Genomic DNA, 46,329 nt, shown 5'->3' on the forward strand with positions numbered 1-46,329 from the left:
ACAGCTGACGCCCGGCTGGCTGGCCTGCTCAACCGCACCGCGCTTGAACTCGGTGCTGAACTTCCTTCGCTTCGACATGAACACTCCTCATGGCCTTGATCGGCCTTCTCGTAAGTGTCCGTGAAAACGGGGGTGAACCCCGGCTGTCTGAGCCGGTGCAGAGTCCGAAGTTCAGTGTTCCCTTGCCTAGATCGCTAAGTACACCCGGGCCGATGGAGTTATGGCTGCCATGGTGTCCTGCCTTGACGAAGTTGAAGGGCTTTGTGCTGCTGCGCCTAATGAGTTCGGCCCTGATTGCAGCAACTTCTTCCTTGATTGCTTCGCCAGGCACATCTGGGCGCTCCAACTGGGAGTCGCCCATGAACAAGAATGAATGATCGCCGTCATCGAAGGCGATGACTGAGCTCTGCATATTCACAACAGGACCGAAAAGTCCGTCGGGTTGGAGATTCTCTCTCCAAGCGTCCATCATCTTCTGGTAGAGCCATTGTGGCTTGGTGCCGTCCGCCAGGACAGCATCGGCTTCAGCCAGGAAATCACGGCCGGCGGCCTCAAGGAAATGGGCGCACGCGGCCATGCCAGCCGAGCTGGGCCCGATAACGCTCATGCCGATGTCGCTGAAAGCGGCTTCAAGTGCGTCAAGATTGTCCTCGCCGTGAAGCACGACGCGAATTCCGTCACCGCGCAGCTTCTCGATCATCCCCCGATAACGGCGCTGCAGGCTGCTGGCATCGACTAGCGCCTCCTCAAAGGTCGCGCTGTCTACATACTGACAGTACTCCTCTCGCAGGATCGCGTATACGTGTGATCCCTCTGGACTGATGTGGGAATCGGCAGGCTCTATGTCGGGCCAAGCAAGGTCCGGCGAAGTGAGTAACGCCCAATCAGCCTTGAGTGATTGCTCTACCAGCTCGGGAAGACACCCGATGTGGTCAGCGTGCGTATGCGAAACCACCAGCAAATCTAAGTGTATTTCGCCATCAGGAACCAACCCCATGATCTCTCTGATCTGGTCAGGGATCGACTTGTGCGAGATGGAGCCGCGGATGTCCGCTCGATGTCCGCCATCAATAAGAATCCATCTGTCACCGATCTCACACAGGATGCAGTCGCCATACTGCGACCTACCGACATCCAGTAGGTGGACTTGTGAGCGTGCCATTCAATTGATCTCCCTTCCTGGGCGGCGTTACGGCGATCGACCTGTACGCCGTGCGCGTGTGCGGCCAGCAACCCGAAGATCAGACAGCTGGACTGATCGGCTCACCAAATCCTGACGAAGATCATCAAAGACGCGTGCCTCGCCCTTGATATCCTCGATGGTCAGAATCGCCGCGAACTGGATGCCGTACTCTGGTGTTTCACCTGCGGCGCGTTCCAGTGATTCGATCTGCAGTCGCCACTCAGAGGATTCTCCGACGCCGGAGGGGCTATCGAATTCGTAGACCTTGACCGGCCCCCACTTCATCTGATGTCGCCGCTGGACGGACTCAAACGCCTTGCCGTTCTGGCCCCTGAGAGCGTCAGGCAGTGCGATGGTGAACTTTCCGCCTTTGGTCTTGCCGTTGAGGTCAAGCTGGTTAAGGTGGGCATCGAGCTGAGTGCGTGCAAACTCCTCTCCGTCACGGCCATCGACCGCCGGCCGGGAGACAAGCGTCAGGCGACCACGACCGCGACACTTTCCTTGTTTCACAAGCGACTTAGGCCATGCGAATTTGAATTCCATGCGCTGGCCTTTGAGGATGGATGTCTCAAAGATCAGCGTAATGCTTGAGTCCTTTCCGGTGATGGAGGGCTCAGCCGCGAGTGGAACGCCAAATCCAATGAGGTCCTTGGCCTGATCTGAGAGTGGCGACTTCGAGTACAGGTCTGGAATCTTAGAGTGATGAATTACCAGGCCAATCATCAACTCCCGAGAGATGGTGCCCTCAATCAACTGACAGTATCGCGCCATAGTCTTGGCAACCAGTGGTGCGGCAAAGCTGGTGCCGCTAACATCCTTGAGGCTACCGCCCTCTGCAACAGACTGCAGGCCGCTAGGAGACCCAGAGCATCCTCCGAAATGGGCCAAGTCAGGCTTGAGGCCGCCAAACCGGGATGGCCCACGGCGGGAGTACGATGCTAGTGCTGCCGGCACTTTGCCAAACACCCGTGGCGGATTGATGGCCGAGACGGATATGTTGGCCAAGGAATCGGCCGGAGCGCGGATCGCTTCATCAATTGTCAGGCGCTGAGCCAGAATGCTGAGCGCTCTGACACTGTCAGCGGGCCACTCAGCACGACCGCCGCCGGCAGGAAGATTGCCCGCAGAGATGATGAATACCACATCGTGCTTCCACGCAATGCGATCCAGCCATTCCGTCTCGTAGCAGTAGTCGGACTCGGTGCTTGAGGGAACAGAGAGATTCAAGCTGAAGTTGAACACGCGCGCATTGTGTGCCTTCTTCGCAGCCATGACTGCGCCTTCCACCTTTCGGAAGAAGGTTGCGCTGTTCTCGTAGTACACGCTGAACTTGCCCCCTTGTTCGCGGGGGATGAGGCCGATGTCGACGATTGAGCAGCCATCCGGCTCGGGACACACATCTGTCCCGTTGAGCTGCTGGCCCATCACCAACAGGCCTGCAATCTCAGTGCCATGTCGACGATCAATGTCGGACGGCACCAAGAAGGGATCACCTGGCTCGACCCAGCTGTTCAGGCTGGCGCAGACGCCACCGTCGATGACTCCGACTACGGGATAACTGACGCCAGGAGTGGGCGTAGGGATCGCAGTCTGGACGGGCGATGGAGGCGGCAATGGTGGGCTCCCGGCCCCGATGCTATTGGTGATGCGTGCTGGCACATGAATCGAGCGGACAATCGGGCAGTGAGATAGCAGGTTAATAACCTTAGGAAGAGCCTCGATCCAGTTTTCAACCGATACACGGCTTGACCTCTTGCCCCACTTCACAAGCAGGACATCTTGCTGGAACGGGTTGCCGCGTCGATCTGAATCGAGCTCGGTAGTGCAACCCAGGGCCTGCAGCTCGCCTTGGAGGTGCTCCAACTCTGTGTGCTGGAGATGGTCGCCCTCTCGGCCTTGGAAGCGGAACAGCCGCACGACCAAGCTCAAGGGGGTTCCGTCGCCACGGAACCAGCGAGACATTTCTTTCAGCGGGAGCGAAAGCCGTCGCTCTGAATCCCAGAGCACAACGTTCTCAACAACGCCGACATCGCAGCGTAGCTGGCTCGGGTTGGGAACTTCGATTGTGCGATTCGTCTTTCGGTCGAGTGTTTGCTTCATTGGCACAGTGTCATCAGCTTCGCCGATGCGTGATGCCAGTGAGCGCAGGGTTGTGGGTGTGACTTGAATCAGTACCTCTGCCTGTCTGGCTGTACCCATAGAGGGGAGCTGGCCAGGATCAAAAAGCTGTTTTGGCCTGTTGCTCTTGGCTAGAGCAACGGGCTTCAGTTCGACAGCAGCGACTGCAATTGAAGAACGCTCAAAGGCGCCCTTAGAGGCGGCCAAGCTTCGCACCTGGCGAACGAGGCGATCTCTGTGTTCCTGGAAGTCATCGTCCTTACCCGCAAAGATGTCCTTCTTGGACCCTCCCGCGGGCTTTCTGAATTCCTTTACATAACTACCCGCGTCCAAAACTACCTGTACTGGCGCAGCCATTTCCTTCCCCCTGTTCCGTCAGCCGTCCAACCACCTCTTCATGGTGCTTCGGGACTTGCCGAAGATCACAGAGAGGGACTGTATGTCTCCATCCGCATCAGGGGCTGCAACCAGTGCTCTGGCCGCCTGAGCGTCCGTCATGGACAAAATCCGCTTCTGTTCCATGCCGATTCGGTCATTGTGCATATCGGCAGCGATTCTGCAAAGTTCAACTAAGGTCAAATGTTCGGCAATGACAACCTTTAGTCGTTTGTACGAATCGACGAAAGACTGAATGTCTGCTCCGGACATATCGGCAGTTACCCACGCCAAAAAGCGTTCTTCTGGGGCAGGCAGATCGAAGGGGGGCAGGTAACGCTTCAGGATCGCAGTTCGACCTTCCAGAGACGGTTTAGGCATCCGGATCTGGATCTGGAACCTGCGCCATACCGCCGGATCGAGGAGTTGTTCATGGTTGGTGATGCCAATGGTCACGCCGATCTCCCGCCTCAGATCGAGCCGCTGGAGAATAGTATTGACTACGCGTTTGATTTCACCCATTTCATGTGGATCATCGCGCAGCTTGGCAACGGCATCGAACTCGTCAAGGAGAAGAACGCACTGGTAGCGTTCTGCAAAATCAAAGAGATTGCCGATGTTGCGAGAGGTAGTTCCTAGGAACGAGGAGATCATCCCATCGAGTCGGGCAAGCACGACGGGCATTCCCAGTTGCTGTGCAATCCACAGTGCCAGATGGGTCTTGCCCGTGCCGGGCTCCCCGTAAATCAGCGCACTTCGAGTCGGCGAAACACCCACCTCCAACAGGGCGTCGGACAACTGCCATTCTTTTACAAAGTTATCCGCTAGAAGCTGAAGCTCTTTGGTAAGCACCGGCCCAGAGGTGGGTAGGTCCTCTGGCCATATGATGTCTGCCAAGGGCGCGGAGGTTTCCTTGTCCAGCGGAGGTCTTACTGCCTTTCCGAGGATTTCGCCCTGGAGATTAGCGCGGGAGCGGACCAAGCGGCGCGGACTGAACGAGACGCCTTTTGCAGCATGGTCAAAGAGCTTCTGCAGATCGCCCGCCTTGTCTGTCTCGCCGGCTTGCGTGAAGAAGTCGAGGAGGCGGCGGACCTGGTGCTTCGGTATCTCTTCCCCTGTCTGGACGGCAGCTCGGCAGACATCTAGCACGTGCTCAAATTGTTCATCAAGGACGCGTTTATTGTTCTTCGCGGCCATAGTCCTTCCTCCATCAATTGGGCGATTTTGATCTATTTGTGGTTGATTTGCCACAGTTGATGATCGTAAATGATCGATCTCTGGTCGAAAGTTGGATGTTCGCGGTCGAATCTGGGTTGCCGCTATGATCGCCCGCTTCCGTTTCACTGGATGAGATCGCGCCCAGCCATCGTTCCTTTTTTCTAAAAATCCATAAAAAACAGATAGATGCGATCCTGGGGCGACTGCGATGGGGCGAGGTCCGAGGGAGAGGACGTCACGCCCAGCGTCGGTGCCGGTCCTTGGCGTCAGATGTCGTCGGCCACTTCTAATGGCCCTGGGGCGGGTGGGAGCTCGACCGTTGAGCGTTAGCCGGGCGAGTCAGCGGTCGGCACGTAAGGCGGCACACCGATATGTGGACCTTGGCGCTGGAGCGCCAGAAGCCGTCAAGCATCTCGGATGCTGGCTCTGAGGGCTTCTTGGGAGTAAGCCGGTGCGCCGCCTGTGTCTGCCTCGAGTCGCAGGTGGTCATACGACTCAAGGCGGAGACCGGACCCTGCAATACTCTCGGTCCAGTGATATGGCAGAAGAAACGTGAAGGTAACTGCGTACTTAAACGCAAGCGTATGCTCAAACGTAGCAACTCGCGCTAACCACGGAGATGAGCGTTGACAGAGACTGGCGGGCCAACTACACAGGCGGGTATTCGCTACCAAGATCGGGTCGCCGCTCTTTACTTGGGCCGGATGCTGGATCCGCGAAAGCGTCCCAGCCGGGATAGACCGGTGGAGGTGTGCGTAGAGACCACCGAGGCGGTAGATGACCTTTTCGTTCGCTTTGACGACGGCTCGCGGAACTTCTTCCAGATCAAGCTAGCCCTGCAACAACGCGGTGAGGCTTGGGAAGCGCTGTGGCGAGCGCTACATCGGCAATTGATTACGGCTCTGCTCCAGGATGACCGGCTTGCGATCGTCATAGGTGATCCTTCGGCCCTCGCATCCCAATTGAGGGAAATCGTTGCACGGACCGATGGCGCTACCCCAGAGCAATGGCTTAAGCGATTGACCGCACGACAGCGATCTATCGCGTCGTCTATAGCTCGAGTGCTTTCCTCACCTATGGCCGAGGTCTATCGACTGTTCAGTTTCCTAGACGTGTATGTGTGGCCTGCGGTGGAGCTTGAACGAGACTACGCGCCCCTATGGATGCCACCTGGGAGTGTGTCAGCTGCGCAATTGCTGGATGTGCTCGCAGGCATGGCTTGGGCTGGCGCGGAGACGCGTCATCGATTCGACGGTGCATCACTACGCGATCGGCTGCGGATTGAGTGGGGAGTTTCCATTTCGGACACGCCCACGTGGGGGCTGGCGCGATATCGCGCTGCGATGGCGGCACTGGCTGCTATCGAAGTGCCTGGAACGGACTTTCGTCAGGGTTCTATGCCGGAGTTTCTGTGGCCGCGCTGCCAAAGGTACGACCGTGATCGGCAGCCGGACTTTGATGATGATCTGCCTGGTTGGCGCGAGCTGAGTGCAAGTGAGGAATTTGACCTGAGAGACTTCCCAAGTGCGGGCTTTTCCGCTGCCGTGCTTGTGGCCGGGCCGGGCTATGGAAAGTCGACAGTGGTCAACGCGATCGCCCGCAAGTCTGCGCTGACAGGCCTAGTCCCCGCGGTGATCTCGGTGACAAAACTATCCGATGTAGACTGTTCTATTGGTGAGTTCCTTGAGCGGGTAATCAACCCTGCGTTCGATGTTCAGATCGACTGGAGAGCGGCAGCGGCCACCGGTGCGCTGGTGCTACTGGTCGATGGCTTGGACGAGATATCTAGTGACAGACGCGCCGTGGTTCTAGAGCGTTTCAAGATCTACCGTGCCGCACACCCGAGCGTGCAATGGCTTATGACTGTACGTGATGCCGGGGCGTTGGCACCACCAGAAGGTGCATTAATGCTGGAGCTTGCGCCGCTGCGTGACGTGGACGTTCAGTCTTATGTGGACTTCTACAGGCCGGGAGAGCCCGGGCTAGGCGCTGCTCTCTTGGCACGCATTGCTGCTCGACCTGATTTGGCGCAGTTGGCGAGGATTCCGATCTTCTTGTCGCTCATGCTCGTCTTGCGACTAGAAGGTGTCGACCTTCGGCGAAGTGAGTTGCTAGAGACATATATAGAGACACTATTTCGTCCCGCTGTCTTCAAGAGCGTTGAGCGAGAATCGATCGACGTCCCTACGCTTAGGCGCGTCGCGGAGATGGCCGCGTTTGAAGCTCTGGAGGGCGATGCTATCGGAGTTGCGAATTCGGTGTTCGAGCGGAGCGTGATTAGGGTCGCTCCATCTACGTCCATTGACGAGGTGCGTGAAGCACTCATTCGTCGCGGCGTACTGAGGAGGACAGGCATGGTGCGGCTGTCATTTCCGTTTCCAATCGTGCAGGAGTACCTAGCCTCGGCCGAGCTGCTCAAGCAATCTGCTAGTGGGATCGTCCAGCGATTGGTACTGATCTGCAAGCGCCCTTGGGCACAAGCTATCCAATTCGTGCTCGAGCGGCATCCGAACGCCGAACCGCTTGTCGCTCAGCTGCTAACCGCTGCCGATGATGCGTTTCACACCAGCCTACGCCTCCTCGGTCGGTGCCTGGCAAATGGCATGCGCGTTCCCCAGTTCCAACGTGAGGAGATTGGAAATCGGTTGTCAGCTATCTGGGGCACAGCGTCTTGGCGTTCCAATAGGCTGATCAACAGCATCATCATTGATGCCTTTTCCAAGCCGTTGCATGCGGCGGTCCGAGCCAGACTGGGCGAGCGCCAGTTGATCCATGACGGGGCCGGCACAATTGTTGCCTTGAATCGCGACACAGACCTGACACTGTCGGTGCTACGGGAACTGCTCGCGGGCGATCTGGACCATTTCTTCAGCACAGCCGATATGCAAGGCGAGATCGATCGTTTGGGAACTCAAGCTTTTGAGCTGTATTTAGCTCGATGCAGGAGGGACGGTCTGGGTAAGCACGACGCGGACGCGATCAGCTGCCTGATCGGACACATGAATGGCGATTGCATAGATAGCGAGGTGGCGCATACTGCGGCGAATGACGCGGAATTGCCCACTCAAGTCAGGCTTGTGGCCTGGAGCAAGTCCAAGCGAAAGCTGAGCGCAGCGATGGAGCATTTGATCATCGATGCTGCACGGGCGGACGATTATTGCCTCAATTCAGCCGCTGCTCATGCGTTGTCATCGCCGGCTGTGGCTGCTTCGGACGTTGTCCGCCTGCTCGTGCCCGGGGTCATCGGTGCATCCAAGATCGCGACAATCCTCAGTTATGTCATTGGCAATTGGCGCAAAGATCACCGTCTGGAGCGAACCCTAGAGCTCCTCGGAGAGCCCGAGTTGCGCGGTCTTCCGCGCGATGTCGCGTTGCTTTACTCAATAGAGGGGGGAGAGCCAGCTATCTTCGATGATCTCATTAGCCGGATGGGAGAGCTGAGCGCGGAACTGGTGGGGGCAGCAGTAATGCAGCTTGGCCACAGGCCAGAGAGGACGGTTGTAGAACGTGTTCTCGCTGCTATCTCGGCACGTACCTGGTCAGCGACTGAGCGCGTAGCCTTGGCCGGTGCGTTCGCGACTGGACTTAATTATCGTATGAAGATGATTGGCTTGCGCTCCGGAAGTCTAGAGCCCATTCCCTTCCATCCGGGCCGTAACGCTCCTCATAGACTGCTGAGGACATGGCTGGAGCTTAACGATTACGGCGCCGTGGATCGCCTGTGCATGATTCTTGACGGAGTGCGTCTCGGGATGACCGGCGTGCACTCTGAACTTCGTTCCGCATTGGAGGCCGCACTGGCCGTTGGTATTGGTGACAACCTCAATGGCTCGTCCATCGCAGGTCAGGCGATCAGAATCCTCCGCGCGCATGGAGATGGGTTTGGGGGCGATGAACTGGAGCAACTGGCGAAGAAGAGCGCGTACAACCTGGCAATCGCCGCTGTGGCATTGATCGCCGAGCGTGGCACCCATGAGGACGCGAATAGGCTAGCCAGGATGCACTCGGAGGTTGATGCGGACCTGCAATTGGAGATCCTAAGCCATCTAGAGCCACTGGCCAGCCGACTGGCCCTTCGTATCACGAGAAAGGGAAGCCATCTCTTGGTTGAACTAGCGTGAAGGCGGATGAAATATCGCTTCCGGTCGAAAGCGGATCTGATCCGTTGCAGCTTCGGAGTCTGTTCGCCGCGACGCATGGGGCAGTCCGACGATATGCACGCGGAGCACTTATCAACTAAGTCTGGGCAAGCCCCCTTAGCAGGAGGCCGCCCTTGACTGAACCTGTTAGGTCTGACTGCGGCGCATTTCGATATCCGCGAATAGCTGAGCGGCCTCCTCTTCGGCGCGCCTTCTGTCCTCAGCTGCAAGTGGGATCAATTCGATTCCGTTGTCGCCTCCAACAAACGCAGGCCCACCGATATCGTCGTCGTACGGTGCACCATTCTCACAGATCGCTTCATATCGATGCTGGCTTAGGTCTCGACCCAGCAGGCGCGAGAGATACATCCAGACCCAAGCACGGGACAGCGGCTCGCTGCGGTCTTCGATAAGCGTACGCATGGCAAGCATATCTCCCTCGCGCGCCAGCACCGCTAGCCATTGATTGCCCAGCTCGGATCGACCATTCGCATCGGCCAAGTTGGCCATGTGGTACGGGTCCACTTCATTCGACGGGTCAAGCTCGAGCGCCCCGGGATCTCCGTAGCGCTCGGCCGTGAGCAGCAGCGCACGTCTATCTTTGCCCCGTGCCGCCTCAAGGAGGTGGTACCGATGTTTAGCGACTACCCGAATGAAGCTATCTGCGCCCCCGGCGATCTCCGCGAAGCCCACAGGCTCGGTCGACCACTGACCACGCTGGTGTAGTTCCCGACCAAAGCGGTGGTCGTCGTCATCTGACAGGCTTGCATACGGTTCGAGCAAGTGCGCTGCCGCTAGGTGCGCGGCCGCTATGCCTCTTGCAGCCGCTGCCTCCAAGCCCTCGAGCAGCACGGGGAACCTCTCAAGCAGCGCATCAATCCCTCGCTCAGCGCTGCCGATCAGCTCAGTTGAAAGCCACCCGGCGACACTATCCGATCCTGCCTCATCAGTGTCCATCCACGGGTCTTCTTCGTCGGTCAGTGCCGCAATCAGCTCTTCAAAGCGCGCCGGCGCGTAGCCAAATGAGCTCAGGAAGGTGGCCACGCCCTGGGCCGCGCGCTCCCCTTCCGCAGGCGACATCCCAAAGCGCAGACATCGCTGGATGAGCCTGCGCTTATCCGGCTTTACGCCGGTATCGCCCCAAGCCACATCGCACCACACGGCCTGGTGAAGGAATGCGGCATGGGCGGAGAATCCGGCGGCCGCAGCCAGCAGTTCATGGACTTGGCTCCGGGTAAGTGACGCGAAGCCCTGCGTCCGAAGGTACGCATGGGCGCGAAACGCATATTGCTTGATAGTCATGACTCGTCCTCGACGGCCAAGCAGATCCGGGGTAGACGCACACGTTTAACTCCCCGGCAGCTGGCCAGAAGAAGAGTCGATCGGGGATACGACCTGTTTTTGCTCGTGTGCAAGCAAGGCGGGCGCCGCGGCTAGTGTATGCCTTCCGCTGCGAGCATTCCATGGGGCAGGGGGCGCTAGAACTGCATACGGAAGTCTCTTGAACCGTCATCTTTGCTGCGGATCGCCTAGCACGGCGTGCCAGCCAAGCCTGATTCTGAGCCAAAGAAGGGAGGGCTCCGGAATCAGCTGCACAGCTCAACCGAGTCCGTTCAGCCTTTCCACACCGGATGGGGCGTGACGCCATCGGCCACGGCGGGCACCGTAACACTTAACCCTAATCCTATGCCCATTCCCCGGGAGGTTGCCGAGTTTGTGCGCGCCGAACGAGGGCGGTGCCGTGAACCTCGAGAGGACACGCCAAGAGCAGACCGGCCGCGGCATCTACCTCGTGGTAGGCTAAATCTTCCGTCGTGGTCGCTGCGTTGGAGATACCTATGCGAGATGCCGTAGGATTGGATATATACCTGCAGCTAGCAGGTCACGAACGTGTCCCGGACCGCGATGACCAGTTGCTCGCGCGCCTAGCCCAACTAGCCCGTCAAATAGCGCCTGATGACCAAGTCGATCAGTTTGGCAGTGGTGATATCGAAAATTCCCTGCATGCAATCGTGCAATCGCCAGCTCTGTTCCCGGTCGCCATAGCGCGTTGGCTGACGAATGATGGCGATATTCCGTTGGGCAAGGCGCTCTTGCATAAGGCTAATGTCTCTCACCTCGCCCAGCGTTTCCCGCAATCTTATGACTTAGCTAGAGTGCCGGAGTCGGACGCGATCACGACGGCCCGACGCTTGTGCGCTCTGGCCGCGACCCCTGCCATCTCCCTTGGTTGGGTGTTGAGCATGGCGCGCGAATTTTCAGGCTCATATGAAGTGCGCACCCAGACATCGGAGTTGCTCGGTTACCACATCGATCAGTTGTTAGTCAGCACAGTCGAGCTTCTAGCCTCGCCGGAGTCGAGCTTCCAGGGGCTGGATGCCTCCATAGAAGCGCTTCGGCGGGCACGTGAGGCGAGACAGACGCTCGATGGCCTGCCGCAGCTCCGGGAATTGGACATGACGGCTGATATGCGCCTCCTGTACTCTTCACTGAAGCGCAGCGAGCACCGTGAGATCCACCGTCGAGCGGAAGAGGCATCCGTGTTTCATGGCCTGCTTCATCAAGTAAGGCTCAAGTACGCGATCCGCCCCGTGATCGAAGTCCGAAGTGAGGCGGGTACGCAGGAGATGGTTGTTCCGATGTCCTCGCACGAGCTCTCGGTCGAGCTGCCGCTTTCGGAGCACACCGACCCGGTACTCGGACGCATGCGCCGTAATGGTCTCTGGGGGAGCAGTCGGACGTGAGCTTACAACTCGTTCTCCAGAACTATATCGGAAGTCTAAAAGAGCGAAACGAGCTTGATGCCTTGTTGCCGGAGCTGCTAATCGCGATGGGACACTCCGTTCTCAGTCGTCCGCAGACCGGCGTTCCGCAGGCGGGCGTTGATATCCTGTCGAGCTACACCGATTCCGACGGAAATGAGCAGCTCTATCTCTTCATTATCAAGTTCGGTGATATCCGTCGAGAGGATCTCTTCACAGGGCAGCAGGCAATTCAGCCTTCCGCGCGCGAGGCGTGTACTGATTTCGCGCGTAACCGCCTGACCGAGGCGCAGCGGTCACTGCTCAAGAACGTCGTGGTGGTATCCAGTGGCGTTGTAAAACAGGAGGCAGCCACCGGTTTTGCGGGTCTGGCCGACGAGGTCAATGCGCGATCGGGATTCACGTTCGACTTTTGGGGCATCGACCAGCTCACCCCCCTGATCGAGAAACATATTTTCGACGAGACCTTGCTCTTGGGTCATGGCAAATCCGAGCTTCGCGCGGCGTTGGCTGGGCTAGGGGACTCGCAGGCGTCAGTTCGACGCTTCGAGCACTTCGTGGAGAAGGTGTTGACCATGCCTGGAAGCGAGCACGGCGATAGCCCGGCGACGAAGCGGCGCAAGTTCTTGCGTCGGTGTGCAGCGGCGGCGATGGGTCACGGGGTGCTGGTGGTCTGGGGTGGAACCGAAAACAATCTTAAGCCTGCGGTTGTGGGGGGCGAGTACTTGGCGCTTCGCATGTGGTCTGGTGCAGTCCACTTGGGACTGATAGAAGACGCTGAGTTCCAGCGACGTCTCAATGCGACGTTGATGCTTCATGTTCATACTCTAATGGACTACTTCCATAAGAGCGCCCCGGTGCTGAAAAGCCCACGGGCGCTCGTACGCCATAGGCCAAATCCGGTCTTCTATGCGGACGTGGTGTTCGAAGAACTGGGGCGACTCGCGACGCTTCTTCTTCTTCTCCAGCGGATGGAGGGAGTGGAAGAGCAACGCCGTGTGGCGCTTCAGGACATCGTTGCTATCGTCAACGCCAATTCCATCGTCGTTAGGCCGTTGCTGGACGGGCAGGGCATCGATCTGAGTCTTATATTCGTTGCGTTGCTAAGGGAAGGCGCCGAGGGCGCAGCAGGGGCAATCCTGCAAGGGGTGATCCAGCAGTTGCGCCTTGCAGTGATAAGTAATGAACGCCTTCCCGTCGACACGGACCTGCTTGAGGATGCAATCGCGGTGCATTTCACCGGCGAGGCGTCCGACCGTGATTTTTTCAAAACAACGACGCTTGTTCCGATGTTGGCGACCGTCGCTTCGGTGATTCAGAACGAAACAGGCTTGGCCGTCTTGCGCGATCTTGTCCCTCGTCTATCGGGGGTGACGCTCGAGCGCTGGTATTCCACCCAGGGCATCGAGACGTTGACCGGATCTGATCATGGGCTGGATGCGATCAGCGTCTCGCGAGTTCTAGCGGGCTTCGAAGGTAACACCGCTGCGGAGCTTGAGGCATCTCTACGCCTTCCAAACGGTGCCGCTGACCCGTCGCGACTGAGCTGGCATGCTGAGCCTTGGTCGGTCCTCGCAGCGCTGTCGGCTCGCCTGCATCGCCACCCACTACCAACGTGGTACATCGCCCATTGTCGTGAAAGCGATCATGTGGACGAAGTTGGTCGCTAGGTTTGTGGCTGCCATGTCCAGCAATCTGCCCGGGGCAGTCGGCGCGAAATTCCATTGGTTGTGGAGACGACGGATCTTCTATCGCCGCGCTGATTATCTCTTGCGCGGTGCGGGCTCGGGACTAGGGAAGGGGACTGACCGGAGAACTATCCTCGATGTCAAAGTCCGCTCTTGACTGAACTACTTAAGAACGCCTAACAATGCACTTGGACAGGGCTTAAATTGTTGGCTCAAGTCATCGCGGAACTTCATTTGGGAGGGGGTATGTCAACAACGCGCTTAGGTACCGATGGAAAGCGGATCACTATTCCAGCAGGATGGACGTCCCGTGAAGGGAGTGATGGGCACGTTGTGCCTATTCGGCCAGGCGCTACGTCACGCCAGGGCAGTGATGGAAGAGTTGTAGAAGTCCAGGCGGGCTGGACATCTCGGCAAGGGACGGATGGTAGGGTCGTTGCTATTCCTCCGGGAGCTACCAGCCGACAAGGCTCAGATGGGCGAGTGGTGGTAATCCCGCCCGGCGCGACATCCCGTCAGGGCACAGACGGCCGCGTAGTGGCGATCCCCGCTGGCTACACTTCGCGCGAGGGGGCGGATGGACGAGTCATAGCGGTTCCGCCAGGTCGCACGACGACGATGTCTTCCACCGGCAGGCTCAAGCTCGTACCAAAGCGATAGATCTAAAGACATACTCTTCGGGAAATGACCTGGCGAGATATTGGCTTGATAACGGCAATGAATTGGTCAATGTACGGAAGGGGGAGCGAATTTATTGATTCCTCTCTCTATTTGTAAGCAGATTCTACAAATTCACCAGACAAGAGGTCGACTATGGGATCGTTGTTGGACGCAATCAAAGATGCTATCGAAGTGGAAGTCCGCGCTGGGAAATGGAACGGGGTCGCGATTGAAGGTGGTGAAGGCACGCTGATCAATATTGACATCATTGAGTCTGAGTTCGACCTAGAAGACTCGGATCCAGAGAATGATCGTTATGTCGTAAAGGCGAAGGGTGATGGCACCGTTTTCAGCATCGATGGCAATAGCGGTGAGGAGGAGGAGGAGGAAATTGCGGACGTATTGGTCACCGCTACTGTCCATGTGTCTGTCGGACCGGTGAAGGGCGGCGTACGCGAGATTGAGATGACCGTTCAGTCTATAGGTGTTGCTCTCGAGGATTGACATCCGGTCATGGCGGGAGGAGGGAGGCCGTGTTGGCCTCCCTTTGTGCAGTTGGAAGATCGATTCTTAGCTCGCAATGAGTGGGGCAGGCGAGGTCGCAGTGGCGCTTCACAGGCAGGCGATCGCGATGCCGAATACCACGGCAATCTGGCCGAACAGCACGTTTGTCCCTTGCATTGTCTGCCTCCGAGTCACGTCACGGGGGAGTGCCGTAACGACGAGGTTCAAGGTGTTTGCGAGGGCTGGTTAAAAGCCGTTATGGCGGCAATATCGGTCCAAAAAAAGACTTAGTCTCTTGCTGTAGCGAGGCAAATATAAATTGCAGGTGCCGGAGTTCCATTCTCGCTCCCTTGCTTCATCAGTCCGTAGTGGTCATGTCTATGGCAGTTCAACGGTCGTCGGCGGCGCCTTGCGATGGAGCGCCCCGGCGCCCAGTGCCAGGAGTGCGCACACCACGCCAGCGGCCGCCACCCGGCGCCCGCCCCAGCGATCGGTCAAGCGGCCGATAGCGGGAGACGTCAGCATACCCACGACGCTCACCAGCTCGAATAGCCCGACGACCTCGCTGCCGTAGCCGTAGGGGGCGCGCCAGTATTAGCGCGAGCGTTCCCCACAGCAGGTTGAACGCCGCGAACAGCGGGAAGCCAAGCACGCAGGCTTCCTGCAGAGGCCGCTGCAGCAGCAGCAATTGCCCCAGCGAAGCCAGCAGTTGTGGATACGTCAGGTCGCTGCTTGGCTCGGAGTGCGGCAAGTAGTGCCAGACCAGTGTAATTAGTGCTACGTCGATCACCGCGGCCAGTTCGAACATCACGCGCCAGCCGGCGTGCGCGCCGACATAGCCGCTGATCGTGCGCGCCAGCAGTGTGCCTGCGGACAATCCGCTTATCAGCCGCCCTATCGTCTGCCGCGCCGGGCGGGTTCGGCTCGGTCCGGCAGGCCTCGCCCTTTTTGACTGTTACGCGCATCCGACTCCAATACTGCGCGCGCTCATTGAGCATGATCGATGCATAGAGACGGAGCGCGAACTTATGACACCATCAACCGCAGGAGCCATGAGAAGTACCCTTACCTTTGGCAGGATATAGAGGTGAATGCCATCATCATCGGCGGCCTCTCGGTCTAGAAAAGGGGCGTCGCCAATGTTGTTGTACTCGAAGCGAGCCGCCTGGGCTAAGGCGGTACTAGCAAGAACGTTGGGAAGTTCAAGGCTGGCATCGGTCATGACACCAGGGCTATCAGTCGCGCGGGGGGGGGGGGCGCCCGGATGTCCGGGGAAGCGCCGAACCTCCACTCCACTGATCGATGTGCACCGACCGGGAGGGGGCGCTAGGCTGATCGGTGCGCAGTTTGAAAAATCCATATCTTATTGAAATAAATGAAGTTCTTTCTTTGGGGGCAGCTGCGGTCGACCGTTTGGCGCGCCCAAAGGACCCCGGGAAGCTCACGTTTGTAGTCGCATGAAGCAACCTACATCATGGGGTCAACTCAACCGCAGGACTGCTACATGGAACCGAAAGACCCTAACGCCCACGACGTCATCTATCCCGCGGGCAACGACACCTATCATGCTGTGCGCTCCATCGATGAGTTTGGTGAACTGGCACACGCAGCTGCCTACGCCCTCCAACTGATGCGTGATGGGAAGGTCCATCATGCGGATGAAGCGCTCTCGCAGGCAACTGCAGAGCTCCGCCGCGTTCGTTTTGCCAAAGAGGGGTACAACCCTCACCTGAAGGCACGCCGTGTGCTTCAGAGCCATACTAACGCCATTGAGGTGGTCACTAAGCGTCATGAAGTCGCTATTGACGAGGAAACGTACGAGGAGACGCTGCAATGAGCGCTCGCCACAGCATCATGCCCGGCTCTGGAGTCGACCATGAATTCCGCACCAGCCTGCGGACGCACTTGACGGACATTCTGGGCACCGAACTGTCCATCCAGGAAGTGGACAAGATCATCCTCGACTCGCCCGGAGAGGCCGAAGCGCTGAACGCGGCGTTCAAGCGGATGAGCAGTAAGCGGGCTGTTGAGTCCGGGGCTTGGAAGGGGAGCAACCAGTGGAAGCGGGCAACTCAGTCCTCCCGGCCGGAAATTACTACCGCATATGACGACCACGGCTACCTGACCACCGAAGTCCAAGGAAAGTACTCGCACGGGTTCCTGTCCGAGGAAAAAACGGAACTGGGAATGCGCGCCCTTGAGGGCCGGCGTCTGCTCTGCAGTGGGCTGAGAGACAGCGTGAATGAACTGTGTTACCGGTCCCTTCTGGAATGGGTTGAACACCCGTGCGAAGCGGAGGCTGCCAAGGCTGATGATGGAACTGCGGATGGCCCGCACTTCGTTCAGGAGATGACTGGGGACTCTGTACTGGGTCAATCGATCTACAAGATTGATAAAATTTTTCAGGCTACTTACGACTCAGGCGAGAGAGCGTGGAGGAAGGCGCACAAAGTGGCGGACTTCCTGGCGACACCTCCGGAGGTTGTGCATGAGTTGGTGGCTGCTGCTGCAGAGAAGACAAAGGCCGATATCGACGAAGCCGCTCGGCAGGGAAAGGAATGCTCAGCTGGAGCCAGCCTGGCGATCCAGGTTGCTGCGGCCGTATCCGCCAATAGGGCCATGGAAGAGGTTTGGAGTTGGTGCGAGTTGGAGGTGACGGCAGAAGATGATGCGTCAACTCTTTTGGCGTTGCTGATCGACGCCAGCGTCACCAAAATTCCCGATAACTTCGGTGACCACCGTACTGCGGGATCTGTGGAATACCGGCTCGAAAAGTGGCTTTCGAAGTACATGGGGTCAGGTGGTTACCTGCCAGAAATGAACTCTGGCGTCCGCCCGATGGGGCGCACCGATATCGACGCTTGCGTAAAGCAAAGCGGCATCTTGCAGGACGGCTACATCAGGCGGCAAATTCAACGCCAAAGGGAAGCTAAGAAGGCTTTTCAACAGTATGGCGGAGAGTGTGTCCGGTTCATTTTTCTGCTCTGCCTGGCCGCGGCATACAGTACCAGTCGCAGAGTGGCCAATGAGTTTCCCGGTCGCAAGAACCCCACGTACGCCGTCTTTACGCCTCGCAATGAACTCGTAAACGGGATCCCTGATAGCCTCAGCGCACACGCTACCACCTACCTCGAAAGAATGGCCGCGCTCATTCATCGCTCCGTGGGTGATGACTGGGCATTCGATCTGGAAGCGCTGCGCAGTCAGCGGGGGGCAAAGGTATTGCGGTTCAGCCGCCAGGTCGAACTCTACCAGCACATGGTGGATGGTCGCTCCGCAGCAGAGTTGTCGGGGATCTACCAGTTCCTGACCAAGTGGAAGTCGGGGGATGATCCGCTCTAACGGATGTGCCTATGGGGTAACAGAAGCTTCCCACGGGCAGTGGCCCGTGGGCTTTCATGTAGGAGGCGTCCTAGCGATGCACTACGTCCGATGCGTTGGAATCTGTATTGGTGGTGGCCGCCCGTCGTGGCGGGAAAAAGGCGATACGCCGGCCAATCGCCTGTCGGATCAGGTGCGTGACAATGCCTATCGTTAGGCCACCTTGAAGGCAGAAGCCGCCCCTACCAGCGCCTACGACTGCGCTTCTAGATGCTTGGTTGCGGCGGTGGTTTCTTCTACGAGTGCAGCATTCTGTTGTGTGGTCTTGTCCATGCTGACAACTGCCCGATTCACCTGCTCAATCCCAGCAGCCTGCTCTGCCTTGGCCGCAGCAATCTCATTGATCAGAGTTGTTGTCCTGCCGGCAACCTCCAGCAGTTCTGCTACCGCAGCCGCAGATGCCTCACTCCGCTCTCGACCGAGCTCTACTCGCTCACCTGATGCTCTGATCAGCGCGGCAGTCTCCTTGGCAGAGAGGCGATAGGAACTGGGCTCGCCCTGAGCGGGTGGTCAATCCGGGTGGCGCCCTGACACCGGCGGCTTACCTCCAATGCTTGGCGGCCAAAGCGGCAACGATGAAATATGGGCGCTAAACAGCCCCGCTTCCGAAAGTTGGAGGGTGTCGAGCAAATGCTAGTAGGGGGCGTAGAGCATGCGCGATCAGGCAAGACAACGAGGCGCTGACAATATCAACTGCATCCAGCTAGATATGTTTGGTCCCCAGGTCAGTGGCGCGCAAGTGAGCGTCCAACCAGGGGCTCGCTTATGTCATTGAATCTTATGGGGACCTTTTAGCCCTCCTTCACGCTAGCTCAGTCGCACACCTTTGCACCATTCGCATTGACTTTGAAAATTATCAAGGATTCGGACGAAGTTGGCCAAGTGCGCATGGGTACGCCTCCGTATAGAGCCGGATCAGGCCCAGATTAGGCCCAGATTAGGGGGGGGGCGGTCCTTGGAATACTTGGGCCTCTAGGCCCAAACAGTAGGCTGGGCAATGGTCAGGGGGCGCAGCTTGGACGAAGGGACCGACGGGTGGGGAGCGTGGCAACGCCTGTGGTTGGCTACTTCAGGCCGTTGGCATGCCTGCACGTATGTGTAGCGCCATTAACTGGAGGGTAGGGCTTTTAGCTGTAATTGACAGCCCCCACCCACCAGCGCCGCCGCACTGGCACTGTGATGCGGTGCCCGAAAGGGCCGCTGCCGCCACCGTCGCGGGTCCAGTCCTTCGCCACTCACCGATGCAATCGCGGCCAGCTGCAGCGCCTCAGTCTCTTCGGTATCCGGCAACAGGCTGGGCAGGCGCGAAGCCAGCAGTGTCTTGCCGCAGCCAGGACTGCCGATCAACAACAGATGGTGCCCACCGGCGGCAGCCACTTCCAATGCGCGTCGTGCATGCGCCTGCCCGCGCACGTCGGCCAGATCGGGTAGTGGCAACGGTGTCGTGTCCACGCGTTCCACGGGCGGCAACAGGCGCGGATTGCCCAACCCGGCGCAGCACTCCAGCAGCGTACGTGCTACACGCACATCGGCATGCTCGGCCAAAGCTGCCTCTGCGGCATTCCCTGGCGGTACCACCAGGATGCGACCGGCTTCAGCGGCGGCAATCGCGGCCGGCAGTGCACCGGCCACCGGCCGCAGCTCGCCGGTCAGCCCCAGCTCGCCCAGAAACTCGTATTGAAGCAGCGACTGTGGATCGACCTGGCCGCTGGCCGCAAGAATGCCCAAGGCAATCGCCAGGTCGTAGCGCCCGCCTTCCTTTGGCAGGTCGGCGGGCGCCAGATTCAGGGTGATGCGCCGCTGTGGAAAGTCGAAGCGTGCGCAGAGCAGGGCGGCACGCACGCGCTCGCGGGATTCGCGCACGCTGGTTTCGGCCAGGCCCACGATCTGGGTGACAGGCAGGCCGCCAGAGAGATGCACTTCCACCCGCACCAGCGGGGCATCGACCCCGGCGCGGGCACGGCTGTGGACCAGCGCCAGGCTCATGTGTGGTTTCCTGCGGATGGATGTTTGATGGTGCGGCAGGCATTCGTCACGGCGCCATCGGGCATTGCGGGTGAAACGGCTAGGGGGATTCCGGTCAAGGGCGATCATTCGCCCTGAATAGTCATCGCTGCGCATCAGGAGTCGCCTCGCTGAAGCGTCAAGATCGCGCCTCGATCCCCGATGGATGCACTCAACCGGCGGTTGCATAATCAGCGTACGAGGCGGTTCTTGCTTCGGCCTGCGTCTGAGTAGAGAGGATGGAATGAAGATTGTTGCAGCACAGATGCGATCAGCCCCTGGCGACATCGATGGCAATATCGAACGGCACGTGCACTTCATTGAACGGGCCGCTTCGTGTGGCGGTGCGGCGGTCTTCTTTCCGGAGATGTCGCTGACCGGCTATGAGCCACGGTTGGCCGAACAGCTGGCAATGATCCCAAGTGACGCGCATCTGGAGGTATTCCAGTCTCTGAGCGATCGGCACCAGATTCTGGTCGCAGTCGGCGGGCCGTATCGCGGCAAGGATGGGCCGGAGATCGGCATGTTCGTCTTCCGCAGCGGTCAGGCACCGGCTGTCTACACCAAGCAGATGCTGCATGCCGACGAACTGCCTTATTTCAAGGCAGGAACCACGTCCCTGTCAGTAACCCTTGGAGAGGAAATTCTTGTCCCCGCCATCTGCTTCGAGTCGCTACAGATGGAAAGTGCATTGCGGGCCAAGGATGCGGGAGCGACGGTCTACGTTGCCAGTGTTGCAAAGAACATGATCGGTATGGAGCGGGCTCACCGCCACTACGCAACAGTCGCGCGGGAGCTTGGGATGATCGTGTTGGTATGCAACGGCGTGGGCCATGCCGATGGATTCGAGATGACGGGAGGGTCCGCCGCCTGGGACAACAGGGGGGCGCTGAAGTGCCGCGCCGGAACTGGAGACGAGGCATTGGTGGTGTATGACCTCGCAGATCAGAGCGGTAGTGCCGTGACACTCCCAGCAATGGGCACGCTCGGGAGTGCGGGCTAACGCCCGGAAGGCTTGAGATGTTCGGAGGGAGCATTCGCCTGATTCCGTCCAGGCAGGAACCCTGGCGTTCTCATGAAGAACCCAAGCGTCACGTTGCCATCAACCCAACCGCGGCCCCTGCCGGCTCTCTTCCTGCTGCTGTTCCTGCGCTTGCGCCAGCTGCTGCGACTGCTCCCGGTCCTGAGCGCCGAGGCTCCGGTTGGCCGCTGCATACTGCTGCTCCGGTGCGACCGCCAGGGCGTCCTGTGTTGGCATCTGCACCCGGTTGGCGGCGGGGTCCGATGACGCGCCCGGTCCTGAGCGCGTCACGAACAGCGTGGCGCCCGCAGCACGGGTTTCGGTGGCTTCACTCAGTGCCATGTCTACCTGGTCGCCGGGCTTGAACCCGGCTTCTGCTGCAAGCCGGTAGGCGCTGGCCAGCAGGCGGTCGCTGCTCTGGTCCCACGGCTTGTTGTTCTTCTCATCCAGCATGGCTACCGACGAGCGAAGCTGTTCCAGCAGCCCGCTGCCATCTGGGCGAAGGGCCGTGCCGTGGTGCCGGTCTACGTCAGCGTCGTGCTGCGTGGCAGGCCTGGAGGTGTGTGGCGGCGATGCACTCGGTGCGGGCTCAGGTGAAGTTGGCGCGCGCGGCAGGGCATCCGCGGGCTGCTGCTCCGCAGTCGAGCGCTGCACGTGTGCCTGGGCAATCTCCTGTGGCGTGGTGACGCAGGCGATCTGCATGCGCTCGTCATCTTTCCCGGCCAGTGTGGCCAGCGAGCCATCCTTTTGCACCTGCAGCATGAACGTACCGAAGTCGGGCACGGCGCGTGCGTGATCCTGGGCAACGGCGGCTACGGCGTCATCAATCTCTTCTGCACTGCGCACAATGCCGGCACTACGGTAGGCGTCCACCACCTGACTGCGCAGGCCGTACTCGCTTGGCGTGGGGTTGGCCCGGGCGATGTCGGCCATGGACGTCAGCTCCTGTACGCCGGCCTGCTGGCTCTGTCGCGTACGATTGAGCTCCTCGACGATGCTGCCCTCGGCCGGTTGGTGCCGTACACCCAACCCGGCGTTTGCCACTGCCCGTTGGCATCCTGCGTGTACTTCTCGCCGTTGGAAGCGCGCAGGGGCTGCGTCTGGGTCAGCGCGTTGGTGATCACCTCCGGTACCGGCTCAATGGTGGCGAACTCGTGCCAGTTGTACTGGTTGAACGCCACCTGGTAACGGGCGGCAAGCGCCTCCGGCGTGTTCAAGGCGTTCTGGGCAATGATGCGCTGCGATTCCCGTTCCAGTTGGCCCGACTTTTCCGGGCTGACAGGCACGCTGTAGTCAAAAGGGACGCGTCCATCAATCATCGCGTGGATGGAGAGGTTCCATTCGCCGTTGTGCGGATTGCGCACGTAGTGGCGGTTGGTTTCAAACGGCTCGCGCGGCGGCGTGCTCTCGCCGCCTGCATCAAGCTTGAAGGGGTTCTGCGGCTTGGGCAGGTTGGCCATGCCCAGTGAATATGAGTCGTTGGCGGCCTTGTAGTTCAGCTCATCCAGCAGCCGGCCACCGGCGACCATGGTGGTCTCGCGGTAGCTTCCGTCGGGTTGCGGCGTGCGCACGCTGCGGCTCCAGGTGGCCTTGGCATCTTCCGGATCGCGGCTCCATTCGTTGCCGCTGCGGTCCACCTGGGTGTAAACCGCTTTCTTGTCCTGGTACTGGGCCCAGTACTCACCGCCGAAGCCACCGGCCACGCCGCCCAGCAGCCCGGTAGCCAGCGCACCTGGCCCGGTCCACGATCCGGTGAACAATCCGTACCCCGCGCCCAGCAGGAAGCCGCCACCGAAGCCGCCTGCAGTGCGCCCCACGAAGTGGGTGGCCGCAGATTTTGCGCCGGCGTTGTTGCCTTCGCTGTGCAACTCGGCCACGCGGTGGCCGGTGATGGCGAAGTCCACCGCCAGTGCGGCAACACCCGCGGCCCCGAGTACGCGTGCGCCGGTAATCTGTCCGCGCGCGGTGGCAGCTTCGGCGGCACCTTCCGCAGCGCCAGCGCGCCCAGCAGAGCCGGCCAGTTCCGGAGCCGTGGTTGCCGGGCCAGGGCGCACGATGGTCAGTGGCATCTCCGGGTTGAACGCCGTACGCACGCGGGCCGCGGTGTGCTCGCTCAGCGGCAGGCGGCCGCCCTGGTTGGCCTCCTGGATTGCGGTGCCCAACGATGCGCGGCCACCCCAGCGCTCGCTCAGGGTGGAGTTGCCGGATTGGTCGATGGCATCCAGCGCCGCCGTCACGTTGGCTTCGGAGTGGATGACGCCGCGCCAGCGCAACTCGGTCGGGTTGAGGGTCTTCAGTTCCGCAATCTGCGCGGCGTGAGTGCGCTGGTAGCCGTCCAGATCGGCGAAGAAGGTGCGGATCCTGGCGTTGGCTTCGGCCGGGGTCATGTTCTCCGGCGTGTTGGTGACCAGGTCGCCGTTGAGGATGCCGGCGCGAAGCGTGAACTCCAGGTTCTGGATGCGGGCACCCATACGTTCGGCGGCGGCAGCGCGCACATCCGGCGCAGAATCCTTCGCCAACAGCGCTCGGCCATCGTAGGTTTCTGCGAGGTCGTCGAGAACGAACTTCAGTTGATCCGAGTACGCACTCAACGGGCCGCCCGAGTGCGGCGATATACCCAACCGGGTTGCCAGCGCGGGGTTCGCGGGCAGGTTGAGGATGTTGTCGGAACCGTGGAGCGTGAAATGACCACTCCTGGCAAGCGACTTCAGCAGCTGGCTTTGTTCGAACGCATTCTGTTCGATCAGATGGTGTCCCTGGAAAACCGGTGTGTCGGCCATGCGCACCACCTCATTCAAGAATCCGTTTGAAGGCGCTCGTCCTAGAGATCGGCTACATCGCGCAGCCGTACGCCGGAGAAGTTGGCGGCATTCAATGCATCAAACATCGCGCGGTCGCAGATGGGCGGTGCGCCCATGCGATCCTGGCGGAAGATATGGGCATCGCCCACAACGTCCTGTTTGAACACCAGGCTGGCGCCGCCGACGAGGCTGTAAAGCTTCTCGTCCTCGCCGGTCTGATAATTGTGGTCGAGCTTGATTCTCACGCGGGACGAGGCTTCATCCAGAGCGTCGAGCCTGCGCAGCACATTGCCCAGGTAGTACTGAGGCCCGGGGCTGCCGTCGGCAAGGCTGAAGTCGCAGGCCACAAAGGCAAACGCCTGGGGGTCCATCTGCTCAAACAGCTGCTTCAACGGCTCCGACACAATCCAGATGCCAGCGAGCTCTTCCAGATCGCGTGGCATTGCGCCCTTCTCGGGCACATGAACCAGGTGGGGGCGCTCCGGATACTGGCCTGGCGTTCCATCAGGACGCGAGATGACATTCATCCCCGGATCGATCAGCTTGTCTTCGTTGGCGATCTCTATACCGGGTACCCCGCCATTGCTCAGCAAGCCTGCGTCGATCAGGAAGAATTCGCCCTTGTGGGATGCGGCTTCGGCTGAAACTTCAGTGGCGGTCGATTCGGTCACGGGGGCTTCCATCATGGATGCAGGGGCAGAACGGGAAAAACCGTTGAGCCGATGCTAGCGGGGCTTCTGCGCAGCCACAAGTTGCGCCGAAACGATGCCGAGGGCACGTGATTCACGCGGCTCTTTTGGAATTTCGGAACAATGCCGAGGATGATGCTGCCATTCCTTCCACTGCCTGCAATGGTCTGCTGGATAGGCGGAATGACGAGGGAGATTCCAGCCGAGGGTGGCCTGGGTCCCTGAACACGCAGCGCTGGTCATCAGGCACCGACCTGTCAAGGCGCCCAAGCCGTGCCTCAACCCACGAAGGCCCCGCACTTTCCACCAGCAACCGCCCCTGGCTCTGGTGCAGATCCAGCCAACGCTCGAAGCTGGTGCGCAGACGCTCGATGTCCGGCGCCCGCCACCGTGCATCGGCAGGCATGCGGATCAGCACGCGCGAGGGCGCGTTCTCCACGTCCATCACCAGCACGCCCTTGCACCGGATCTCGAAGGACGTCGCCCCGGCATGGCGCGCGTGCAGTTCAAAGCCCTCGTGGGCCTTCGCGGTCACAAAGCCGAGCGCATCACTGTGCAGCAGGCGGTAATCGGCCGGCCGCAGCTTCTGGTAGGCCCACACCTGATCGCCCGCAGGCTCGGGCCACCCCATCCACACCGCCGCCATGATCGAGGCGCACACCGCCGCAGCGGCAAGGCCGTGGTTCTTCATTTGTCACCCCAGACACAGGCAGAAACGTACGCGCCACAAGCGCTCAGTCCTTGGGCCGTACCCGTTCGTGGATGAACGCAGTAAGCGCCAGATCGGCCATCACCAGCCCCTCCATCACCCGGTCGCCCACGTACTGCTCAGGCTCACCGTTCTGGCGCGTGCGTTCGGCCGCCAGCAGGATCTCCTGCACGATGCGCTGGCCAGTGAGTGCGCAGTCGGCGTCGGACAACGCCATCTGCCGGCTGCGCAGGTGATGCCGCTCGGGCCAGGGCTGGCCGTCGGCCGCAGCGCCCGCGCCGATGGCGTGCAGGATGGCGATGAGGCTGTTGGGATCCAGGGCCGGGGCGGCCGAGGGCGCTTCCTGGATCGGGCGCGGGGGAGGGGAGTGCGGCGTGGTCATGGCGGGCTCCGTGCAAGCAGGCAGAAGCCGCCACCGATAAAGGTGGCGGGCAGAGCGTGGCTCGAAAACCGGATGTTGGGAACCGGCGGGTACAAGACCCCCACGCCCCGCCCGCCATAGCCGGCAGACGGATTGCCAGCCGGCACCACGCGCGGTGGTGCCGGCTGGCAAGCGCAAACTACTTCCCAACAAAACGGGTTTTCGAGTCCCGACCACCGATGCACGGTGGCGCAGTAACGATTACCTGCTGTTGTTCGGAATGCCAACGGGTAGGGGTCAATGCCGCCAAAACCCGAGACGCTTTTGGCATTGTCGCATAGCGTTGGATGGGGCGAGAGCCTTGGCGTGCTTGGCGCAGCGGCACTTCTGGAACGGAGTCGTCAGAACCTTCCGTCAGAGATGTGGGGCGCGGCAAATGCGACAGCATTGGTCCGACGGTCGCTGATGGATGCCGCGTATTTCGCCTCCATTCGTGAGTGACTTTCTGCCTATTGACCCCGTGGGGCGTCACGCAGAGTCTGACTACCGCTGTAGTCACCAGGAACTGTCCTGCCCGCAGCAGGAAGGTTCTGCGGCGTTTGAACGGACTCCACCCACTGGCGCATGCCGCTACAAGGATCACTGGACGTGTTACGCCGCAATCGACTTCTTCTGTCTGCGGGTCTGCTCCCGCTTCCGTGGTTCCTGTTCTGGACCAGCGTTGCTGCCCTGTTCGCGCCGGGTTACAACCCGCTTGCCCAGCACGCCAGCGAGCTGCTGCAGGCGCCAACGCTTGCAAGCATCTGCGGCAGGATTGCGGCTATCGGCTCCGGTGTGGGCTTCGTGGCGTTTGCCATCGGGGTATGGCGGGAGTCCGGTCGGCGGATTGCCGTAGGCGCGATCTGCTGGATGGTCTTTGGCATCTCCATGCTGACCAACGGGCTCTGGCCCATGGGCGATCCGATGCACGGCTTCTACACCATCGGTATCGCCAACATCATTGCACCGGCGATGTCGCACATCGAATTGAGCGCGTGGTCGGCCAACCGAAGGGCGTACGCCGTGACCGCTGCGGTGAGCGTCGCGGGGATTGTCTATCTCTGGTTGAACGTGGTGGGAGTGGATCCGGAGGGGCTCAGGGGGCTGACCCAGCGCGTGTTCTCGTCGATCAACTCGCTCTGGCCGTTCCTGGTTGCGTTGTATCTGGTGCGCAGGGGTTCAAGCGCGCTGAAGGCGGAGCCTGCGCATTGATGGGGGCGCGCGACAGGAACATAGAGGACCGATCAAGGACTTCTCGATTCTCCGGCCCCAGCTCAAGGTGATCTTCTCGGGATTCATGCCAGGGTGTCCATTGTTCAAGCCGTGGGCGATCTTCAACTATCTGTTCCTTGATGCTGGCACCCCGGGTGGCAAGAGGGGAAAGGTCGTGCGCGCCTTCTGCTATAAGTAGGGCAACCGCACCCAGAGGGCCTTTTGGAAGATTGTGGGCTCATGGAGTTGTACTGGCGCTTGTTCACCAGTTGCACATCGCAGCAGGCGGCTCTCAAGGTCGCGGCGCGGATGTTTGAGCAAGCAGGTCTTGAAGTCAGCAATCTCCACGCCGAGCCATATCACAAGGGCGGCTTCGTGGTGAGTGCCTGCTCCCGTCATGCTGCGCAATCGTGGCCTGAGTTTGTGGTTCTTGCCCTGGCCTCGGCACAGTGCACCGGCCGCGGATGGCTCCTGAGTGTTTCAATTGCGGAAGAGCTGGATGCTTGGTCCAGTCATTCCTTGGTTTCCGGTGTTTCGCCTATCCATATCCAGACGGAAGAGCGTCGGTGACGAATCGCTGGAGTAGATGCCCGGTTCCGGCATGGAACTGCTCTAGAGACCACGGCCGCTAGCCGGTTATCATCTTGCAGTAGCGCGGCAAGAGTCGAGCTTGAGAATCTTGCATCGCCTATCCAGCCTCCCTGACGGGGCTCACACTTTCGTGTCGGTGCTCCACGATATGGAAGGCTCTTGCGATTGATGCCCGCTCTTGGCTGAATGCAAACGTGCCGGCGCCAGACAACGCGACCCGGAATGCTAGAGGCCGCTCTCGATCCGAAGCGGACGTTCGTCCCCTTCAGCCCTACGCGACACCTGCCAGTCCAGTGATTCGTCTACCTGAGGTTCTTGATTCTCAATGATCGATTTGCCTTGTCCATCGTGTGGCTTCCTGACCCTGGAAGACGTCTACGGGTCCCACGCCATATGTCCGATCTGCAACTGGGAGGATGACGGAGTGCAACTTGCCAACCCCACATCCACCGGCGGAGCCAACGGCGAGTCTCTGGCGCAAGCGCAGCAGAATGCTCTTTCCAGTTTCCCCCTTGGCGTCGAGGTCGCAAGCGGCTTTCGCCGCGGATCTGGCTGGCGCTCTTTGTCCAGCACGCAAATCGTGCACTACGAGGCTCTAAGGGGCAGAAAACACTGGCACAGCAAGGGTATCTCGCACGAAAGGGAGGCTTACTGGTCGAGCTTGAGCGCTCTCTCGGTCTGAAGCCACTTTGCGGCTCAACTCATGACGTTCACCAATGTCCACTACTGGCGGAGAGCGGACATTGGCTCGCGCAGGGCATTTCCTGTGGATCACTGACCTGCCAGCGACCCGTAGCGGACATGCCCCAGGTGTCTTGAACGTGGATGTGGCGGGGCGTTTGATCCTATGCCTGGGTCCGGCCATGCGCCGGCTAGATGGCTGAACCCAGCCGCCCTGGGATCGCGCTGTACCAGGGGAAAGCACGCCACATGGTGCTTTGTGGGCAGGTCGTATGACCGGATCCAAGGGTCCATCCATCAGGGAGTCAGGTCCCATGAGAAACATGACAGTGCTCCTACTCGTGCTTGCCAGTACAGCTGCAGTCGCTGATTTGCAAGGCTGGGCTTTTTTGGGGGCGATGCGGGGAATGAAGATATTTCGGCGGTAATTGTTCTACGTTCAAGTGCACCAGGATCACTTCATCGCTCGCTCGCTCGCTCGCTTGGTAGGTGGTGACAGAACCATTCGTCGCCAGTGCCACGCCCTTGGCAATCGCGCGGGGCCGGTCAGGGACTTCTCCACCATCCGGCCTAAGCTGAAGGAACTCTTCTCGAAACTCACGTCCGGGTTTTCACTCCTCAAGGCGTGGGCGCTCCTGCACTTCGATCCGGTCGAGCATCCGATCACGAAGGAAGAGCTCGTGGGGTTCCAGACGGTTGCCATGCGCAGTGGGGTGAGCTTCTGCTTTCTCTCCACGTTGGAGCAGCGGCATGAAGACAAGGACTTGTTGGAGATGTTCAAGTAGGGGCCGGCCAGCTCTCCGATTGAGCGCAAGCCGATTCCCGCGCTTCGGGCTATTCTGAAGCTGCTGTCGTCCGCCGGCCATAATCTGACATCAACGATGCCTGCGCACTGGAATACATTCCGAAAAGGACAACTGGATTCCAATGGCCGCGTTCGATCATTCCCTGGTAACCCTCCGATTCTTCGGAGACGACCTCCTGCCCGAAGAAGTCAGTGTCTTGCTCGGAGCGACTCCAACCGCATCGCATCACAAGGGCCAGGAACTCAGAGGCAACCAATCAGGCACTGTGCGTATCGCCAGGACTGGCAGCTGGCAACTTGATGCGGAGCGTCGTGAGCCTGAAGATCTGGACGCTCAGATCTTCGAGATCCTCGATCAACTCACCGGCGATCTCGCCGTATGGCAGGCTCTGGCACGCTTCCGGCCTGATCTGTTCTGTGGCCTTTTCATGGGCAGCAGCAATGATGGTGTCTCGCTTTCGCCTCGCGCGCTGCTCGCCTTGGGTGAGCGCGGCATTGAGCTCGGGCTGGACATCTATGAAGCCGATGAAGAAGTGCGCAACGCCCAGCGCCAGCAGGCCATCAGTTGATGATCTCCCCACTCCCCGAAGCAACGAACGCCTTCAACTGCCGAATAAACTCCGCGTCGTAGAGCTCCCACTCCGTAATCTCCCCAACCACCCGCAACGGCTGCGCACTCCGATACGACCGCGTCGGGTTCCCGGGAAACTTCTTGTTGGTCACATTCGGGTCGTCCTCGAACGGCCCGGTTGGCTCCACCACATACACGCGCGGTCGCCCTTCACCCCGGGCCATCTCCGCAGCCAACCCGGCGCCCTTGGCGATCGTGGTGAAGTAGATGTGGTTCATCACCACACTGTCGCGATAGTTGGAGCGGAAGCCCGCGCTCAGCAGCTCGCCCACCGCCAGGTCAGCGCGGGTGCCGTGATAGAACGGCCCGGCGACCTGGTCGCAGGTGTCATGCGAAACGGGCGTCCAATCGGTGTCCTGCGCCATCACTGCTGCCCCTCTCTGTGCTGCCGGATCGACAGGCCGGCGAGTCTAGGGCGCCCGCAGGGCCTTGCTGCAAGGCCCCATCCGGGAAATAATCTGTAAACGGGGAGGCGCGGTGCGCCTCCTTTTTTCATTCTGCGGCGCCGCGCCCTTCCAGCTCGCGCACGGCCGTTTCCAGCGCATCCAGCTTTTCGCGGGTCTTCAGCAGCACGGCGCGCTGCACTTCGAACTCCTCGCGGGTGACCAGGTCCAGCTTGGCCAGGCCGGCCTGCAGCGCGCTCTTGAAGGTGGCCTGCAGTTCCTCGCGCGATTCGCGCAGGCCCGGCGGCACCAGGTCGCTGAGGCGACGGGCGAGGTCATCGATTTGATTCAGGTCGATCATGGGGTGCTCCGTGGGGGTGGGCCCGTGCATCCGGCGCGGGCAGGCCATTCAGGCACAAGGATACTGCTGGCACCCACTGCCCGGACAGGCGGCAGCGGCTTCGCACGGGCCGCGTTCAGGCGCTATCCTCCACGCCGGAAGACAGGAGATAGACGATGAAGATGGTCATGGCGGTGATCAAGCCGTTCAAGCTCGACGACGTGCGCGAAGCGCTGGCCGAGCGTGGGGTTACCGGCATCACGGTGACGGAAGTTAAAGGCTTTGGTCGCCAGAAGGGCCACACCGAGCTGTACCGTGGCGCGGAGTATGTGGTCGATTTCCTGCCGAAGGTGAAGCTGGAAGTGGCGGTGACCGATGACCAGGTGGAGGCGGTGGTTGAGGCCATCGTGAAGGCCGCCGGCACCGGCAAGATTGGTGACGGCAAGGTGTTTGTGTACGACCTGGGCAGTGTGGTGCGTATTCGTACCGGTGAGTTGGACGCGGACGCGTTGTAAGGGGGGGGGGCTGGACCGCTGCGCAGTCTGAGCGACGGGATGCTTGCCCCCTCTGTTGTGGAGTCGAGCAAGCTCGACTCCACAACCGGGATCGGGCGGAGCGAACACCCGTGTTCGACGAAGTACCCTCCCAGTGTGATCAACCCGGCGGAATGAGGGAGGACGACCGCCACTCCGGCAGACCGAGCGCGCGGCGGGTGCGCGTCACGGTGGCGGCGATCTCTGCCTCGAAGCCGCCATCACGTTGCAGCAGCGGCATGAGTTCGGCACAGCGTTGCTTCAGCACATCGACCCATGGCGCTGGGTGGGTCTCCGTAGCGGCCAGTGCCAAGTGCCTGCGACCCTCGTCGTAAGCGCCCGCCAGCCCGGCAGTGATGCCCGCATGGATGTGTTCGCGGATGCCCGGTTTGGGGTGGCGGTTCATCAATGCACGCACATGCCCCGGGGTGGGGAAACGGTCACGCAGGGCCAGTACCTCGGCGGCGGCCTGCTCGGCCAGTGCCTGTGCGGCCGAGGCAAACTCGGCGGTTTCGGTGAAGCGTTCGAATCCGGCAACGCGGCCGCCCACGTCGAAGGACAGGTAGTCCTTTTCTTCCCAGAGCCAGCAGGCGCCGACATTGAGGTAGCTGCCCCTGTCCCATGCCGAAGGCTGGAACTCGACCACCCCGACCCACCAGCCCTGGTCGTCAAGCCAAGTGCGCGAACGGCCCTTTTGCACGCAGCCCAAGGGGCGCAGTATGGATCTTGCGGCTGCAGTCAGCAGGCGGGTGTGTTCAGGTGTCGGCATCCCCAGCATCCTTGCGAGTGGCGTGCCGACGAGTATCGCAGAGCACATCGGGCGTGTGGCCCGGGGCAAATGCGGGGCAAACAGCAGTCGCGCAAGCAATGCAGGGCGAACAGCGCTTACCGCCGCTTGGCCCACTTGTAGAACCGCTTCCAGCCCTGCCGCACGGCCGCGACCCAGCCCGGGTCGGCCACCAGTGCGGCCTGCGCGGCACTTGGCGCCTGGCCGGTCACGCGCTGGCGGATCTTCAGCAAGTTCTTCATGTCGCTGCGGCTCAGTTGCCGGCTCAGCGGGTTGCGGCGCAGCCAGCGTGGAGCGCGCCAGGCCGAGGTGAAGTCCAGCAGCACCGGTACGCCGCCGCTGACCACCACGTTGGTGCCATGCAGGTCGTTGTGGCTGATGCCGGCGGCGTGCAAACGGCTGAGCGCGTGCTGCAGCTGCTCGAACACCTCATTGCCCACGGCCTGTGCGGTGCTCAGGGTCTGGCCGGGGATGAACTCCATGCCCAGCGCCAGGCCACCGAGGGTGCCGAGCAGCGCGGGGGCGTGCTTCCAGCCGCCGAGGCGCTGCAGCATGCGGGCCTCGCGGCGCACCATCAGTCGCGCGATCAGCGAAACGGGCGTGCCGCGGTAGCGGGAATAGTCCTTGATGACTGCCTCGCGCCCGTCCAGGCAGGTGCGATAGACGTCGGGGGCCAGGAAGCGTTCGCCGCGCTTGAGCAGCAGCGGGGTGGCGGCCTCATCGCCGCAGGAGGAGGGGGGCAGAGCAGGAAGATACATGTCGGGGTCTCGGACGACCCGGTGGGTGGCGCAAAGCGTCAAGCGAACCGGTGTTACAGGGAGTTACTAAGTTTTCGTTAATTTTAGTACTCGCCAGTTCGCTATTCCACGATTTGTCGGAGAAATGTCAGGGGCGTGGCTGGAACAGTTCGTCGCGCTCAATCGGACAATTGTGTCTCACTTGGCCGACGGCTCTTTCCGAATCAATAGGTTGGGCGTCGCATCGGTTCGTTCATCCGCGGCCCGCTGAACGTCGCGCACGTCCGGCTTGACCCCGACGCACGGCCTGCCGACCATAAGCTGTTAATTCGCGACATCGGCGGCCGCACCCTTCGGCACGTCCCGTTCCCTGCCGCGTTCCTTACCGGTGCTGGCCGCCAGGCCGTGCACCACCCCGTTTCCCGTTCCGGCCGCGGCTGGAGGAAAGTGCTTTGATCATCAAAATCGTCATTGCAGCGCTGTTCGTGGCCTGCGTGCTGTACATCCACTTCCGTGGCAAGGTCCGTGCGCGCTGGTCGCGCCAGCTGCTGGACCACTCCAGTTTCATGGCCCCGATCAACGTGGTCATGTACATGTTCTCGAAGGTGCCGACCACGCCGTTCCTGGACCCGGCCAAGGAGTTCCCGCAGCTGGAGCCACTGCGCCAGAACTGGCAGATGATCCGCGATGAGGCGCTGGCGCTGCGCGATGCGCAGAAGATCGCCGCCTCCAGCACGTTCAATGATGCCGGTTTCAATTCGTTCTTCCGCCGTGGCTGGAAGCGCTTCTACCTGAAGTGGTACGGCCCGTCGCACCCGTCGGCGAAGGCGATGTGCCCCAAGACCACGGCGTTGCTGGAGTCCCTACCGGACGTGCGTGCGGCGATGTTCGCGCAGCTGCCGTCGGGCAGCGAGCTGCGTCCGCACCGCGACCCGTTCGCCGGTTCGCTGCGCCTGCACCTGGGCCTGGCCACGCCGAACAACGACGGCTGCTACATCGAAGTGGACGGCATCAAGAAGAGCTGGCGCGATGGCGAGTGGATGATGTTCGACGAGACCTACATCCACCACGCGCACAACGAGACGCCCGACGACCGCGTGATCCTGTTCTGCGACATCGCCCGCCCGCTGCGCTTCGGCCTGCCGGGCCTGTTCAACCGCGCGGTGGCGGCCACGCTGCTGGCCGGTGGTGCCTCGCCGAACCTGCCGGGTGACCCGACCGGTGGCGTCAACAAGGCGTTCGGCAGCGTCTACAAGGTGCGCCTGAAGGCCAAGGCACTGCGCGAGCGCAGCGTCGTGGCCTACCAGCTGATCAAGTGGGGCCTGGTGGTGGCGGTGATTGCCGGTATCTGGGCGCTCTGATCGTTACATGAGGTTGCCGGCCAGCGGCCGGCACTACCGGAACATGAAAAAACCCGCGCTGTCGCCAGCGCGGGTTTTTCTTTTGCATGGGTGGGTGCCGACCGTTGGTCGGCACGCATTACTTCAGTGCCGCCTGCACGAACGGCGGGGTCACCAGCACGCCGGTGTGCAGCGCGGCGGTGTAGTACAGGGTGTTGAAGGTCTTGGCAGCCGAGTCGGCCTGGCGGAAGTCGAAGCTGCTGTCGCCCTTGCGCGCCATGGTCACGCTCCACCAGCCGGTGGGGTAGCACGGCTGCGGGAACGGCAGGGTCTTGAACGAGCCGAAGCCGGCCTTGCCCATCTCGGTGCGCATTTCGTTGATCAGCTCCAGCTGCATCAGCGGCGACTCGGACTGCTGCACCAGGATGCCGTCGTCCTTCAGGGCCTTGAAGCAGCTCTCGTAGAAGGCTTTGTTGAACAGGCCTTCACCGGGGCCGACCGGGTCGGTCGAATCCACGATCACCACGTCCACGCTGCCCGCCGGGCAGTTGGCCATGTAGGCCACGCCGTCGTCGAACAGCAGCTCGGCGCGGGCGTCGTCGTTGGAGTCGCACAGTTCCGGGAAGTGCTTGCGCGCCATCACCGTGACCTGCTCGTCGATATCGCACTGGGTCACGCTCTCCACGCCGGTGTGCTTGAGCACTTCGCGCAGGGTGCCGCAGTCGCCGCCGCCGATGATCACCACGCGCTTGGGCGCGGCGTGGGTGAACAGCACTGGGTGGCTGATCATCTCGTGGTAGAAGAAGTTGTCCTTGCTGGTCAGCATGATGGCCCCGTCGATGGTCATCAGGTTGCCCCAGTCGGTGGTCTGGAAGATCTCGATCTTCTGGAACGGCGACTGCACCTCGTCGAGCTTGCCGGTGATGCGGTAGCCGATGGCCGAGCCGGTGCGCTCGAAGTGTTCGATGTACCAGTTGTTGCTGTCAGTCATTGGAAAACAGTCCTGTTCGGAGGGGTGGAGCCGGGCTGGCGGGCGGGGCCGCGTGGCACAGATGCCACATCCGGACGGATCGGCCCGTTCAGGTTGGAACCTGTCACGGGCGCGGGCGCGCATGATAACGAACCTGTGGGCATATAGGCGTTATCATGCCCCCCCTTTTATTGCCAACAAGGCCGACTGAAATGACCGATTGGTCCCTCGACCAAGCCCGCAAGACCTACTCGATCCCGCATTGGGCGGACGGTTACTTCGACGTGGATCAGGCCGGGCACATGGTGGTGAGACCGACCGGGGCGGACGGCCCGGTGGTGTCGCTGCCCAAGGTGGTCGATGCGGCGCGCGCGGCCGGTGCCAAGCTGCCGCTGCTGGTGCGCTTCCCGGACATCCTCGGCCAGCGCCTGGGCAAGCTGCAGGCGGCCTTCGCCCAGGCCCAGCAGGACTGGGAGTACAGCGGTGGCTACACCGCCGTGTACCCGATCAAGGTCAACCAGACCCGCGGCGTGGCCGGCACCCTGGCCAGCCACCACGGCGAGGGCTTCGGCCTGGAAGCGGGCAGCAAGCCCGAGCTGATGGCCGTGCTGGCGCTGTCGCGCCCGGGTGGCCTGATCGTCTGCAACGGCTACAAGGACCGCGAGTACATCCGCCTGGCCCTGATCGGCCGCAAGCTGGGCCTGCAGACCTTCATCGTCATCGAGAAGCCGTCCGAGCTGAAGCTGGTGCTGGAAGAGTCCAAGGCGCTGGACGTGAAGCCGGGCCTGGGCGTGCGCATGCGCCTGGCCTCGCTGGGCGCCGGCAAGTGGCAGAACAGCGGTGGCGACAAGGCCAAGTTCGGCCTGTCGCCGCGCCAGCTGCTGGACCTGTGGAAGTCGCTGCGTGACACCGAGTACGCCGACTGCCTGAACCTGCTGCACTTCCACATGGGCTCGCAGATCTCCAACGTGCGCGACATCGCCAACGGCATGCGCGAAGCCACCCGCTACTTCGTGGAGCTGTCGCGCCTGGGCGCGAAGATCACCCACGTCGACGTGGGCGGTGGCCTGGGCGTGGACTATGAAGGCACCCGTTCGCGCAGCTTCTGCTCGATCAACTACGGCCTGCATTCCTACGCCAGCAACATCGTGCAGCCGCTGGCCAATGCGTGCGAAGAATTCGGCCTCACCCCGCCGCGCATCGTGACCGAGTGCGGTCGCGCGATGACGGCACACCACGCGGTGCTGATCGCCAACGTCTCGGAAGTGGAAGAGGCGCAGGAAGGCCGCGTGCCGGACCAGCACGACGACGAGCCGGCGGCGATCCGCCACCTGCGCGAGATCCACGACGAGCTGGACGTGCGCCCGGCGGTGGAGCTGTTCCAGGAAGCGCAGCATTTCCATGCCGAAGGCCTGGCCAGCTACGCGCTGGGCCAGATCGACCTGCCGCAGCGTGCGCGCATCGACGATCTGTTCTACGCCATCGCCCACGGCGTGCGTGCACGCCTGAGCTATGACGAGAAGAGCCACCGCCCGGTGCTGGACGAACTGAACGAGCGCCTGGTCGACAAGTACTTCGTCAACTTCAGCGTGTTCGAGTCGATCCCGGACGTGTGGGCGATCGACCAGGTGTTCCCGATCGTGCCGATCGAGCGCCTGGACGAAACCCCCGACCGCCGCGGCATCATCGCCGACATGACCTGCGACTCGGACGGCATGGTGGAAACCTATGTCGAGAACGAGAGCCTGGACAGCTCGCTGCCGCTGCACAAGATGAAGCCGGGCGAGAGCTACCGCATCGGCTTCTTCATGGTCGGCGCCTACCAGGAAATCCTGGGCGACATCCATAACCTGTTCGGTGATACCGACGCGGTGGAAGTGCTGGCCGATGCCGATGGCTACGCGATCACCCAGCAGCGCCGTGGTGACACCACCGACGTGATGCTGGATTACGTGGGTTACCGCCTGGACGAACTGCGTGCGACCTATGCGCAGCGCGTGGCCGAGGCCCAGTTGTCGCCGGAACGTGCGCAGGAGTTGTCGGAGGCGCTGGAAGCCGGCCTGACCGGTTACACCTACCTGTCCGACGAACCGCTGGTCTGATGGACGGCGCCGGGTTTGCCCGGCGCCGCCGTTGCCGATGAGCGCGCGCGCGATCTTCCACCTGTTCCTGCATGCCGCCGTGCCAGCCCTGCTGGCATGGCTGTTCTGGCGCAAGCGCTTTGCTTCGGCGTGGCTGCTGATGCTGCTGGGCTGGATCATCGACCTGGACCACCTGCTGGCCGACCCGATCTACGCACCGAACCGCTGCAGCATCGGTTTCCATCCCTTGCACACCGCACCGGCGATTGCCGTGTATGCGGGGCTGTGTGTGCCGAAGAAAACGCGGTTATTCGGCATCGGTTTGATCATCCACATCGTGCTGGACGCGATTGATTGCTGGTGGATGCATCACCGTTGATGTTTGATGTGTGTCGACCAAGGTCGACACCTACCGGGTGCACGGCGACCGGTAGGATTGGTGCTTGGTAGAGCCGGCCGCTGGCCGGCTTCCGCAGGGCGTTTCCGGTGACCACGTGGTTGCCGGCCAGCGGCCGGCACTACCCACCGTTAGGTTGGCCGCTTCACGCCACCGGCAACCACAACGTTGCGCGCAGGCCGGGCTGCGCATTTTCCAGCGCCAGGCGCCCGCCATAACTGGCGGCGATATCGCTCACAATCGCCAACCCCAATCCACTGCTGCCCTCGCGCTCATCCAGGCGTACACCACGCTGTGTGACCTGGGACAGCGCATCCGCCGTCAGGCCAGGGCCGTCATCACGCACTTCGATGCGTAACTGCCCGTTGTGGGCTTCCGCTTCGACAGTGACCTGCTGTCGCGCCCACCGCCCGGCGTTGTCCAACAGATTACCCAGCATCTCTTCCAGATCCGCATTGGCACCGGCGAACTGCAACGCCGGATCAATGCCTACCGCTGTGAACGCAATGCCGCGTTCGCCATGCACGCGTGCCATCAGCCGGCACAGCGCCTGCGCGACAGTCGCCACGTCGGTGCGTTGGCGATGGTCGGCGGCCAACCCAGCGGCCAGGTAGCGGTCGACACTGGCCTGCATGCGGGCGCTCTGCTCGCGCACGGTGGCCCGCCAGTCCCTGCCGTCGCCGTCGGCTTCGGTGGCCAGCACGCTCAGCGGGGTTTTCAGCGCATGCGCCAGATCCTGTGCGCTGGTACGCGCGCGCGCGACCATGCGTTGCTGGTGCTCCAGCAGCGCGTTGAGTTCTTCGCCCAGTGGCGCGACTTCCGCCCCAAGTCCCTGCGTCTCGATGCGCTGCGCGTCGCCGCGCCGAACCCGTTCCAGCTGTGCGCCGAGGCGGTGCAGCGGACGCAATCCGAAGTGCACCTGGCTGGCCAGCACCGCCAGCCAGGCCGCGACCAGCACGCCCAGCGCGATGGCGGTGCGCTTGCGGAACGCGGCCACATCCGCATCCAACGCGCTGCGGTCGGTGGCAACCACGGCGACGAACGGTGCGCTGGCGCGCGGCAGGCGCACCTGCTGCACGCGTGCACGCAGGGATTGCTGGAGTGGCCCAGCCAGATTGCGCGTGGCCGCACCTGTGGCCATGGCCGGCAGGGTTTCATCCCACAGCGAGCGCGACTGCAGCAGCACGCGGCCATCGGCACCGGCAATCTGCCAATAGGCACCGGAGAACACGCGCTGGAAGCGCGCGTCATTCGGTTCCTGGCGCAGGCGCAGCTGTCCTTCGGGGTCCACTTCGGCCTGCGCCAGCAGGGTCAGCATGTCCTGCTGCAGTTCGTGGTCGAGGCGGTCACGCGCGCTGCGCTTGAACAGTTCGCCCAGCAGCGCGCTGGCCAGCAGCGAAACCAGCAGCAGGCCGGCGCCGCCAGCCAGCAGCAGGCGCCGTCGCAGGGAGGGTTGCCGGCTCACGGCGCGGCCAGCCGCCAGCCCTGGCCGCGCACGGTCTGGATCAGGTCGATGCCGAGCTTGCGGCGCACGCGTCCGAGCAGCACGTCCAGCGCATTGGAGTCCGGGTCGTGGCCACCGTCGAACACCTGTTCGCCCAGGCGGTCGCGGCCGATCACCTGGCCGCTGTGGTGGATGAAGTAACTGAGCAGGCGGAACTCCTGCGGGCTGAGCGACAGCGGTTGGCTGTCCAGCTCGAAACGGCCAGCGTTGACGTCCAGCTGCAGTGGTCCGCAGTGCAGGCGCGGGCTGGCGTGGCCATGGCTGCGGCGGATCAGGGCGCGCAGGCGCAGCACCAGTTCGTCGGCCTGGAACGGTTTGGTGAGGTAATCGTCGGCGCCGGCGTCGAAGCCGGCCAGCTTGTCGTGCCAGCGCCCGCGTGCGGTCAGCACCAGCACCGGGAAGCTGCGGCCGTTGCCGCGCCAGCGCTCGATCACGCTCAATCCGTCCAGCCCGGGCAGGCCCAGGTCGACGATGGCCGCCTGCAGGTCTCCGATCTGGCCGATCTCCTCGGCCTGGCGGCCGTCGGCGACCACGTGCACCACGTAGCCGGCCTGTTCAAGCAGGGGCACCAGGCGCTGTGCCAGTGCGGCATCGTCTTCGGCCAACAGGATGCGCATCAGTCGTCCAGCTCCGTCTTCAGCAGCTTTCCGCTGCGCGCATCATAGTCCAGCTCCACCACCACGCCGTCGCTGCGCAGGATCTCCACTTCGTAGACGCCGTCGTCCAGCTCCACTTCCAGCAGTTGGCCCGGAAAGCGCTTGAGCGCATCGCGCACCACGCTTTCCAATGGCACGTAGCGGCCCTGCTGCACGGCGCGGCGCGCGACCTGCTGCGCCGGGTCCTGTGCGGGCGCGGCGGCGGTCGGGGCGCTGGCCAGGACCAGCAGCAGGGGCAGGGTGGAGAGCATCGGGGCGCGGGGAGGACTGTAGGACCAGGCGTGAGTGTGGCGGAGGTGACTAACAGCTGGCTAACAGTGCCGGCTAAGGCGCTGTTAACCACGGGGTGCATTGTGGCGTTGCCGGGATGGTCCGGCCACGAACACGAACAGGAGAACCCCCATGTTGAAGTCACTCACCCTCGCCACTGTTGCCCTGCTGGCCGTCGCGCCGGCCGTACAGGCTGCGCCGCTGGGCATGGCCCAGGTTGAACAGACCCTGCGCAAGGCCGGCTACACCCAGATCCACGAGATCGAACGCGATGATGGCCTGTGGGAGGCTGACGTGAGCCGCGCCGATGGCCGCTTCAGCGAGGTCTACGTGGACCCGAAGACCGGCGAGATCTTCGATGAGCACAGCAGCCGCGCGCTGTTGACCACCGAGCAGGTGCTGGCACGGGCACAGGCGCATGGCCTGCGCGAGATCCATTCGCTGGAACGCGATGGTGCGACCTGGTCGCTGGAAGCCCGCAATGCCCGCAACCAGAAGGTGGAGGTGCGCCTGAGCGGTTATGACGGCCGCATCCTGCACAGCGAGCGCGATGGCTGGCTGGATTGATTCGCGTGCGGGTAGGTGCCGGCCGCTGGCCGGCACGGAATGCAGAGCGTGTCGACCAAGGTCGACACCCACCGGCACATGCAAGGTCGACACCTACCAGGCGTACGCAGCGGTAGTGGCCGACCTTGGTCGGCCCAGGCCCGACGCGGGGCTTACCAGCCAAACGGCGGCGGGTAATCCCAATAGCCCGGGCCGCGGCCGTAGTAGCCGCCGTACGGGCCGAAGAAGCCCGGGCCCTTGCCTTCGCTCACGTGGATGTTGACGTTGACCCCGTGGGTCTTGCCCTCATCGGTGGTGTAGTTCTTGCTCAGGTTCAGCGTGGCGGCGTTGTAGTGGCTGTTGCCACCGTTCTTGGAATAGCCGATACCGGTGGTGAAGCTGCCGGATACCTTGACCTTGTCATCGGTGACGTCGGCGATCTTCGCGTCGTCGTGTACGCGCGGGCCGCTCTTGTCACCGTAGTACGTGCCCGGCGGGTCCTGCTGCAGGGCCGGGTCGTTGAGGTAGCGCATCGGCGCCTGCGGCAGCCTCAGGTCCAGGCCGGCAGCCTGCGGCGCGGTGGCGCCGGCGGCGGACTGGGCCAGCACGGTTCCCGGCAGGGCCAGGCACAGCAGGGTCAGGGGGCGGATCATGACGGCGCTCCAGCGGACAGGTGGCCACGCAACACGCGGCGGTACAGGCCGACGCTAGCAGGGGCTGCTTGAATGATGCCTGTCGGCGCCCGCTCGCGGTAGAGCCAGGCCGTGCCTGGCTGCAGGCTACAACCGCCCGAACCCGAACAGCCCCGCCAGCGGATGCGCCCGCCGCTCGATCCCGGCCCGCAGCAGCTGCGCGCCGATCATCGAATAGGTGATGCCGTTGCCGCCGTAGGCCATGGCGAAGTGCACCCGCGGCCCCCACTGATCGTGCGGGCCGAAGAACGGCAGGCCGTCCGCCGTTTCGGCGAAGGTGCCGGCCCAGGAAAACGCCGGCACCGGGTCCAGCCGGGGGAACCAATGCAGCAGCTGCTTCATCAGCTTGTCGGCCTTGCTCTCAACGCGCCGGTCGCGGCGGGCGGGGATGTCGATGGCGTCGTCCAGCCCGCCCACCAGCAGGCGACGGTCGCCGGTGGCGCGCAGGTACAGGTAGGGGCGGGCGCTCTCCCACACCATGGTGGTGCGCAGCCGGCCGAGCACGTCCGCATCGACGGGATCGGTGATGAAGGCGTAGCTGCTGCGGTTGCGTGCAACCCGTTGCTTGAGCCAGCGCTGGTTGGCATAGCCCATGGCCAGCACCACGTGGCGTGCGCGGATGGTGGCACCGTCTTCGGTACGGGCGGTCACCCCGCGCGCAGTGGCGTCGAGGCTGTGCAGCACCGTGCGGTCATGCACGTAGCCGCCGCGCCGACGCAGGCGCTGCAGCAGTGCATAGGTCAGCCGATACGGATCGACCCGCGCCGCCTGGCGCGTGAGCAGGGCACCACCGGCGTCCACGTCGAAGCGTTCCTGCAGTGCCTCCGGGCCCAGCCAACGGGCATCCAGGCCGATGCTTCGCCGCGCCTCACCTTCGGCCATCAGGCGCGGAACGTCGCGATGGCGGCTGGCCAGGTACAGGCTGTCCATGCGCTGGAAATCCACGTCCTTCAACCCGCGTGCCACGTCGCCCAGCGCTGGGATTGCTTCCGCACACGCCCGATAGGCAAGCGCCGCGGCGTCCTGGCCATAGCGCTGGGCCAGTTCCAGCAAGTGGGTGTCGATCTCGTACTGCAGCAGCGCGGTGCTGGCAGCGGTGCTGCCCCAGCCGATGTCACGCTGCTCGATCACCGCCACGTCGTGGCCATGCCCGGACAGCTCGTTGGCAATCAGCGCACCGGTGATGCCGCCGCCGACCACCAGCACGTCGCAGCGCAGATCCCGCTCCAGCGGTGGGAAGGCGTGGATCAGGCCGTTGCGCACCGCCCACCACGGGTAGCCACTCTTCAGGTCCATGAGTGGGCGGCTCAGGCTGTGGGGCGACCGGTGTGCGGGGTGTGGATCAGTTCGGACAGATCGAAGCCCTGCAGGCGGGCGGTGGCCAGATAATGGTCCTGCACGGTGGCGTCCAGCTGCGGTTCGCGGGCCAGCAGCCACAGGTACTTGCGGTCCGGGCTGCCGACCAGCGCCACGCTGTAGTCCGGAGCGACCTGGATCACCCAGTAGTCGCCCTTGGCGAACGGCAACCAGCGCAGACCCTTGGGCAGGAAGCTCACCTCCAGGCGCGCGCTGTCGTTGTCGACGGCACAGGCCTCGCCGGTGGCTTCCTCGACGTCGCCGTCCATGCGGCAGCGGTTGGTGACGCCGACGTTGCCGTTGTCGAGCAGGGTGTAGTGCGCCGACACATCGGTGCAGCCTTCCGGCTCGTGGCGCATCGGCAGGCGTGCGATTTCATACCAGGTGCCCAGGTAGCGGGGCAGCTTGAGGTCGGCGACGGTCTTCAGCGGCGGGTGGTCGGTCATCGGCGGTCGTGGCAGGGGTGGGCCTCCACGATGCCGATGGCCTTGCCATGGGCGGGTGAAGCCGGGGCGATGGCCGTGTCCAGAACGTTCCGTCGCCGCTGCGGCGTGCCCGTTGTCACCGGCGTGGCGGTATGCTGCCCCCAGCGCCGTGTTTTCCTGATCCAACCGAGGTGGAGGTGCCGATGTACCAGGTGATCCTGTTGAAGAGTGAATCCGCGTTCGCACGCGAGCAGTGGCCGCAGGTTGATGACCTGGTCGACTACGAGGGCGTCAGCTACAGCCTGCGTGCCGGCCCGCGCCAGCCGCTGCCCACCGACCACGACTGGCACCCGGTGGCGGTGTACGCGCCCGATGAGATCACCGAGGAAGAGTTCCAGGACTGGTACGCGCTGCAGCAGCCGGCCGTCGAAGAGCTGCGCCTGAAGTACTGACTTCGTCGGCGTGGCGCGCGTGCGCGCGGAAACGTGGGCGGGGTGAACCGACGGGGTAGAGTCGACTGTTAGTCGACTGCTCTTCGCTGGACGCTGTGCCAAAGCCCGCGCTGCGCGCGATAGTCGACTAACAGTCGACTCTACCCCGTCGTTTCGCCCGGCCACGATCACCCCGCCGCAATCGCCAAGCCGTTATCGCCCCGTCGTGACCACCCCGCGCCTTCACCCCTTCGAAGCTCCCATCGCGGTGGGTGTGGTCCTCTGAGCCACCATCCAGCCTTTACCGCCTGTGCCGTATAGTCGCGCGCAGGCGCGGTGGTCCGCGCGAAACGGTGTGGCTGGCGTGTCTTCTTTCCTGCGATCGATCCGTGCACGGGGGCCTTGGCTGGCCCTGCTGCTGTGCACTGCCTTCCTGCTGTCCGCACCGGTGCTGGCCCAGGATGAGGACCCCACGCCGAAGCAGCAACTGGCGGACATCGATTCCAGGCTGAAGGAGGTCGAGCGCAAGCGAGGCGATGCAGAGGCCATCGAGACACTGGCGATGCTGTCCGAGAATGCCTCGCAGGCCCGGCGCGATGCCGAAGCGCTGGAGAAGGCGTTGCAGCCGCAGCTGGATCGGATCAGCGAACAGCTGGCGCAGCTGGGCACGCCTGCGGAAGGCACTACCGAACCGCCGGAACTGGCCGCGCAACGACGCACCATCACCAAACAGCGCGACGGCCTGGCCGCGTCGGTAGCGCAGGCCAAGGCCAGTGCCGTGCGTGCCCAGCAGCTGGCAGCCGACATCGACCAGCAGCGCACTGCGCAACGCGCCGAAGACATGGGGAAGAAGGTCGCCTCGCCGTTGTCTCCGGCGCTGTGGAGCAAGGTGGCCGAGCGCTTGCCGATCGATATCGCACGCGTCGCGCCGTTGGCCGAGCAGGGGCGCGATACGTTTGTTGCTGGTGTCCGGGCCAATGGCTGGGGCACGCCGTTGCTGGGCCTGCTGGCCTCTCTTGTGATGATGTTCCCGCTGCGGCTGTGGCTGCGCAGGCTGGGGCGGCGCTTTGCGGCGTCCGAGCGTGCGCCGGATGGTCGCCTGCGCCGCTCCGGCCTGGCCATGTGGTTGTTGCTGGTCGGTACGCTGCTGCCCGGCTATGCCGTGGTGGTGCTGATGGCAGCGCTCGATGCGATCGATGCGATCGCGCCGCGCCTGCAGGTGGTGGCCGACGGCCTGGAGACGGCCACCTTCCGCGCCGCCTTCATCGCGGCGCTCAGCGCGTGCATGCTGGTACCCAAGCGTCCGTCGTGGCGTTTGCTGAATCTGGATGACACCGCCGCACTCAAGCTGCGCAAGTACGCGTGGGGCGCGGCGGCGCTGGCCTGGCTGAGCACGGTGCTGGTCGCCCTCGATCAGGCCACGCGTACCAGCGACGTCACCACGGTGGCGCTGGACGGCCTGATTGCGCTGACCTACCTCGGCCTGATCATGGCCATGCTGGTGACCCTGGCACGCCTGCATCGCCGGCAGACCGCCGAGGCCGAGGCCAAGCTGGAGGCACAGGCCGATGGCGTGGGCGCGGCCACGCCGGTGCGTCGCAGCAGCTGGCTGGTACTGGCCCGGGTAGCGGGCAACATCGCGGTGGTGGCGGCCATCATCGCCACATTGCTGGGCTACCTGAACTTCGCCAAGTTCGTGAACCAGCAGCTGATCGGCGGCAGCATCGTGGTGCTGGCCGCGACCCTGCTGTTCAAGTTCGTCGATGACCTGAGCACCTGGATGCTCAACGCCGACAGCAAGGTTGGCCAGACCATCCTGCTCAGCACCGGCCTGAGCGTATCGCGGCTGGAGCAGGCCGGCGTGCTGCTGTCGGCGGCGTTGCGTACCATCGTCGTACTGATCGCGCTGCTGGCCCTGGTGGCGCCGTTCGGCAACATCGGCGCGGTGGTGGAGCGATTCACTTCACTGTTCACGACCGGATTCGATATCGGTGGCACCAAGCTGGCACCGGCGGGGATCGTGTTGGCGGTACTGGCGCTGCTGGCCGGCCTGGCGATCACCCAGCTGGTGCAGCGCTGGCTGACCGACACCTACCTGCCCAAGACCGAACTGGACCTGGGCGCACGCAACTCGGTCAGTACCGTTGCCCGTTACGTGGGCATCATCATCGCGGTGATCTGGGCGCTGAGCGCGATGGGCCTGCAGCTGAGCAAGCTGGCGTTGCTGGTCAGTGCGCTGTCAGTGGGTATCGGTTTTGGCCTGCAGGTGATCACCCAGAACTTCGTCTCCGGCCTGATCCTGCTGGCCGAGCGCCCGGTGAAGATCGGCGACTGGGTGAAGCTGGGCGACCAGGAGGGCGACATCCGCCGCATCAGCCTGCGTTCGACCGAGATCCAGGTGGGCGACAAGTCGACGCTGATCGTGCCCAACTCCGAGCTGGTCACCAAGACCGTGCGCAACATGACGATGGGCAACAACCAGGGCCGCATCCAGATCCAGTTCGCGGTGCCGCCCAGCACCGATGTCGGCAACCTGCGGCAGGCGTTGCTGGATGCGTACACCGCGCATACCAACGTGCTGAAGCAGCCGGCGCCGACGGTCTACATCGACAGCATTGCCGGTGGCCAGATCACCATCAACAGCTTCGCGTACGTGGCCAGCCCGCGGCAGGTCTACGCCACCCGCAGCGATCTGTACTTCAGCCTGCTGCAGATACTGGCGGAGCGGAACATTCCGCTGTCGACCCCGACCGATATCCACATCACCCGCGATCCGCAGGAGTAGGGGGTTTTTGCAGGGCTGCGCCCTGCACCCGTGGTAGTGCCGGCCGCTGGCCGGCAACCTCAGAAGCAACCGCAACCGCAGGCATTCCGTGGTTTGGCGGGGCGGTGTCGGAGTGCGGGGACGCCGTGAATCCGTCCATGGAGGCTTGGCAGCCGCATCCATGCGGCTGACACCCCGCACTCCGACACCGCCCCACCTCTGACAGATTCCTGCGGCTGTCGGTAGGTGTCGACCTTGGTCGACATTTCTGTCAGATATCGAAATCAATCTGGGATCAGATCCGTTTTCCTCCGGAAAACGGATCTGATCCCATCGGCATGTCCAATAGACCGCAGCAAACTGTCAAAGGCGGTGTGGGTCCGGTTGCGGGGGCGTGAGCCGCGTGGATGCGGCGACCGAGCTTACATGGGTGAGGGCGCTTTGCTTGCGAAGCACTGCTTCGCAAGCGCCCGAACGCACAGCCGCCAGCGGCTGGGCCGGGCCCCGGAAGGGGGACTTGCAGCGTCCCCCGCAACCGGACCCAC

40 protein-coding genes and 2 pseudogenes are annotated in these 46,329 nt (G+C 62.4%); 19 read left to right on the forward strand and 23 right to left on the reverse strand.

From position 1 onward, the window contains the following. From AC5P99_RS19820 to AC5P99_RS19835, 4 genes and pseudogenes are all read right to left on the reverse strand, one after another. The coding region (locus tag AC5P99_RS19820; RefSeq protein ID WP_495213335.1) for a transposase at positions 1–78 on the reverse strand (78 nt) is incomplete at its 3' end. An 832-nt stretch (positions 79–910) separates the two neighbouring features. Next, positions 911–1,162 (reverse strand): annotated as a pseudogene (locus AC5P99_RS19825) (MBL fold metallo-hydrolase); the annotation flags it as partial. Positions 1,163–1,189: 27 nt separating this feature from the next. Beyond that, positions 1,190–3,658 (reverse strand): S8 family peptidase, encoded by a 2,469-nt coding sequence (locus AC5P99_RS19830; RefSeq protein ID WP_495213473.1) that lies wholly within the window; start codon positions 3,656–3,658, stop codon positions 1,190–1,192. A gap of 18 nt (positions 3,659–3,676) precedes the next feature. Continuing rightward, complete coding sequence (locus tag AC5P99_RS19835; RefSeq protein WP_495213474.1) at positions 3,677–4,873, reverse strand: AAA family ATPase; 1,197 nt, start codon at positions 4,871–4,873, stop codon at positions 3,677–3,679. Between the two features lie 647 nt (positions 4,874–5,520). Here AC5P99_RS19835 and AC5P99_RS19840 point away from each other — a divergent pair. Next, positions 5,521–9,015, forward strand: coding sequence for an NACHT domain-containing protein (locus AC5P99_RS19840; RefSeq protein ID WP_187576277.1), 3,495 nt, complete (start codon positions 5,521–5,523; stop codon positions 9,013–9,015). A 165-nt stretch (positions 9,016–9,180) separates the two neighbouring features. On the opposite strand, the gene AC5P99_RS19845 is transcribed toward AC5P99_RS19840, so the two are convergent. Further along, positions 9,181–10,335 carry a hypothetical protein gene (locus AC5P99_RS19845; RefSeq protein WP_495213475.1) on the reverse strand — a complete coding sequence of 385 codons (1,155 nt, stop codon included), beginning with the start codon at positions 10,333–10,335 and terminating at the stop codon, positions 9,181–9,183. Between the two features lie 536 nt (positions 10,336–10,871). On the opposite strand from AC5P99_RS19845, the gene AC5P99_RS19850 reads away from it, so the two are divergent. From AC5P99_RS19850 to AC5P99_RS19860, 3 genes are all read left to right on the forward strand, one after another. Beyond that, positions 10,872–11,777, forward strand: coding sequence for a hypothetical protein (locus AC5P99_RS19850; protein ID WP_032967042.1), 906 nt, complete (start codon positions 10,872–10,874; stop codon positions 11,775–11,777). Further along, positions 11,774–13,465, forward strand: coding sequence for a hypothetical protein (locus tag AC5P99_RS19855; RefSeq protein ID WP_005414740.1), 1,692 nt, complete (start codon positions 11,774–11,776; stop codon positions 13,463–13,465). The genes AC5P99_RS19850 and AC5P99_RS19855 overlap by 4 nt, the downstream gene beginning before the upstream one ends. Before the next feature lie 831 nt (positions 13,466–14,296). After that, complete coding sequence (locus AC5P99_RS19860; protein WP_495213476.1) at positions 14,297–14,647, forward strand: hypothetical protein; 351 nt, start codon at positions 14,297–14,299, stop codon at positions 14,645–14,647. Between the two features lie 388 nt (positions 14,648–15,035). On the opposite strand, the gene AC5P99_RS19865 is transcribed toward AC5P99_RS19860, so the two are convergent. Then, positions 15,036–15,524 (reverse strand): MFS transporter, encoded by a 489-nt coding sequence (locus AC5P99_RS19865; RefSeq protein WP_180855709.1) that lies wholly within the window; start codon positions 15,522–15,524, stop codon positions 15,036–15,038. 627 nt (positions 15,525–16,151) lie between these two features. Between AC5P99_RS19865 and AC5P99_RS19870 the strand changes: the two genes are divergently transcribed. Then, the gene (locus AC5P99_RS19870) at positions 16,152–16,484 is read left to right on the forward strand and encodes a hypothetical protein (protein WP_155647119.1); all 333 of its coding nucleotides are present in this window, start codon (positions 16,152–16,154) and stop codon (positions 16,482–16,484) included. Next, the gene (locus AC5P99_RS19875) at positions 16,481–17,989 is read left to right on the forward strand and encodes a hypothetical protein (protein WP_005414739.1); all 1,509 of its coding nucleotides are present in this window, start codon (positions 16,481–16,483) and stop codon (positions 17,987–17,989) included. The genes AC5P99_RS19870 and AC5P99_RS19875 overlap by 4 nt, the downstream gene beginning before the upstream one ends. A 1,182-nt stretch (positions 17,990–19,171) precedes the next feature. Here AC5P99_RS19875 and AC5P99_RS19880 read toward each other — a convergent pair. Then, positions 19,172–20,014 (reverse strand): annotated as a pseudogene (locus tag AC5P99_RS19880) (magnesium chelatase domain-containing protein); the annotation flags it as partial. Positions 20,015–20,276: 262 nt separating this feature from the next. On the opposite strand from AC5P99_RS19880, the gene AC5P99_RS19885 reads away from it, so the two are divergent. Next, positions 20,277–21,035: a carbon-nitrogen hydrolase family protein gene (locus AC5P99_RS19885; RefSeq protein ID WP_495213477.1), complete on the forward strand. Its 759-nt coding sequence runs from the start codon at positions 20,277–20,279 to the stop codon at positions 21,033–21,035. A 99-nt stretch (positions 21,036–21,134) separates the two neighbouring features. On the opposite strand, the gene AC5P99_RS19890 is transcribed toward AC5P99_RS19885, so the two are convergent. The 5 genes from AC5P99_RS19890 to AC5P99_RS19910 all read right to left on the reverse strand — a co-directional run bounded on the left by AC5P99_RS19890 (position 21,135) and on the right by AC5P99_RS19910 (position 25,634). Further along, on the reverse strand, positions 21,135–21,986 hold the full coding sequence (locus AC5P99_RS19890; RefSeq protein ID WP_495213478.1) for an XVIPCD domain-containing protein: 852 nt from the start codon (positions 21,984–21,986) through the stop codon (positions 21,135–21,137). 5 nt (positions 21,987–21,991) lie between these two features. Then, positions 21,992–23,833: a hypothetical protein gene (locus AC5P99_RS19895; RefSeq protein ID WP_495213479.1), complete on the reverse strand. Its 1,842-nt coding sequence runs from the start codon at positions 23,831–23,833 to the stop codon at positions 21,992–21,994. Between the two features lie 41 nt (positions 23,834–23,874). After that, positions 23,875–24,537 carry an imm11 family protein gene (locus tag AC5P99_RS19900; protein WP_024957931.1) on the reverse strand — a complete coding sequence of 221 codons (663 nt, stop codon included), beginning with the start codon at positions 24,535–24,537 and terminating at the stop codon, positions 23,875–23,877. A 100-nt stretch (positions 24,538–24,637) separates the two neighbouring features. Beyond that, positions 24,638–25,234 carry a hypothetical protein gene (locus AC5P99_RS19905; RefSeq protein ID WP_059035693.1) on the reverse strand — a complete coding sequence of 199 codons (597 nt, stop codon included), beginning with the start codon at positions 25,232–25,234 and terminating at the stop codon, positions 24,638–24,640. 43 nt (positions 25,235–25,277) lie between these two features. Continuing rightward, positions 25,278–25,634 carry a hypothetical protein gene (locus AC5P99_RS19910; RefSeq protein WP_024957929.1) on the reverse strand — a complete coding sequence of 119 codons (357 nt, stop codon included), beginning with the start codon at positions 25,632–25,634 and terminating at the stop codon, positions 25,278–25,280. Positions 25,635–26,261: 627 nt separating this feature from the next. Here AC5P99_RS19910 and AC5P99_RS19915 point away from each other — a divergent pair. From AC5P99_RS19915 to AC5P99_RS19935, 5 genes are all read left to right on the forward strand, one after another. Further along, positions 26,262–26,864: a DUF998 domain-containing protein gene (locus tag AC5P99_RS19915; protein ID WP_495213480.1), complete on the forward strand. Its 603-nt coding sequence runs from the start codon at positions 26,262–26,264 to the stop codon at positions 26,862–26,864. 240 nt (positions 26,865–27,104) lie between these two features. Then, positions 27,105–27,434: a hypothetical protein gene (locus tag AC5P99_RS19920; protein ID WP_032965978.1), complete on the forward strand. Its 330-nt coding sequence runs from the start codon at positions 27,105–27,107 to the stop codon at positions 27,432–27,434. Between the two features lie 346 nt (positions 27,435–27,780). After that, positions 27,781–28,137 (forward strand): CPCC family cysteine-rich protein, encoded by a 357-nt coding sequence (locus AC5P99_RS19925; RefSeq protein WP_495213481.1) that lies wholly within the window; start codon positions 27,781–27,783, stop codon positions 28,135–28,137. Between the two features lie 427 nt (positions 28,138–28,564). Next, a complete protein-coding gene (locus AC5P99_RS19930; protein WP_495213482.1) occupies positions 28,565–28,921 on the forward strand; it encodes a hypothetical protein in 357 nt (118 codons plus the stop codon). Between the two features lie 142 nt (positions 28,922–29,063). After that, positions 29,064–29,510: a DUF4279 domain-containing protein gene (locus AC5P99_RS19935; RefSeq protein ID WP_032967033.1), complete on the forward strand. Its 447-nt coding sequence runs from the start codon at positions 29,064–29,066 to the stop codon at positions 29,508–29,510. Here AC5P99_RS19935 and arr read toward each other — a convergent pair. Then, positions 29,503–29,937, reverse strand: a complete 435-nt coding sequence (gene arr / locus AC5P99_RS19940) for an NAD(+)--rifampin ADP-ribosyltransferase (RefSeq protein ID WP_044571000.1) — start codon at positions 29,935–29,937, stop codon at positions 29,503–29,505. The genes AC5P99_RS19935 and arr overlap by 8 nt on opposite strands. Before the next feature lie 127 nt (positions 29,938–30,064). Beyond that, on the reverse strand, positions 30,065–30,316 hold the full coding sequence (ubiK, locus tag AC5P99_RS19945) for a ubiquinone biosynthesis accessory factor UbiK (RefSeq protein WP_005411375.1): 252 nt from the start codon (positions 30,314–30,316) through the stop codon (positions 30,065–30,067). A 155-nt stretch (positions 30,317–30,471) separates the two neighbouring features. Here ubiK and AC5P99_RS19950 point away from each other — a divergent pair, with 155 nt between their 5' ends. Continuing rightward, complete coding sequence (locus tag AC5P99_RS19950; RefSeq protein ID WP_005411374.1) at positions 30,472–30,810, forward strand: P-II family nitrogen regulator; 339 nt, start codon at positions 30,472–30,474, stop codon at positions 30,808–30,810. Positions 30,811–30,949: 139 nt separating this feature from the next. Here AC5P99_RS19950 and AC5P99_RS19955 read toward each other — a convergent pair whose 3' ends face one another. Beyond that, positions 30,950–31,597 carry a hypothetical protein gene (locus tag AC5P99_RS19955; RefSeq protein WP_223846443.1) on the reverse strand — a complete coding sequence of 216 codons (648 nt, stop codon included), beginning with the start codon at positions 31,595–31,597 and terminating at the stop codon, positions 30,950–30,952. A gap of 116 nt (positions 31,598–31,713) precedes the next feature. Continuing rightward, positions 31,714–32,373 (reverse strand): RIO1 family regulatory kinase/ATPase domain-containing protein, encoded by a 660-nt coding sequence (locus AC5P99_RS19960; protein ID WP_099527042.1) that lies wholly within the window; start codon positions 32,371–32,373, stop codon positions 31,714–31,716. Between the two features lie 434 nt (positions 32,374–32,807). Between AC5P99_RS19960 and AC5P99_RS19965 the strand changes: the two genes are divergently transcribed. After that, positions 32,808–33,713 carry an aspartyl/asparaginyl beta-hydroxylase domain-containing protein gene (locus AC5P99_RS19965; protein ID WP_024957655.1) on the forward strand — a complete coding sequence of 302 codons (906 nt, stop codon included), beginning with the start codon at positions 32,808–32,810 and terminating at the stop codon, positions 33,711–33,713. Positions 33,714–33,831: 118 nt separating this feature from the next. Here the strand turns inward: AC5P99_RS19965 and speE are convergent, their stop codons facing one another. Beyond that, entirely contained in the window at positions 33,832–34,683 is an 852-nt protein-coding gene (gene speE / locus AC5P99_RS19970) for a polyamine aminopropyltransferase (RefSeq protein WP_005411371.1), read from the reverse strand. A gap of 191 nt (positions 34,684–34,874) precedes the next feature. On the opposite strand from speE, the gene speA reads away from it, so the two are divergent. Both speA and AC5P99_RS19980 read left to right on the forward strand, forming a co-directional pair. Continuing rightward, positions 34,875–36,764 (forward strand): arginine decarboxylase, encoded by a 1,890-nt coding sequence (gene speA, locus AC5P99_RS19975; protein WP_005411370.1) that lies wholly within the window; start codon positions 34,875–34,877, stop codon positions 36,762–36,764. 37 nt (positions 36,765–36,801) lie between these two features. Continuing rightward, a complete protein-coding gene (locus AC5P99_RS19980) occupies positions 36,802–37,122 on the forward strand; it encodes a DUF6122 family protein (protein WP_005411369.1) in 321 nt (106 codons plus the stop codon). Positions 37,123–37,285: 163 nt separating this feature from the next. On the opposite strand, the gene AC5P99_RS19985 is transcribed toward AC5P99_RS19980, so the two are convergent. Genes AC5P99_RS19985 through AC5P99_RS19995 form a run of 3 tightly spaced genes read right to left on the reverse strand, consistent with a single transcriptional unit; the run spans position 37,286 to position 39,551 of the window. Continuing rightward, positions 37,286–38,605: a sensor histidine kinase gene (locus AC5P99_RS19985; protein WP_495213483.1), complete on the reverse strand. Its 1,320-nt coding sequence runs from the start codon at positions 38,603–38,605 to the stop codon at positions 37,286–37,288. Next, on the reverse strand, positions 38,602–39,261 hold the full coding sequence (locus tag AC5P99_RS19990) for a response regulator transcription factor (RefSeq protein WP_495213484.1): 660 nt from the start codon (positions 39,259–39,261) through the stop codon (positions 38,602–38,604). Before AC5P99_RS19990 ends, AC5P99_RS19985 begins: the two co-directional genes overlap by 4 nt. Next, complete coding sequence (locus AC5P99_RS19995; RefSeq protein ID WP_495213485.1) at positions 39,261–39,551, reverse strand: PepSY domain-containing protein; 291 nt, start codon at positions 39,549–39,551, stop codon at positions 39,261–39,263. Before AC5P99_RS19995 ends, AC5P99_RS19990 begins: the two co-directional genes overlap by 1 nt. Before the next feature lie 151 nt (positions 39,552–39,702). Here AC5P99_RS19995 and AC5P99_RS20000 point away from each other — a divergent pair, with 151 nt between their 5' ends. Next, positions 39,703–40,137, forward strand: coding sequence for a PepSY domain-containing protein (locus tag AC5P99_RS20000; protein ID WP_005411365.1), 435 nt, complete (start codon positions 39,703–39,705; stop codon positions 40,135–40,137). Positions 40,138–40,289: 152 nt separating this feature from the next. Here the strand turns inward: AC5P99_RS20000 and AC5P99_RS20005 are convergent, their stop codons facing one another. The 3 genes from AC5P99_RS20005 to AC5P99_RS20015 all read right to left on the reverse strand — a co-directional run bounded on the left by AC5P99_RS20005 (position 40,290) and on the right by AC5P99_RS20015 (position 42,610). Continuing rightward, a complete protein-coding gene (locus AC5P99_RS20005) occupies positions 40,290–40,769 on the reverse strand; it encodes a hypothetical protein (protein WP_495213486.1) in 480 nt (159 codons plus the stop codon). 126 nt (positions 40,770–40,895) lie between these two features. Continuing rightward, a complete protein-coding gene (locus AC5P99_RS20010; protein WP_495213487.1) occupies positions 40,896–42,104 on the reverse strand; it encodes an NAD(P)/FAD-dependent oxidoreductase in 1,209 nt (402 codons plus the stop codon). Positions 42,105–42,115: 11 nt separating this feature from the next. Continuing rightward, positions 42,116–42,610: a lipocalin family protein gene (locus AC5P99_RS20015; protein ID WP_005411362.1), complete on the reverse strand. Its 495-nt coding sequence runs from the start codon at positions 42,608–42,610 to the stop codon at positions 42,116–42,118. 182 nt (positions 42,611–42,792) lie between these two features. On the opposite strand from AC5P99_RS20015, the gene AC5P99_RS20020 reads away from it, so the two are divergent. Beyond that, complete coding sequence (locus AC5P99_RS20020; protein WP_005414723.1) at positions 42,793–43,041, forward strand: hypothetical protein; 249 nt, start codon at positions 42,793–42,795, stop codon at positions 43,039–43,041. Positions 43,042–43,375: 334 nt separating this feature from the next. Next, a complete protein-coding gene (locus AC5P99_RS20025; RefSeq protein ID WP_049450797.1) occupies positions 43,376–45,805 on the forward strand; it encodes a DUF3772 domain-containing protein in 2,430 nt (809 codons plus the stop codon). Positions 45,806–46,329: the final 524 nt, after the last annotated feature.

The organism is Stenotrophomonas sp. YJH_SMC_80 (assembly GCF_059372495.1).

What these genes read in the sequence shown, in the direction of transcription:
- AC5P99_RS19835 (WP_495213474.1), bottom strand. Translation starts at nt 4,873, where the DNA reads ATGGCCGCGAAGAACAATAAACGCGTCCTTGATGAACAATTTGAGCAC.
- AC5P99_RS19850 (WP_032967042.1), top strand. Translation starts at nt 10,872, where the DNA reads ATGCGAGATGCCGTAGGATTGGATATATACCTGCAGCTAGCAGGTCAC.
- AC5P99_RS19935 (WP_032967033.1), top strand. Translation starts at nt 29,064, where the DNA reads ATGGCCGCGTTCGATCATTCCCTGGTAACCCTCCGATTCTTCGGAGAC.
- AC5P99_RS19875 (WP_005414739.1), top strand. Translation starts at nt 16,481, where the DNA reads ATGAGCGCTCGCCACAGCATCATGCCCGGCTCTGGAGTCGACCATGAA.
- AC5P99_RS19995 (WP_495213485.1), bottom strand. Translation starts at nt 39,551, where the DNA reads ATGCTCTCCACCCTGCCCCTGCTGCTGGTCCTGGCCAGCGCCCCGACC.
- AC5P99_RS19885 (WP_495213477.1), top strand. Translation starts at nt 20,277, where the DNA reads ATGAAGATTGTTGCAGCACAGATGCGATCAGCCCCTGGCGACATCGAT.
- AC5P99_RS19990 (WP_495213484.1), bottom strand. Translation starts at nt 39,261, where the DNA reads ATGCGCATCCTGTTGGCCGAAGACGATGCCGCACTGGCACAGCGCCTG.
- AC5P99_RS20015 (WP_005411362.1), bottom strand. Translation starts at nt 42,610, where the DNA reads ATGACCGACCACCCGCCGCTGAAGACCGTCGCCGACCTCAAGCTGCCC.
- AC5P99_RS19910 (WP_024957929.1), bottom strand. Translation starts at nt 25,634, where the DNA reads ATGACCACGCCGCACTCCCCTCCCCCGCGCCCGATCCAGGAAGCGCCC.
- AC5P99_RS19860 (WP_495213476.1), top strand. Translation starts at nt 14,297, where the DNA reads ATGGGATCGTTGTTGGACGCAATCAAAGATGCTATCGAAGTGGAAGTC.
- AC5P99_RS19890 (WP_495213478.1), bottom strand. Translation starts at nt 21,986, where the DNA reads ATGGCCGACATCGCCCGGGCCAACCCCACGCCAAGCGAGTACGGCCTG.
- AC5P99_RS19955 (WP_223846443.1), bottom strand. Translation starts at nt 31,597, where the DNA reads ATGCCGACACCTGAACACACCCGCCTGCTGACTGCAGCCGCAAGATCC.
- AC5P99_RS20000 (WP_005411365.1), top strand. Translation starts at nt 39,703, where the DNA reads ATGTTGAAGTCACTCACCCTCGCCACTGTTGCCCTGCTGGCCGTCGCG.
- AC5P99_RS19870 (WP_155647119.1), top strand. Translation starts at nt 16,152, where the DNA reads ATGGAACCGAAAGACCCTAACGCCCACGACGTCATCTATCCCGCGGGC.
- speA (WP_005411370.1), top strand. Translation starts at nt 34,875, where the DNA reads ATGACCGATTGGTCCCTCGACCAAGCCCGCAAGACCTACTCGATCCCG.
- ubiK (WP_005411375.1), bottom strand. Translation starts at nt 30,316, where the DNA reads ATGATCGACCTGAATCAAATCGATGACCTCGCCCGTCGCCTCAGCGAC.
- AC5P99_RS19980 (WP_005411369.1), top strand. Translation starts at nt 36,802, where the DNA reads ATGAGCGCGCGCGCGATCTTCCACCTGTTCCTGCATGCCGCCGTGCCA.
- AC5P99_RS19895 (WP_495213479.1), bottom strand. Translation starts at nt 23,833, where the DNA reads ATGGCCGACACACCGGTTTTCCAGGGACACCATCTGATCGAACAGAAT.
- AC5P99_RS19845 (WP_495213475.1), bottom strand. Translation starts at nt 10,335, where the DNA reads ATGACTATCAAGCAATATGCGTTTCGCGCCCATGCGTACCTTCGGACG.
- AC5P99_RS19960 (WP_099527042.1), bottom strand. Translation starts at nt 32,373, where the DNA reads ATGTATCTTCCTGCTCTGCCCCCCTCCTCCTGCGGCGATGAGGCCGCC.
- AC5P99_RS20020 (WP_005414723.1), top strand. Translation starts at nt 42,793, where the DNA reads ATGTACCAGGTGATCCTGTTGAAGAGTGAATCCGCGTTCGCACGCGAG.
- AC5P99_RS19950 (WP_005411374.1), top strand. Translation starts at nt 30,472, where the DNA reads ATGAAGATGGTCATGGCGGTGATCAAGCCGTTCAAGCTCGACGACGTG.
- AC5P99_RS20010 (WP_495213487.1), bottom strand. Translation starts at nt 42,104, where the DNA reads ATGGACCTGAAGAGTGGCTACCCGTGGTGGGCGGTGCGCAACGGCCTG.
- AC5P99_RS19925 (WP_495213481.1), top strand. Translation starts at nt 27,781, where the DNA reads ATGATCGATTTGCCTTGTCCATCGTGTGGCTTCCTGACCCTGGAAGAC.
- arr (WP_044571000.1), bottom strand. Translation starts at nt 29,937, where the DNA reads ATGGCGCAGGACACCGATTGGACGCCCGTTTCGCATGACACCTGCGAC.
- AC5P99_RS19920 (WP_032965978.1), top strand. Translation starts at nt 27,105, where the DNA reads ATGGAGTTGTACTGGCGCTTGTTCACCAGTTGCACATCGCAGCAGGCG.
- AC5P99_RS20005 (WP_495213486.1), bottom strand. Translation starts at nt 40,769, where the DNA reads ATGATCCGCCCCCTGACCCTGCTGTGCCTGGCCCTGCCGGGAACCGTG.
- AC5P99_RS19900 (WP_024957931.1), bottom strand. Translation starts at nt 24,537, where the DNA reads ATGGAAGCCCCCGTGACCGAATCGACCGCCACTGAAGTTTCAGCCGAA.
- speE (WP_005411371.1), bottom strand. Translation starts at nt 34,683, where the DNA reads ATGACTGACAGCAACAACTGGTACATCGAACACTTCGAGCGCACCGGC.
- AC5P99_RS19905 (WP_059035693.1), bottom strand. Translation starts at nt 25,234, where the DNA reads ATGAAGAACCACGGCCTTGCCGCTGCGGCGGTGTGCGCCTCGATCATG.
- AC5P99_RS19830 (WP_495213473.1), bottom strand. Translation starts at nt 3,658, where the DNA reads ATGGCTGCGCCAGTACAGGTAGTTTTGGACGCGGGTAGTTATGTAAAG.